Origin of the sequence: Bradyrhizobium sacchari, assembly GCF_002068095.1 — a bacterium.
GTDB lineage: Bacteria > Pseudomonadota > Alphaproteobacteria > Rhizobiales > Xanthobacteraceae > Bradyrhizobium > Bradyrhizobium sacchari.
Map to the genome: position 1 here is coordinate 1 of NZ_LWIG01000007.1, position 45,598 is coordinate 45,598.

General features: G+C 65.6%; 42 protein-coding genes and 3 pseudogenes. 10 read left to right on the top strand and 35 right to left on the bottom strand.

Annotation, left to right across the window (positions count from 1 at the left end; genetic code table 11):
* A pseudogene (locus A5906_RS06430) lies at nucleotides 1-208 on the bottom strand (IS110 family transposase); the annotation flags it as partial.
* A gap of 285 nt (nucleotides 209-493) precedes the next feature.
* Here A5906_RS06430 and A5906_RS06435 point away from each other — a divergent pair.
* Nucleotides 494-931 (top strand): hypothetical protein, encoded by a 438-nt coding sequence (locus A5906_RS06435; RefSeq protein WP_080134423.1) that lies wholly within the window; start codon nucleotides 494-496, stop codon nucleotides 929-931.
* Nucleotides 932-1,558: 627 nt separating this feature from the next.
* A complete protein-coding gene (locus tag A5906_RS06440) occupies nucleotides 1,559-1,921 on the top strand; it encodes a hypothetical protein (RefSeq protein WP_080134424.1) in 363 nt (120 codons plus the stop codon).
* Between the two features lie 94 nt (nucleotides 1,922-2,015).
* Here the strand turns inward: A5906_RS06440 and A5906_RS06445 are convergent, their stop codons facing one another.
* The 4 genes from A5906_RS06445 to A5906_RS06460 all read right to left on the bottom strand — a co-directional run bounded on the left by A5906_RS06445 (nucleotide 2,016) and on the right by A5906_RS06460 (nucleotide 4,831).
* Nucleotides 2,016-2,429 (bottom strand): VOC family protein, encoded by a 414-nt coding sequence (locus A5906_RS06445; protein WP_080135195.1) that lies wholly within the window; start codon nucleotides 2,427-2,429, stop codon nucleotides 2,016-2,018.
* 51 nt (nucleotides 2,430-2,480) lie between these two features.
* The gene (locus A5906_RS06450) at nucleotides 2,481-3,017 is read right to left on the bottom strand and encodes an SRPBCC family protein (RefSeq protein ID WP_080134425.1); all 537 of its coding nucleotides are present in this window, start codon (nucleotides 3,015-3,017) and stop codon (nucleotides 2,481-2,483) included.
* 162 nt (nucleotides 3,018-3,179) lie between these two features.
* Nucleotides 3,180-4,466 (bottom strand): RNA polymerase sigma factor, encoded by a 1,287-nt coding sequence (locus tag A5906_RS06455; RefSeq protein WP_080134426.1) that lies wholly within the window; start codon nucleotides 4,464-4,466, stop codon nucleotides 3,180-3,182.
* Complete coding sequence (locus A5906_RS06460) at nucleotides 4,463-4,831, bottom strand: YciI family protein (protein WP_080134427.1); 369 nt, start codon at nucleotides 4,829-4,831, stop codon at nucleotides 4,463-4,465. Before A5906_RS06460 ends, A5906_RS06455 begins: the two co-directional genes overlap by 4 nt.
* Before the next feature lie 144 nt (nucleotides 4,832-4,975).
* Between A5906_RS06460 and A5906_RS06465 the strand changes: the two genes are divergently transcribed.
* Together A5906_RS06465 and A5906_RS06470 are read left to right on the top strand one after the other, a co-directional pair.
* The gene (locus A5906_RS06465; protein WP_080134428.1) at nucleotides 4,976-5,941 is read left to right on the top strand and encodes a 2-hydroxyacid dehydrogenase; all 966 of its coding nucleotides are present in this window, start codon (nucleotides 4,976-4,978) and stop codon (nucleotides 5,939-5,941) included.
* A 268-nt stretch (nucleotides 5,942-6,209) separates the two neighbouring features.
* Nucleotides 6,210-8,177, top strand: coding sequence for a methyl-accepting chemotaxis protein (locus A5906_RS06470; RefSeq protein ID WP_080134429.1), 1,968 nt, complete (start codon nucleotides 6,210-6,212; stop codon nucleotides 8,175-8,177).
* 79 nt (nucleotides 8,178-8,256) lie between these two features.
* Here A5906_RS06470 and A5906_RS06475 read toward each other — a convergent pair whose 3' ends face one another.
* Nucleotides 8,257-8,937 (bottom strand): TetR/AcrR family transcriptional regulator, encoded by a 681-nt coding sequence (locus A5906_RS06475; RefSeq protein ID WP_080134430.1) that lies wholly within the window; start codon nucleotides 8,935-8,937, stop codon nucleotides 8,257-8,259.
* Nucleotides 8,938-9,042: 105 nt separating this feature from the next.
* Between A5906_RS06475 and A5906_RS06480 the strand changes: the two genes are divergently transcribed.
* On the top strand, nucleotides 9,043-9,687 hold the full coding sequence (locus A5906_RS06480) for a glutathione binding-like protein (protein WP_080134431.1): 645 nt from the start codon (nucleotides 9,043-9,045) through the stop codon (nucleotides 9,685-9,687).
* 110 nt (nucleotides 9,688-9,797) lie between these two features.
* Here A5906_RS06480 and A5906_RS06485 read toward each other — a convergent pair whose 3' ends face one another.
* The 8 genes from A5906_RS06485 to A5906_RS06520 form a co-directional block, all read right to left on the bottom strand.
* Nucleotides 9,798-11,102: a TRAP transporter large permease gene (locus A5906_RS06485; RefSeq protein ID WP_080134432.1), complete on the bottom strand. Its 1,305-nt coding sequence runs from the start codon at nucleotides 11,100-11,102 to the stop codon at nucleotides 9,798-9,800.
* A 34-nt stretch (nucleotides 11,103-11,136) separates the two neighbouring features.
* On the bottom strand, nucleotides 11,137-11,730 hold the full coding sequence (locus A5906_RS06490) for a TRAP transporter small permease subunit (protein ID WP_080134433.1): 594 nt from the start codon (nucleotides 11,728-11,730) through the stop codon (nucleotides 11,137-11,139).
* A 10-nt stretch (nucleotides 11,731-11,740) separates the two neighbouring features.
* A complete protein-coding gene (locus A5906_RS06495) occupies nucleotides 11,741-12,742 on the bottom strand; it encodes a TRAP transporter substrate-binding protein (protein WP_080134434.1) in 1,002 nt (333 codons plus the stop codon).
* 33 nt (nucleotides 12,743-12,775) lie between these two features.
* Entirely contained in the window at nucleotides 12,776-14,434 is a 1,659-nt protein-coding gene (locus tag A5906_RS06500; RefSeq protein WP_080134435.1) for a hydantoinase B/oxoprolinase family protein, read from the bottom strand.
* A gap of 2 nt (nucleotides 14,435-14,436) precedes the next feature.
* Nucleotides 14,437-16,521: a hydantoinase/oxoprolinase family protein gene (locus A5906_RS06505; RefSeq protein ID WP_080134436.1), complete on the bottom strand. Its 2,085-nt coding sequence runs from the start codon at nucleotides 16,519-16,521 to the stop codon at nucleotides 14,437-14,439.
* A gap of 141 nt (nucleotides 16,522-16,662) precedes the next feature.
* The gene (locus A5906_RS06510; RefSeq protein ID WP_080134437.1) at nucleotides 16,663-17,469 is read right to left on the bottom strand and encodes an NAD-dependent protein deacetylase; all 807 of its coding nucleotides are present in this window, start codon (nucleotides 17,467-17,469) and stop codon (nucleotides 16,663-16,665) included.
* 68 nt (nucleotides 17,470-17,537) lie between these two features.
* Complete coding sequence (locus A5906_RS06515) at nucleotides 17,538-18,374, bottom strand: SDR family oxidoreductase (RefSeq protein ID WP_080134438.1); 837 nt, start codon at nucleotides 18,372-18,374, stop codon at nucleotides 17,538-17,540.
* A 73-nt stretch (nucleotides 18,375-18,447) separates the two neighbouring features.
* Entirely contained in the window at nucleotides 18,448-19,767 is a 1,320-nt protein-coding gene (locus A5906_RS06520) for a solute carrier family 23 protein (protein WP_080134439.1), read from the bottom strand.
* Between the two features lie 139 nt (nucleotides 19,768-19,906).
* Here A5906_RS06520 and A5906_RS06525 point away from each other — a divergent pair, with 139 nt between their 5' ends.
* A complete protein-coding gene (locus A5906_RS06525; protein WP_080134440.1) occupies nucleotides 19,907-21,235 on the top strand; it encodes a dicarboxylate/amino acid:cation symporter in 1,329 nt (442 codons plus the stop codon).
* Between the two features lie 175 nt (nucleotides 21,236-21,410).
* Here A5906_RS06525 and A5906_RS06530 read toward each other — a convergent pair whose 3' ends face one another.
* The 10 genes from A5906_RS06530 to A5906_RS06575 all read right to left on the bottom strand — a co-directional run bounded on the left by A5906_RS06530 (nucleotide 21,411) and on the right by A5906_RS06575 (nucleotide 31,325).
* Entirely contained in the window at nucleotides 21,411-23,024 is a 1,614-nt protein-coding gene (locus A5906_RS06530; protein ID WP_080134441.1) for an ABC-F family ATP-binding cassette domain-containing protein, read from the bottom strand.
* A 164-nt stretch (nucleotides 23,025-23,188) separates the two neighbouring features.
* The gene (locus tag A5906_RS06535; RefSeq protein ID WP_080134442.1) at nucleotides 23,189-23,536 is read right to left on the bottom strand and encodes a RidA family protein; all 348 of its coding nucleotides are present in this window, start codon (nucleotides 23,534-23,536) and stop codon (nucleotides 23,189-23,191) included.
* 12 nt (nucleotides 23,537-23,548) lie between these two features.
* Nucleotides 23,549-24,670 (bottom strand): NAD(P)/FAD-dependent oxidoreductase, encoded by a 1,122-nt coding sequence (locus A5906_RS06540; RefSeq protein ID WP_080134443.1) that lies wholly within the window; start codon nucleotides 24,668-24,670, stop codon nucleotides 23,549-23,551.
* Nucleotides 24,667-26,085 carry an FAD/NAD(P)-dependent oxidoreductase gene (locus A5906_RS06545; protein ID WP_080134444.1) on the bottom strand — a complete coding sequence of 473 codons (1,419 nt, stop codon included), beginning with the start codon at nucleotides 26,083-26,085 and terminating at the stop codon, nucleotides 24,667-24,669. Before A5906_RS06545 ends, A5906_RS06540 begins: the two co-directional genes overlap by 4 nt.
* Nucleotides 26,082-26,378, bottom strand: a complete 297-nt coding sequence (locus A5906_RS06550) for a (2Fe-2S)-binding protein (RefSeq protein ID WP_080134445.1) — start codon at nucleotides 26,376-26,378, stop codon at nucleotides 26,082-26,084. Before A5906_RS06550 ends, A5906_RS06545 begins: the two co-directional genes overlap by 4 nt.
* 28 nt (nucleotides 26,379-26,406) lie before the next feature.
* Nucleotides 26,407-27,543 (bottom strand): NAD(P)/FAD-dependent oxidoreductase, encoded by a 1,137-nt coding sequence (locus A5906_RS06555; protein WP_080134446.1) that lies wholly within the window; start codon nucleotides 27,541-27,543, stop codon nucleotides 26,407-26,409.
* An 8-nt stretch (nucleotides 27,544-27,551) separates the two neighbouring features.
* Nucleotides 27,552-28,358, bottom strand: a complete 807-nt coding sequence (locus A5906_RS06560; protein ID WP_080134447.1) for an ABC transporter permease — start codon at nucleotides 28,356-28,358, stop codon at nucleotides 27,552-27,554.
* The gene (locus tag A5906_RS06565) at nucleotides 28,355-29,230 is read right to left on the bottom strand and encodes an ABC transporter permease (RefSeq protein ID WP_080134448.1); all 876 of its coding nucleotides are present in this window, start codon (nucleotides 29,228-29,230) and stop codon (nucleotides 28,355-28,357) included. The genes A5906_RS06560 and A5906_RS06565 overlap by 4 nt, the downstream gene beginning before the upstream one ends.
* Nucleotides 29,227-30,267: an ABC transporter ATP-binding protein gene (locus A5906_RS06570; RefSeq protein ID WP_080134449.1), complete on the bottom strand. Its 1,041-nt coding sequence runs from the start codon at nucleotides 30,265-30,267 to the stop codon at nucleotides 29,227-29,229. The genes A5906_RS06565 and A5906_RS06570 overlap by 4 nt, the downstream gene beginning before the upstream one ends.
* Nucleotides 30,268-30,290: 23 nt before the next feature.
* A complete protein-coding gene (locus A5906_RS06575) occupies nucleotides 30,291-31,325 on the bottom strand; it encodes an ABC transporter substrate-binding protein (protein WP_080134450.1) in 1,035 nt (344 codons plus the stop codon).
* A gap of 275 nt (nucleotides 31,326-31,600) precedes the next feature.
* On the opposite strand from A5906_RS06575, the gene A5906_RS06580 reads away from it, so the two are divergent.
* Nucleotides 31,601-32,524 carry a LysR substrate-binding domain-containing protein gene (locus tag A5906_RS06580; protein WP_080134451.1) on the top strand — a complete coding sequence of 308 codons (924 nt, stop codon included), beginning with the start codon at nucleotides 31,601-31,603 and terminating at the stop codon, nucleotides 32,522-32,524.
* Here A5906_RS06580 and A5906_RS06585 read toward each other — a convergent pair.
* The 10 genes and pseudogenes from A5906_RS06585 to A5906_RS06625 all read right to left on the bottom strand — a co-directional run bounded on the left by A5906_RS06585 (nucleotide 32,514) and on the right by A5906_RS06625 (nucleotide 41,297).
* A complete protein-coding gene (locus tag A5906_RS06585; RefSeq protein ID WP_080134452.1) occupies nucleotides 32,514-33,887 on the bottom strand; it encodes an amidohydrolase family protein in 1,374 nt (457 codons plus the stop codon). The two genes, A5906_RS06580 and A5906_RS06585, sit on opposite strands and share 11 nt — an antisense overlap.
* Nucleotides 33,884-35,467 (bottom strand): ABC transporter substrate-binding protein, encoded by a 1,584-nt coding sequence (locus tag A5906_RS06590; protein WP_080134453.1) that lies wholly within the window; start codon nucleotides 35,465-35,467, stop codon nucleotides 33,884-33,886. Before A5906_RS06590 ends, A5906_RS06585 begins: the two co-directional genes overlap by 4 nt.
* A gap of 21 nt (nucleotides 35,468-35,488) precedes the next feature.
* Nucleotides 35,489-36,145, bottom strand: coding sequence for an aspartate/glutamate racemase family protein (locus tag A5906_RS06595; RefSeq protein ID WP_080134454.1), 657 nt, complete (start codon nucleotides 36,143-36,145; stop codon nucleotides 35,489-35,491).
* An 8-nt stretch (nucleotides 36,146-36,153) separates the two neighbouring features.
* Nucleotides 36,154-37,038, bottom strand: coding sequence for a polysaccharide deacetylase family protein (locus tag A5906_RS06600; protein WP_080134455.1), 885 nt, complete (start codon nucleotides 37,036-37,038; stop codon nucleotides 36,154-36,156).
* Entirely contained in the window at nucleotides 37,025-37,840 is an 816-nt protein-coding gene (locus tag A5906_RS06605; protein WP_080134456.1) for an ABC transporter substrate-binding protein, read from the bottom strand. The genes A5906_RS06600 and A5906_RS06605 overlap by 14 nt, the downstream gene beginning before the upstream one ends.
* Nucleotides 37,841-37,854: 14 nt before the next feature.
* The coding region (locus A5906_RS06610) for an amino acid ABC transporter ATP-binding protein (protein ID WP_245326619.1) at nucleotides 37,855-38,383 on the bottom strand (529 nt) is incomplete at its 5' end.
* 1 nt (nucleotide 38,384) lies between these two features.
* Nucleotides 38,385-38,612 (bottom strand): annotated as a pseudogene (locus A5906_RS43965) (ATP-binding cassette domain-containing protein); the annotation flags it as partial.
* Nucleotides 38,609-39,466: an amino acid ABC transporter permease gene (locus A5906_RS06615; protein WP_080134457.1), complete on the bottom strand. Its 858-nt coding sequence runs from the start codon at nucleotides 39,464-39,466 to the stop codon at nucleotides 38,609-38,611. The gene A5906_RS06615 and the pseudogene A5906_RS43965, both read right to left, overlap by 4 nt.
* Nucleotides 39,463-40,290 carry an ABC transporter substrate-binding protein gene (locus A5906_RS06620; protein WP_080134458.1) on the bottom strand — a complete coding sequence of 276 codons (828 nt, stop codon included), beginning with the start codon at nucleotides 40,288-40,290 and terminating at the stop codon, nucleotides 39,463-39,465. The genes A5906_RS06615 and A5906_RS06620 overlap by 4 nt, the downstream gene beginning before the upstream one ends.
* A gap of 50 nt (nucleotides 40,291-40,340) precedes the next feature.
* On the bottom strand, nucleotides 40,341-41,297 hold the full coding sequence (locus tag A5906_RS06625; protein ID WP_080135196.1) for an N-carbamoyl-D-amino-acid hydrolase: 957 nt from the start codon (nucleotides 41,295-41,297) through the stop codon (nucleotides 40,341-40,343).
* A 151-nt stretch (nucleotides 41,298-41,448) separates the two neighbouring features.
* Between A5906_RS06625 and A5906_RS06630 the strand changes: the two genes are divergently transcribed.
* Both A5906_RS06630 and A5906_RS06635 read left to right on the top strand, forming a co-directional pair.
* Entirely contained in the window at nucleotides 41,449-42,375 is a 927-nt protein-coding gene (locus A5906_RS06630) for a LysR family transcriptional regulator (RefSeq protein ID WP_080134459.1), read from the top strand.
* Nucleotides 42,376-42,421: 46 nt separating this feature from the next.
* A complete protein-coding gene (locus A5906_RS06635; protein WP_080134460.1) occupies nucleotides 42,422-43,129 on the top strand; it encodes a type 1 glutamine amidotransferase in 708 nt (235 codons plus the stop codon).
* Between the two features lie 349 nt (nucleotides 43,130-43,478).
* Here the strand turns inward: A5906_RS06635 and A5906_RS06640 are convergent, their stop codons facing one another.
* Nucleotides 43,479-45,041, bottom strand: a complete 1,563-nt coding sequence (locus tag A5906_RS06640) for an adenylate/guanylate cyclase domain-containing protein (RefSeq protein ID WP_080134461.1) — start codon at nucleotides 45,039-45,041, stop codon at nucleotides 43,479-43,481.
* Between the two features lie 192 nt (nucleotides 45,042-45,233).
* Here A5906_RS06640 and A5906_RS43970 point away from each other — a divergent pair.
* A pseudogene (locus tag A5906_RS43970) lies at nucleotides 45,234-45,598 on the top strand (enolase C-terminal domain-like protein); the annotation flags it as partial.

The window sequence follows — 45,598 nt, forward strand, 5'->3', positions numbered from 1 at the left end:
GCAGGTGCCTGACCACCCCACGCTCGTAACCACCGGTCGCCTCGATCCCGACCCGCTCGACGCCCGCCTTTGCCAGCTCCGAGCACAGTTGCTTCCAGCCCCGCATCGAGTTTGCGACCTGCAAACACAGAACCTGACCGCAAATCGCGACGTCCAGCTTGTCTTTGGCCGTATCAATGCCGGCCACAATCATGTTAGTCTTCGTCATCTTCGTCGACCCCTGCCTTGTGAAGCGAACCAAATTGTTCCGGCAACCATCCGGGTCCGATGAAGGTGCTGGCGCGATCCTGCTACGGGGCAGCCATAAACTGCTCAGGGTGGGCGCGATCCGATCGCCAGCGGCCTGCCGTGGTTGCAGCTGCGGCAGGCCATTCCTCTCGGAACACCCAGACAATATCCGATTGCGCTATTACAAGGGTGGGTTAGCCCTGCGGCTGCGCAAAGCACGGGCGCCGGGCTAACCCACCTACCAAACCGAGTTGGTGGAGAGTTCATGCAACGCATCGCCTTCCTCAAAGCCCTGATGCTCGCATCCGCGCTCGTCGCCGCCACGCCCGCTGCCGCCGAAATCCGCATCATCCAGTCGCCGGGCGGACAGGTCGGGCCGTTCCTCGATCTATTCGAGAAGGTGCGCGAGAGCGGCGAGCGCGTGGTGATCGACGGTCCTTGCCTCTCCGCCTGCACGCTGGTGCTGAGCATCGTGCCGGGCGAGCGCATTTGCGTCACGAGGCGCGCCGTGCTCGGCTTCCACGCCGCGCGCTCGGTCGATCGGCGCGGGCGCTTCTATGCCGAACCGGAAGCATCGGACGCGGTGCTCGCCGCCTATCCTGGGCCGGTGCGCGACTGGATCAGCCGCCGCGGCGGCCTTACCTCGCGGTTGCTGCTGCTGAAAGGGCGCGATCTCGCCGCGATCTATCCGCGCTGCCGATGATGATGACCCGCGGCGATCTGACCGCGATCGATCCGCCATTGTCCGGCGATTGGGCAGTTCGGTGAAATCCCGCCGCGGCCAGACTGAGGCAGCGGCGGCGTCACAATGGTCGCAGGACGGCGCGACCGCGCAACTACATCGTCTCGATGCTTGTCATCGCAAGCGTCAGCGTCAAGCTCATCGCATTGCTCGTGAGCTGACGGGCAAGCGAGCCTGCGACATTGCACCGGTCACACGCTTTGTCGGTTCTAGAAGAACCTCTGGATCATCTGCGCCAGTTCCATGCTCGCGCAGATGAGCATACCCCATAGTGCAAAGTTGATCTGCAGCGCCGCAGCCATCGGTCGCTCCCCTTCCAAGTCACGTCCATCCCAGTTTGTAGAATTTATGAAGGAATGATTAGCGATTCTGACGCTCAGTTCACAGCCTATTATTGCGCCAGTTGTTGTGCGATGCGGGCCGCACCTTTTCACGAAGCGGCCTCACTGCCCTCGCAAAGTCATGCGAGAGCATGATTCATGTTCGGCCATGCCGGCCACGTCGTTTCCCTTAAGTTCCATTTAATCGACGCGATGCAAGGCTTCTCACGCGGAGTTTGCGTGTCGCGTACCGCACCAAAGGTCCGGCATGATGCGACACGGCTTCGTCCTGCTTACTTTTTGCGCAGCGCTCATGGGATGCACGGCGGCCCCGGCGCAGGAGCGCCGTCCGGTCGCATGGGACGGCCTCGGCCAAAATCCGAATCGGCCTGCCCTCACCAAGCGGCGCGTGACGAATCCCGCGCCTCCACCCGCACCTGCACAGGCCGATCCTAACCAGGAGCGCGAAAGAGTGCTCGGCACGTTGCGCCCCTACTCCGAGGCGTGGTGGGCGGTCCACGACGAGATCGAAGCGGAGAAGGACAAGCAGCTCGGCACCAAGCTCGTGATCTGCCCGCGCTGCGTTCAGTCCCCGCCATCCGCTGAAGACGTGACCGGATCAATCCGGTGAGAGGCGCATAGGCCGATCGGCGTATGACGTGCCCAGCCTGGGCGCGCCCCGATCGAGAGGGGCGTGCCACCAGCGTGTCAGGCGACCGCTTCTGTCACATGCCTTCCGCCGGGCAGTTCACCATCCAGGGAATGCCGAACCTGTCGACGCACATGCCGAAACCCTTGGCCCAGAACGTCTTGCTGAACGGCATAGTGACCGAACCGCCGTCGGCGAGCGCGTTGAACTTGCGCTCGGCATCCGCGACATCCTTGATCGTCAGCGAGACCGAAAATCCCTGCGGCTTGTGAAAATGTTCGCCCGGCGCATCAGAGGCCATCAAGACACTGCCGTCGGGCAACGACATCCGCGCATGCATGATCGTCTTCTCGCGGCCGGGTGGGGCCGGCATGTCCGGCGGTGCTTCGGATGCACGCATCATCGCGTCGATATTGCCGCCGAGAACCTTGGCGTAATAGGTGAACGCCGCTTCGCAGGTGTCCTGATAGAACAGATAGGGATTGAGCATCATTTCTCTCCTCTTCTCTTCCTTGTTGTCTTCCTTGGGCAGTAAGGCTCTCTATTTCTCTGTGAGCTTCTTCAGGCTAACGAGACCGGCCTCGAAATCCTTACCGATCATGCTGTCCATGTTGATGAACACCTGCATCACCTTGGACATGAACGGAGCCGGACCGTACATCGCCCATGTGACCAGAGTAGTCTCGCCCTGCGGCACAAAGGTGAACTCGGCGGTGTTGTGGCCTTCGAAGGGACGCTCGAAATCGAGCTTGATGCGGAGCTTTGACGGAGAGGCCGCATCGAGGATCTCCATGTGGCCGGCGCCGACATTGTTGTTGCCGTCCCAGGCATAGGTCGCGCCCTTTCCTTGCGCAGTTCCACCAAACGTCCGCTTCATGGCGGGATCGCGATCCTCGTAGGGCGACCAGGTCGTCCAGAGATGGAAATCGGCGACCAGCGGATAGATCGCGCCGGCCGGCGCCCTCAGGGCGAGGCTGCGCTCGACGCGGAAGGTGTCGGGTTTGGTCAACGCGAAGACAAGGACGCCGGCGATGCCGACGGCGAGAACGATGGCGATGATGGAAAAGACTTTCAGCATGAATGGCTCCCTGGACACGGGAATAAGACGAAGGGGAACGGCGGCGGCCGACAAGAGATGGGACAAAATTTCCGATTGTCATTCCGGGATGGTCCGAAGGACCAGACCCGGAATCTCGAGATTCCGGGTTCACCCTTCGGGTGCCCCGGAATGACGGGGCGCCTATTTCGCCTTCGCGCTTTCCCTTGCCTTCGGCTGGCTGTCCCGGATCAGCCGGTCGAGATGCATGCGGATGTGAGCGGCTTCGGCGGAGGTGTTGGCCAGCGCGATGGCGCGGTCGAAGGCGACGCGCGCTTCGTCATTGCGGCCGAGCTGCATCAGGAAGGCGCCGCGCACGCCGTAGAAATGGAAATAGTTGGCAAGCTTCGGCGCCAGTGGCTCGATCAGGTCGAGCGCGGCCTGGGCCCCGTGCACCTTGGAGACCGCAACGGCGCGGTTGAGCGTCACCACGGGCGAAGGCTGCACCAGCTCGAGCGCGCCGTAGAGCAGGTCGATCTGGGTCCAGTCGGTCTCTTCCGGCGTTGCCGCGCGCGCATGCAATGCGGCGATCGCAGCCTGGATCTGGTACGGCCCGCTGCGGCGATGGCGCATCGCCTTGTCGATCAGCGCCAGCCCTTCCGCGATCATGGTGCCATTCCACAGCGAGCGGTCCTGGTCGTCCAGCAGGATCAGCGAACCGTCCGCGGCAAAGCGCGCGGCGCTGCGCGCATGCTGCAACAGGATGAGCGCGGTGAGCCCCATGATTTCGGGCTCGCTCGGGAACAGCCGCAGCAGCAGCCGCGCCAGGCGAATCGCCTCCTCGCATAGTGGAGTGCGGATCGCCGCGGTGTCGCCGCTCGCCGAATAGCCCTCGTTGAAGATCAGGTAGATCATCGCCGCGACGCCGGCGAGCCGCTCGGCGCGCTCGACGGCACCGGGCGCCTCGAACGGCACGCCGGCTTCCGCGATCCTGGCCTTGGCGCGCGTGATGCGCTGCTCCATCGCCGCCTCCGAGACCAGGAAGGCGCGCGCGATCTGCTTCACGGTGAGGCCCGAGACGATGCGCAAGGCCAGCGCGATCTGCTGCGTCGCCGGCAGCTGCGGATGACAACACACGAACATCAGCCGCAAGATGTCGTCGCGATAATGCGAGCCGTCGAGCCGTTCGGCGAGCGCACCCTCGGCGTCATCGAGATCGGAGATCGCCTGGTCGTCCTCGGGCAGCGGCTGCTGCTTGCGGGTTCGGCGCACCTCGTCGATCGCGACGTTGCGGCCGACCATGATCAGCCATGCCGCGGGATCGCGCGGCGGCCCGTTCTGCGGCCAGGTTTTCAGCGCGCGCAGGCAGGCGTTCTGGAAGGCTTCCTCGGCGGTGTCGAGATCGCGGAAGTAGCGCAGCAGCGCGCCGACCGCCTGGGGTCGCGCCGACGTCAGCGCGGTCTCGATCCAGGCGGTTTCGGTCTCGCTCACGTCAGGTTTCCTCCGGGCCTGAACACGCCGACGGGACGCACCTCATAGGCGCCGCCGGGATTGGCCGCACCGAGGTCACGCGCGACGTCGAGCGCATCGTCGAGATTCTTGCAGTCGACGATGTAGAAGCCGAGCAACTGCTCCTTGGTCTCGGCATAGGGACCGTCGAGCACCAATGGCGGATCCTCCTTGCGCAGGGTCGCGGCCGCCGTGGTCGGCAGCAGCCGCGCCACCGGCCCGAGCCGGCCCTGCTTCGTGAGCTTCTCCTGCACCACGGCGAGCTTCTTCATCACGGCCTCGTCCTGCTCCTTGCTCCAGGAGCCGACGAAGTCCTCATCGTGATAGCAAAGAATCGCATAAAGCATGGGCAGCACCTTCCCTGACCTCTTGTTTTGAAGACGATCCACTATGCCCTGCCCCGACAGGGCTGCGGAAAGATTTTGCAAGAAAAATCCGGCAGATCGTGCCAAGGAGGGCCTCCAAAAGCGGAACCCGACGAGGCACTTCGAATGAGCAAAGGCACACTGGCCGTCCTGATCAACAGCACGCAGCAGAACTGGCTGCCGGAGCGCTGGAAGGCCCGGTTCGATGCGGTCTGCGGCGGTCGCCGCGTGGTGCTGCTGCCCGATGCCTCCCTCGATCCAGCCGAGGTGCACTATGCGGCGGTGTGGAAGCCGGTGCCGGGCGACCTCGGCTCCTTCCCGAACCTCCGGGCCATCTTCAATCTCGGCGCCGGCGTCGATGCGCTGATGGCCGACAAGAGCCTGCCCGGCGTGCCGCTGGTCCGGGTCGCCGTGCCCGACCTGACCAACCGCATGACCGAATATGTCGTGCTGCACGTTCTGATGCACCACCGCCAGGAGCTGTACCTGCGGGAATCGCAGCGCGAGAAGCGCTGGGAGCCGAAATATCAGTGGCCGGCGAGCGCCGTCACCGTCGGCGTCATGGGGCTTGGCACCCTCGGCGCCGACGCGGCCGACGTGCTGCGGCGGCTCGGCTTCCGCGTCGCCGGCTGGAGCCGCAGCCCGCGCACGATCGATGGCGTCGAATGCTTCCACGGCACTGCCGGCATGGACGCGTTCCTGAGCAAGACCGACATTCTGGTGTCATTGTTGCCGCTGACACCGGACACGCACGGCATTCTCAACCGCGACGTCTTTGCAAAACTCAACCGCACCAGCCCGCTCGGCGCACCCGTGCTGATCAATGCCGGCCGCGGCGGCCTGCAGAACGAGGCCGACATCCTGGCCTGCCTCGATGACGGCACGCTGGGCGCCGCCTCGCTCGACGTCTTCGTGCAGGAGCCGCAGCCGAAGGATAGCCGGTTCTGGACCCACCCCAAGGTGCTGCTGACCCCGCACAACGCCGCCGACACCGATGCCGATGCGATCTCGGCCTATGTCGCCGAGCAGATCGCAAGGTTCGAGGCGGGCGGCGCGCTGGAGAACGTGGTGGACCGGGTCCGGGGGTATTGAGGCCTCGCTAGCTCTACGCACCCGGTGTCGTCCCGGCGCAGGCCGGGACCCACCGCGTGATCTATCGACTGCGGTCTGTAGCAGTACCGAACGACTAGTCTTCGCCAAACTTCTCCCTGTGGTTATGGGTCCCGGCCTGCGCCGGGACGACACCGCTGTTTTGGTAGCCACCCCGCCCCCGCAACCACCCGCGCCCCCGCCCCGTTCACCCTCTCTTAGCGAGAAGTTGATAGGCGTTGTTAACCAACGCTCAAACAACGAGACGGACATGCGCGCGAGCCTCGGCCTCAGGATGCGGATCACGGTTGCGCTGGCGGTGACGGCGGCGGCGACGGCGCTGATCGCAGTGCTCGGCGCGATGTGGATCATCGCGGGGATCATCGACCGCGCCGACCAGCGCGAGCTGCGCAGCCATTACGACGCCCTGCAATCGCGCATCGCGGAGGAATCGCATCGCGCCGCAGCGATGAGCGCCGTGATCGCGGCCATGCCGGCGACGCAGGAGGCGATGGCGAAGCAGGACCGCGAGGCGCTGGTACGCCTGTTCGGGCCGGTGTTCGCCGCCATCAAGACCGACTATGGCGTCGACCAGTTCCAGTTCCACGTGCCGCCGGCGAGCTCTTTCCTGCGCGTGCACCAGCCGGCGAAATTCGGCGACGACCTCTCCGGCTTCCGTAAGACCGTTGTCACCGCCAACCAGGACCGCAAGGTCGTGATCGGGCTCGAGGGCGGCGTGGCGGGGCTCGGCATCCGCGGCGTGGTACCGATCGCGCAAGGCGGCAAGCATCTCGGCACCGTCGAATTCGGCCTGACCTTCGGCCAGCCCTTCTTCGACGACTTCAAGACCAACCGCCACGTCGACGTCGCCTTCCATCTCGCCGACGGCTCGGGCTTCAAGCTGTTCGGCGGCACGCTGAAGGGCAAGAGCTTCTTCGAGGCGGCTGACTACACCCGCGCCACCGCAGGCGACTTCACGGTACGCCAGGCAAAGCTCGATACCACGCCAGTCGCCGCGCTGCTCGGGCCGATCAAGGATTTCTCCGGAAAACCGCTCGGCGCCGTCGAGCTGGTGATGGACAATGCCGATTACGAAGCCTCGGCCGACCGCGCCTGGTGGCTTTCGATCGGCATCGCCGCGCTGGGGCTCGTGCTCGCCGCCATCGTCGGCTATGTCATCGCCCGCAGCATCTCGCGGCCGATCCTGTCGATTACCTCCGTGATGCGCGAGCTCGCGGACGGGCGTCTCGACGTTGACGTTCCCGTCAGCAAGGCGAATGACGAGGTCGGCGCGATGGTGAAGGCGGTCGCGGTGTTCCGCGACAATGCCGTGAATTTTGCGAAGCTCCAGGCCGAGCAGCTCGAAGCCAAGGCGCAGTCGGAAGCGGAGAAGCGCCGCGCCTTCGCTGCACTGGCCGACAATTTCGAGGCCAGCATCCGCGACGTCGTCACCACGGTGTCGGCGGCGGCGGTCGAGATGGAGCACACCGCGCGCTCGATGTCGGCCATCGTCGCGCAGTCGCGTGAGCAGACCCGCACGGTGTCGTCGGCCTCGGCCCTCGCGTCCGAGAACGTCCAGACGGTGGCGGCGGCCGCAGAAGAGTTGTCCTCGTCCATGACCGAGATCAGCCGGCGGCTGGCGCATGCGACCGAGGTGGTCGGCAAGGCCGCCAGCGACGGCCGGCAATCGAACGCGCGCGTGCAGAGCCTTGCGGACGCGGCGCAGAAGATCGGCGACGTCGTCTCCTTCATCAACGGGATTGCGGGACAGACCAACCTCCTGGCGCTGAATGCGACGATCGAGGCGGCGCGCGCGGGCGAAGCCGGCCGCGGCTTTGCCGTGGTCGCCTCCGAAGTGAAGGCACTCGCGACCCAGACCGCGAAAGCGACGGAGGAGATCGGCGCCCAAGTGACGGCCGTTCAGGGCGAAACCAGCGGCGCGGTGGACGGCATCCAGTCGATCTGCACGACCATCCAGCAGGTCGACGAAATCTCCGCGGCGATTGCCGCGGCCGTCGGGCAGCAGGGCACGGCGACGCAGGAGATCGCGCAGAACGTCCAGCAGGCCGCGGCCCGCACCGGCGAGGTCTCGCAGAACATCGCAGGCGTCACCGACGGCATCGCCGCGACGGGCACCGCCGCCGAAGAAGTGCTGGGCTCGGCGATCGAGCTGGCGAAGCAGTCGCAGCGGCTGCGCGATGAGGTCGATCGTTTCCTGGCGCAGATCCGCGCGGCGTAAACGGGGCTAGCGCTGGCGCCTCATTCTCGGTGTCGTCCCGGCCCCCCGCGCGCAATTGCGCGCCAGGCCGGCTCGACAGCTAGGGCTTGGCTCCCACCATCACATCAATCGCGCCCTTCACGATCGCCTCGAGCTCCTTGCGCGGAACGCGGGCGCGTGAGCGGATGGCGATGGTGTGGACGGTGGCGGAGGCGATCTGCGCCAGCACGATTGGATCGGTGCTCTCCGGCAATTCGCCCTTCTCCTTCGCCCGGCGGAAGCAGCTTGCAAACGCCTTGTCGAGCCCGGTGAGACCGTCGAGCACCATGGCGCGGATCTCGGGATCGCCGACGGCCTCGGACGCTGCAGTGACAACCGTGAAACAGCCGCGCGGGCCGGTGTCGCCGGACAGATAGATGTCCAGCGCGGACGCATAGATGCGCTCCAGCCGCTGGCGCAGCGGCATCTCCTGGCGAAAGATCTCGACCATGGAGGCGGCAGCTTCCTCGCGATAGCGCTGGTAGCTCTTGATGTAGAGCTCGCGCTTGTCGCCGAAGGCGCCGTAAAGGCTTGGCCGGTTCATGCCGGTGGCTTCGCTGAGATCGTCGAGCGAGGTGGCCGCAAAACCTTGCTTGCGAAACAGGTCGAGCGCCTTGCCGAGCGCGATCTCGGGCTCGTAGGCGCGGGGGCGGCCGCGGCGCTTAGGTTCGCCGCGGCGCTCGGGTTCGCCGCGGCGCCCGGGCTCATTGGCAACAGATGGCGGCCTCGATTTTTGTACCATTTCGCAAATAATCCTTGACCCCCGATATATTATGCAAGATGGTACAAAAATCAATCTGGCCAGGTTGAGCGACACCCGAAGAGGAATTGCCCAAGGAGGCTACAGATGGATCTCTATTTCTCGCCGCTCGCCTGCTCGATGGCGACGCGCGTCGCATTGTATGAAGCCGGCGCCGAGGCGAACTATCTCGAAGTCGATCCGCCGACCAAGACCGTGCTGAAAGACGGCTCCGACTTCCGCACCGTCAATCCGATCGGCCTGGTGCCGACGCTGCGCACAGACGAGGGCGTGGTGCTGACCGAGAACGCCGCGATCCTGCAATATGTCGCGGACCGTTTTCCGCAATCCGGCCTCGGCGCCACGGCAGGCATCGAGCGCACCCGGCTGCATCAATGGCTCTGCTTCATCGGCACCGAGCTGCACAAGGGCCTGTTCATTCCCGTGCTCGACCGCAAGGCGCCGCAGGAAGCGAAAGCCTATGTGCTGGAGAAGAACCTGTCGCGGCTCGACTATCTCGACGACTACCTGAAGGGCCGCGACTTCCTGCTCGACCATTTCAGCGTGGCCGATGCCTATCTCGTCACGGTCATCAACTGGACCATGGCGACGCCGCCGATCGAGCTTGCGAAATGGCCGAACGTGAAGGCCTATTACGAGCGCCTGCGCGAGCGGCCGTCGGTCGCAAAGGCGATCGCCGAGGAGTTCGAGCTGTACAAGGCCGAGCTCGCGCGGAAGAAGGCGGCGGCGTAGACTCGATTGAGCAAAGCACGCCGCTCCGGCCGCAAAGCCGGAGCGGCGCGTGGATTCTGTTTGAGCATGATCTGTTCGGAAAACCGCCGCACACTTTTCCGGATCATGCTCTATCCGTACAGCACCCGCGGCAGGATCGTGACGATGCCGGGCCACAGCGTCAGCAGCAGCACGAAGCCGATCATGATCAGGAGATAGGGCATCGTGACGCGCGCGATGTAGCCGAGGCCGTCCTCGGTCAGGCCCTGGATCACGAACAGGTTGAAGCCGACCGGCGGGGTGATCTGCGCCATCTCGACGGCGAGCACCAGGAAGATGCCGAACCAGATCTCGTCGAAGCCCGCGCCCTTCACGATCGGCAGCACGATCGGCAGCGTCATCACGATCATCGAGAAGCCGTCGAGGAAGCAGCCGAGGATCAGGTAGAAGATGACGAGCACCACGATCAGCATGAAGGGCGACAGGCCGAGCCCCTTGACGAAGGCGGCGACCGCCTGAGGGATGCCGAGGAAAGCCGCGGCATTGCCGAGGATCGAGGCGCCGAGCACGATCAGCGCGATCATCGAGCAGGTGACGACCGAGCCGATCAGCACGTCGCGCATCACCTGCTGCGACATCGAACCCTGCGCCCAGGCCACCAGCCCCGCGCCAAGCACGCCGACGGCGGCAGCCTCCGAGGGCGTCGCCAGCCCGCCATACATCGAGCCGAGCACGCAGGCGATCAGGAACAGCGCCGGCGCGAGGTCCTTCAACGCGGCGAAGCGTTCGCCCCACGGCACCTGCGAGAGCTTTGCTTCCATCTCGGGCACCATCGCGGGCTTGAGGCTGGTGTGCAGCATCACCCAGCCCATGAAGGTCGCCGCCAGCAGCAGGCCGGGCAGCACGCCGGCCGTGAACAGCTTCAGGATCGAGACATCGCCGAGCACGCCGTAGATGATCATGATGTTGGACGGCGGGATCAGGAAGCCGAGCGTGCCGGCGCCGGCGAGCGAGCCGATCGCGATGTCGCGCGAATAGCCGCGGCGCAAGAGCTCGTTGAGCGACATGCGGCCGATCACCTGCGTGGTCGCGGCCGACGAGCCCGAGATTGCCGCGAAGATGGTGCAGCCGATCACGTTCACATGCAGCAGGCGGCCCGGCAGCAACCCGGCCCAGGGCGCCAGGCCCTGGAATAGCGAGCGCGACAGGCGGGTGCGGAACAGCAATTCGCCCATCAGGATGAAGAGCGGCAGCGCCAACAGCTCCTGCGTGGTCAGGATATTCCAGGCGTATTGCGGCAGCAGCTTGTCGAGCGGGATCGAACGGAACATCGCGAGCAGCAGCGTCGCGGTGAGCGCCAGCGTGAGGCCGATCCACACGCCGCAGGCCAGCAGCGCAAACAGGATCGCGAACAGGGCGAGGACTTCGATGGTCATGCGATCTCGAATCCGGGTGCGGGCAAAGCGGCGGTCATTCGACGGGCGAGGCCTTCATGCGGTGGTCTTCCAGCGGCAGGCCGAGCACGGCCTGGATCGCGCGCGCCAGGAACTGCAGGGTGAGCAGCAGCATGCCGAAGGTGACGACGGCTTCCGGAAACCACAGCGGCGTGTCGCTCGAGGTCGAGACCTGGCCGCGCGTGTACGCGGCAAAGGCGAACTTCGCCATGGCCGAGGTCAGGAACGCCATGAAGGCGAAGCCGGCCGCCGCCGAAAGGATCTCGAGCGCGCGCTGCACCGGCGCCGGAGCGTTCTTCAGCAGCAGCACGACGCGGATGTGGCCGCCGACGCGCAAGGTCATGGCGGCGCCGAAGGTGAACGACGCCGCCATCAGATAGGAGGAATATTCCCACGCGATCGAGATGGTCGGCGGGAAGAACGGCAGGAAGTTCGAGAGGAAGCGGGTTGCGACCTCGCACAGCATTAACAATGTCAGCGTGAGCAGACAGCCGCCGCCGATCCAGCCGTCGAGCCTGCCGAGGCGATCGATGCCGTCGAGGACGATGCGCAGCGGCGCCGGCGCCGCTGCGTTGAGGCTTTGCGGTGCTTCGGAGGAAACGCTCACCACGGATCCGCCCTCAACCGCGCTTCATTTCGGCGAGATAGGCCCGCACCGGCTTGTCGGCCGCCGGCACGCGCTTGAGGAAGGCATCTAACTGCGGCGCGGTCTTGGCGCGGATGTCCGCGATCATGGCCTCCGACACCGGCACCACCTCCATGCCGCCTTCCTTGAGGCGATTGAGGCTGTCGACGTCGGCCTTGAGCGAGTTGACCCAGAAGCCCGGCTCCATCTTCGCCGCGACATCCGCCACGAGCTTCTGCTGGTCGGCGCTGAGCGCCTTCCAGGAATCCAGATTGACGGTGAGCATCTGCGACGACCAGACGTGGTTCGTCGGATAGATGTATTTCAAGAATTCCCAGAACTTGCCGTCGACGCCCGACACCGCCGAAGTGGAGACGCCGGAGACCGCGCCGGACGCCAGCGCCGGAATGGTCTCGCCCCAGGGGATCATCACCGGCGCCATGCCGACCACGGCCAGCATGTCGACCGCGTTCTTGTCGGGGACGCGGATCTTGATGTTCTTCAATCCGTCGACGGCGGCGACCTTGACCTTGAGGTGCAGATATTGCGTCGGCCACGGCACGATGTAGAGGATCTTCTGGTTGTTGCGCGCGGCAACCTTCTCGTATTCGGGCCTGACATATTTGTGCAGCACCTTGAGCTCGTCCATCGAGCCGCACAGGAAGGGAATGCTCTCGACGCCCATGAAGGGCTCGTCGCCGACCTGCTGGATGTTGAGGACGTCGGCAAGCGGCACCAGGCCGTCGCGCACGGCCCGCAAATGTTCGGGGCCCTTGAAGCCGAGCTGGCCGCCCGCTTTCACGGTGATCGCAACGGAGCCGCCGCTCTGCTTCTTCACCTCTTCGGCGAAAGCCATCGCGTTCTGGGTGTGGAAATTGCCGTCGGGCCAGACCGTCGACATGTCCCAGCTTGTCGTCGCCGCCCGCGCGCGGGTGGAGATGTGGCCCGCGGCCAGCAGGGTCGCTGCGCCCGCGGTGAAGTTCCGTCGCGTGATCATCGAGCCCCTCCGTTTAACAAGCGCGCTGACGCATCAGCGCGCGTATCCATAAACCTTGACTGCGTTGTCCGAAGACACGAGACCGCTGTCGATGTCGTCCTTGACCGCCGCACGATCGCGCATCGTCGGCGCACCGATGCCGGCGCCGCCGGGTGTCATCACCACCAGCCGGTCGTCCGGCGGCACCTGCTGAAAACCCTTGCCGCGAAGCTTCTTGCCGGACTTGAGACCAACATAGCCGGCCTCACCGTTCTGGCCGCCATCGCGGCCGCGCGGCGGATGATCGATGCGGTCGAACGCCGCGAGAATGTCGAACGGCGCATCGACGCCGCTGCCGACCTCGATGATCTGGCCGAGGCCGCCGCGGGTGCGCCCCGCCCCGCCGGAATCCGGACGCAGCTCCTTGCGCCAGAAGATCAGCGGGGTCTGCGTCTCCGCGATCTCGACCGGCGTGCCGCGCACACCGCTGGGATAGGCGGTGGCCGATAGCCCGTCCTTGCCGAAGCGTGCGCCGGTGCCGCCATTGGAGGTCACCGCCATCGAGAACCCGTAATTGCCGCCGACGCCGGAGCGGGTCTGGCCGCGCACGTTGAGATTCCACAGGCACGAGGTGCCTTCCGCGGGCACGCGCTCCGGAATGATCTGGCGCAGGCAGCCGAACACCACGTCGGGCAGCATCTGGCCGATGACGTGGCGCGAGGCGACCGGCGCCGGTTTCGGCGCGTTCAGGATCGCGCCCGCAGGGGCCGAGACCGTCAGCGGCGACAGCGAGCCGGCATTGTTGGGAATCTGCGAGGCGACGACGCAGCCGAGACCGAACACGGTGTAGGCCGTGGTGTAGGACAGGGGCACGTTGATGCCGAACTTCGACGCGGCCGAGGTGCCGTCGAAATCGACGTGGATGCCGGTGTCCGAGATCGTCAGCGTCGCCGCCAGCGTGACCGGCGCGTCATAACCGTCCACCACCATGGTGTTGCGCCAGCTTCCTTTCGGCAGCTTTGCGATCTCGGCCAGCACCGCCTCGCGCGAGCGGTCGCAGATGTAGTCGCCGAGCTCGTCGAGCGTGTCGATGCCGAACTCGGTCATCATCTCGACCAGGCGCTCGCAGCCGACGTCGTTGCAGCCGGCGAGAGAATAGGTGTCGCCTTCGGTGTCGATCGGCAGCCGCGTGTTGGTGCGGATCATCGCCATCAGCGTCTCGTTGACGACGCCCTGGTCGATCAGCTTCAGCATGGGGATGTAGAGTCCCTCCATGAACACGTCGGTGGCGTCAGGCCCGAAGCCGATGCCGCCGATGTCCATGAGGTGGCTGGTGCAGGAGAACAGCGCGACGACCTTGCCGTCCTTGAAGCAGGGCGTGGTGACGACGAAGTCGTTGAGATGGCCGGTGCCCATCCAGGGATCGTTGGTGATGTAGGCATCGCCCTGCTTCATCGTCTCGATCGGGAAATGGTCGATGAAGTGCTTGACTGATTCCGCCATCGAGTTGACGTGGCCGGGCGTGCCGGTCACCGCCTGCGCCAGCATCCGCCCCCTGAGGTCGAACACGCCGGCCGAGAGGTCGCCGCATTCGCGAACGATCGGGCTGAACGCGGTGCGCAAAAGCACCTGCGCCTGCTCCTCGACCACGGCGATCAGCCGGTGCCACATGATCTGGAGGTCGATCAGGCTCGCGCCTTTTGCCTTGCTCATGATCAGGCCGCCTTCCGTTCCATGACGATGCTGCCGGCACCGTCGATATGCGCGTCAAAACTGGTGGAGACAAAAGTGGAGGTCTCGTCCTCCGCGATCACGGCGGGGCCCGCGATGGTCGCGCCGGGCGCCATGTCCTCGCGGCGATAGAGCGGGATCTCGATCACTTCGCCGGCCCGGCCGTCGAAGAACTTTCGGCTGCCGGACGCCTTGGCCGCCGGTTTGCGCGCAACCGCGGCAACAGCGGGCGGGTTGCGCGCGTCGGTGGTGGCGAGCACCGACCAGCTCAACACCTCGATCGCCGCGCCCGGGATCGGACGCTCGAACATCGCCGCATAATCCGCCTCGAACTTCTGGCGCAGGCCGGCGAGATCGGCCGAGGTCAGCGGCCGGTTCGGCAGTTCGACAGTGATCTCGTGGCCCTGGCCGACATAGCGCATGAAGGCCGCGCGGCGCTCGCGCACCGGCGCGCCGGCAGCACCGGGCTCGACCAGCGCACGCGCCTCGGTCGCCATCTCCTGCAGGAGATCGGAGACGGAATTGGTGTCGAAATCGTCGAGCCGGACGTGACGGCTGCGCACCAACTCATAGGCGATAGGAGCAGCGAGGAATCCGACGGCGGAGCCGACGCCGGCATTCGACGGCACGATGACGCGGGAGACGCCGATCTTCTCGGCGACGCGCGCCGCATGCAGCGGCGCCGCCCCGCCGAAGGCGATCAGCGTGTGCTGGCCGACCACGGCGCCGCGCTCGACTGCATGCACGCGCGCCGCGCTCGCCATGTTCTCGCAGACGACTTCATGCACGGCATAGGCCGCGGTTTCCGCCGATAGGCCGAGCGCCTCGCCGACGTCGCGCAGCAGCGCCTGCTTCGACAGTTCCGGATCGAGCTTGATCGTGCCGGCCGCAAAGGCGTCGGGATCAATCATGCCGAGCGCGACGTCCGCATCCGTCACGGCAGGACGCTGGCCGCCGCGGCCGTAGCACGCGGGGCCGGGCTCCGACGAGGCACTCTCCGGACCGACGGTGACGCGCTTCATCGCATCGACATGGGCGATCGAGCCGCCGCCCGCGCCGATCTCGACCATCTCGATCACGGGAATGCGCACCGGCAGGCCGGAGCCTTTCAGGAAGCGCGCCGCACGGTCAACCTCGAACACCCGCGAGGTCTCCGGCTGGTATTTCTCGATCAGGCAGATCTTTGCTGTGGTGCCGCCCATGTCGAAGGACAGCACCTTGCTCTCCCCGAGCCGTGCCGCGATCTGCGCCGCGAAGATCGCCCCACCGGCCGGGCCGGATTCGACGAGACGCACCGGAAAACGCCGCGCCGTCTCGATCGAGGTGACGCCGCCACCCGAAGTGACGAGGTAGATCGCGCCGCGGAACTGCTCGACCTGCAAGGCATCGGCCATGCGGGCGAGATAACCTTCGATCAAGGGTTGTACATAGGCGTTCGCAACCGCTGTGGAGGTGCGCTCGTATTCCCGGATCTCCGGACACACGGCCGATGACACCGTCACGGAAATGCCGGGCATTTCCTCACTGATGATCGCGGCCGCGCGGCGCTCATGCTCGGGGTTGGCGTAGGAGTGCAGGAAGGCGATCGCGACGCTCTCGACGCCCAATTCACGCAATTTCGGCGCGAGTGCGCGCACGGCCGTCTCGTCCAGCGGGAGCCGGACCGCGCCGTGGGCATCGATGCGCTCGGGCACGGTGAAGCGCAAGCTGCGCGGCGCGAGCGGCTTCGGCTTGTCGATGCTGAGATCGTACTGGTCGTAGCGGCTCTCGGTGCCGATATCGAGCACGTCGCGAAAGCCATCGGTCGCAATCAGCGCCGTCTTGGCGCCGCGGCGCTCGATGATCGCGTTGGTCGCGAGCGTCGTGCCGTGAATGAAGACGTCGATGTCGCTGATATGGGCGCGCGCATCGGCGAGAATGAGGCGCATGCCGTCCAGCACGGCCTGCTCGGGTCGCTGCGGCGTGGTCAGCACCTTGCGCGTCTTGCGCGCCTGGCCCACGTCCAGCACGATGTCGGTGAACGTGCCACCGATATCCACGGCAAGCCGCACCTCGGCTCCCTCAAGCATTCCAAATTCTCCGTGCTGATCGTCAAGACAGGGTCCAAAAACGCAGCAATTTCCATGCCATGAGGCATGCTGGCAACGCTGCGCAAGGCCATTCTGCGCGGCACCTATGCAATAGGCAAGGCATGTTCGCCGCCTGCGCGATCAGAGCAGGAATGCAAGCGCGGCTTCGCAGCGCTCCTCGACTTTCAGTGTCAGAAGATCGTCGGCGCGGGTACGTCCGAGATTGACCGCGGCGATCGGGATTTTTCGGTTCGCGGCGGCCTGCACGAAGCGAAAGCCGGAATAGACCATCAATGACGAGCCGACGATCAGCATGGCGTCGGCCTGCGACAGATGGTCCTGCGCCGTGGCGACCACGTCGCGCGGTACGTTCTCGCCGAAGAACACCACGTCCGGCTTGAGGATGCCGCCGCAGGTTTCGCAAGAAGGCACCTTGAACGAGGAGAACTCCGCGTGCTCGAGATCAGCGTCGCCGTCAGGCGCATCCGCAGCATCGAGCGTCAGCCACTCCGCGTTCACGCGCCCCAGCGTGTCCTGGAATTCGGTCCGCGGCGTCTTCGCCCCGCAGCTCATGCAGCGGACGAGATCGAGCCGGCCATGCAGGTCGATGACCTGCCGGTGGCCGGCGGATTGATGCAGCCGGTCGACATTCTGGGTCAGCAGCATCTCGCAGCGGCCGTTCGCCTCGAGGCGTGCCAGCGCATGATGCGCATCGTTCGGCTTCGCCTGGCCGAACCGCCGCCAGCCGATCAGGCTGCGGGCCCAATAGCGCTGACGCGTAGGCGCGTCCGTCATGAAAGCCTGGAAATTGACCGGCTGGGTCCGCTTCCAGTTGCCATGGCTGTCACGGTAATCGGGAATGCCCGAATTGGTGCTGCAGCCGGCGCCGGTCAGCACGAACAGGCGTTCGTGCCGGCCGACGAAATCCTGAAGCGGGGAGTCTGACATGGCGCAGATGTAGTCTGCGCCGGCGGATTCTGCCAGATGCCGCGCGGACCCGCCTGTGGCGGATCGGGTTAGCTTGCCCAGTTCTCACGAAATTCCGGGAACAGCGTTATGCCCCCGCAGGCATAGATGGTCTGCCCGGTGATGTAGCTGGCATCATCCGACGCGAGAAAAGCGAACACGGCGGCGATCTCCTCCGGCGTGCCGACGCGGCCCATGGGAATGTGGCTGGTGACGACGCCGCGCTTTTCGGGATCGCCCGTCCAGGCTGCGTTGATCGGCGTGTCGATCGCGCCGGGACCGACCGCATTGACGCGGATGCCGCGGCCGGCGAACTCCAGCGCCAGCGTCCGCGTCAAACCGGCCATGCCGCTCTTGCTGATGGAATAAGCGAGATAGCCCGGCTTCGGGATGATCTGGTGGACGCTCGAGCAATTGATGATGCTGCCGCCTCCGCCGCGCGCGACGAAATGCGCCAGCGCCTTCTGCGCGCAGAGCACGGCGCCGTTCAGATTGACGTCGATGATGCGGCGATAGGTTTCCACGTCGAGCGCATCGCTCGGCGACTCCCGCTGGAATCCGGCGTTGTTGACGAGGCAATCAAGACGCTTGAAGCGCGCCAGGACGGTTTCGAACATCGCGGCGATCTCCTGCTCACTGCCAACATCAGCCTTGACGATGATGTGATCGAGCCGGCCGTGGCCACGGTCGCTCGAAGCTGTTCGTGCAAGGGCGAGCGTCTCCTCGGCCTTTCCGGGATGATCGAAATAGTTGATGGCGACGGTCGCCCCTTCCTGCGCCAGCCGGATGGCGACGGCGCGGCCGATGCCTTGCGAGGCACCGGTCACCAGCGCGTAGTGGTCAATGAGGCGCGAGGGAAAAGAGGTCGAACCTACAGTTTGCGGCATGTGTTCTCTCCGGGACGCATCATCATGGATGGAACCGACGTTTTGTTCCATCCCGTCCGCGCATTGCTGGGATTCATCCGGAGCGACGCGCCAGCGTCGAGGTCAGGATCTGATAGAGGATGATGGCGCCGAAAGTCGCGGTGCCGATGCCGCCGATCGTGAACGCGCCGAATTTGAGCGTGAGGTCGCCCGCGCCCGCGGTCAGCGCCACGGCGACGGTGATCAGGTTCGCAGGACTTGCGAAGTCGACCTTGTTCTCGACCCAGATCCGGCCCGCCATCGCCGCGATCAATCCGAACAGCACGATCGAAAGGCCGCCGATGACGGGGCCCGGGATCGACAGGATCAGCGCGCCGAATTTCGGCGAGAAGCCGAGCAGGATCGACACCGTGGCCGCGAACGCAAACAGCAGGGTCGAATAGACCTTCGTCGCCGCCATGACGCCGATGTTCTCGGCATAGGTGGTGACGCCGGTGCCGCCGCCGCAGGCCGCCACGATCGTCGCAAGGCTGTCGGCGAACAGGGCGCGGCCGAGATAGGAATCGAGGCTGCGGCCCGTCATAGCGCCGACCGCCTTGATGTGCCCGAGGTTCTCGGCGACGAGGATGACCGCAACCGGCGCGATCAGAAAGATCGCATCGGCCCGGAAGGTCGGCGTGGTGAATTTCGGCAGGCCGAGCCATGACGCGGCCGAGAGCTGAGTGAAGTCGATCGGCTTGCCGAAACCGAGGCCGTTCGCGAACAGAAAATACAACAGATATCCGCCGACCGCGCCGAGGATGATCGGCAGGCGCCGCCACAGGCCGGGCGCTGCAACGGCAACCACGCCGATGATCAGGACGGTCGCGAGCCCGATCCAGGTGTCGAACGCATTGGCGCTCACCGCCTTGACCGCCACGGGTGCGAGGTTGAGGCCGATCGCAGCAACCACGGCGCCGGTGACGGCCGGCGGCATCAGGCGTTCGACCCAGCCGACGCCCGACCACATCACGATCAGCGCGATCACGCCGTAGAGCACCCCGGCTCCGACGATGCCGCCGAGCGCAACGGAGATGTTCGGGTTCGGCCCCTGCCCGGCATAGCCGGTGGCGGCGATGACGACGGCGATGAAGGCGAAGCTCGAGCCGAGATAGCTCGGCACGCGACCCGCGACGATGACGAAGAAGATCAGCGTGCCGACGCCGGAGAACAGCACCGCAACATTGGGATCGAACCCCATCAGCAGCGGCGCGATGATCGTCGCGCCGGACATCGCGACGCAATGCTGCAGACCCGAGACGATGGTCTGGCCCCATGACAGCCGCTCCTCCGGCATAATCACGCCCGAGGTCTTGAGCTTCCAACGCGGAAAGTAGCCCTGTGCCTGCTCGTCCGAGCCGGTTGCGATCGTCATGTTCCCCCCGTTGCGGTGCAGCGATTGATGTTCGTGCGATCCGACAAAAATGTGATTGTCGCTTCTGCGGCGGCCATCACATGATGCAAGTCATGCAAGATTCAATCTTGCAAAATCAATGTGTTCCGGGGCTCATCATATGACACAGATTGCGATCCAGCCAGCCGTCCACCGCCGGCACCAGCCCTGGTACAAGATCCTCTACATCCAGGTGCTGATCGCGATCGCGCTCGGTGTTCTCATCGGCTATTTCTTTCCCGATCTCGGCAAGGCGCTGAAGCCGCTCGGCGACGGCTTTATCGCGCTGATCAAGATGATGATCGCGCCTGTCATCTTCTGCACCGTGGTGCACGGCATCTCCTCGATGGGCGATCTCAAGCGCGTCGGCCGGGTCGGGCTGAAGTCGCTGATCTATTTCGAAACGGTCTCGACCGTCGCGCTCGCGGTCGGCCTGCTGGTCGGCGAGATTCTCCAGCCCGGACACGGCTTCAACATCGATCCGGCCACGATCGACCCGAAATCGGTCGCAACCTACGTCACCAAGGCCAAGGAAGAGGGCATCGTCGCCCATTTGATGGCGATCATTCCCGACAGCTATGTCGGCGCGATTGCGCGCGGCGACCTGCTCCAGGTGCTGCTGATCTCGATCCTGTCGGGCTTTTCCATCGCCTTTCTCGGCAAGGCCGGTGAGCCCATTGCGGAGGCGATCGACAAGGCGGCGAAGATGTTCTTCGGCATCATCCGCATCATCGTTCGGGTCGCGCCGATCGGCGCCTTCGGCGCGATGGCCTTCACCGTCGGCGCCTACGGCCTCGGCTCGCTGCTCAACCTCGTCGCCCTGATCGGCACGTTCTATCTCACCAGCATGCTGTTCGTCTTGATCGTGTTAGGTGCAATCGCCCGCCTCGCCGGCTTCTCGATCCTGCGCTTCATTGCCTACATCAAGGACGAGCTTCTGATCGTGCTCGGCACCTCGTCCTCGGAGACGGTGCTGCCGCAGATGATCCAGAAGATGGAGCATCTCGGCGCCTCACGCTCGGTGGTCGGCCTGGTAATTCCGACCGGCTACAGCTTCAACCTTGACGGCACCAACATCTACATGACGCTGGCGACCCTGTTCCTCGCGCAGGCGACCAACACGCACCTGACGATCTGGCAGGAGCTCGGCATTCTCGGCATCGCCATGATCACCTCCAAGGGCGCATCGGGCGTGACCGGCGCCGGCTTCATCACGCTCGCCGCGACGCTGTCGATCGTGCCTGACATCCCGATCCAGTCCATCGCGATCCTGGTCGGCATCGACAAGTTCATGAGCGAATGCCGCGCGTTGACCAATCTGATCGGCAACGGCGTTGCCTGCGTCGTCATCAGCATCTCCGAAGGCGAACTCGATCGCGAGGCGCTGCACGAGACCATGGCACATCCGCTGGAGGTCGGCGAGGCGCTGGAACCGGGCGGCAACGCGTGAGCTGCCGCACCCCGGTTCCGACGCGGTAGTTTCCCGGAGTAGAAAATTGCTGCGGCACGAGTCACAACAGCGATGTTGGGATCACTGATTGATACTCATTCATTCCACCCGGCGCGCTGGGGGCAGGGCGTCGGGTTTTTGATCATCATCATCGCGCTGGGATCGAGAGGCGGGATCAAACGATCCCGCCATCGGCGCGCTGCACGCTGGCGGCAAGATCGAGCCGTCGCGTGATCCCGATTGCCTGCAGGAATGCCTCGTCATGACTGACGACGAGCAACGCGCCATCATAGGCTCTCAAGCCTGATTCAACGGCCTCGATGGACGCGATGTCCAGATGATTGGTCGGCTCGTCCAGGACCAGCAGAGACGGCGGCATTTGTCCGCCCAGCACACAGGCAAGGCCGGCGCGAAACATCTGTCCGCCGCTGAGATGTCCGACGATCTGCAAGGCCGCATCGGCGCGAAACATGAACCGCGCCAGCGCGGCATGGCATTCATTCGCACCAGCCTTCGGATTGAGGCGTCCAAAATTCTCCAGGATGGAGATCCCGGGATCGAGCAGGCTGACCTTCTGGTCGAACAGCGCGAAGTCCGGCCTGACCCTCACGGTGCCCGCGAGCGGACGCAATTCGCCCGCAACGAGCTTCAGCAGCGTCGTCTTGCCGGAACCGTTCGGGCCGACCAGCGCGACCCGTTCCGGTCCGACGATCGCGAGCGAAAGATCGCGCAAGACCGGCGGCTCGGGCGGATAACCGGCGCTGATCCGGTCCAGCGAAAGCACCTCCCTGCCCGCCGGCAGGTTCGTGGCGGGCAGCTTGACCGACAGCGGCTGGAGAATCTCGATGCGCCGGCGCGCCGTGTCGACGGCCTCGTGGGCCTCCGCGCGCCGCCGCTCGGCGATCTGCGCGTCTCTGCCGCCAGTGTCTTCGCTGCGATCCCGTCGCGCGCCGGCAAGGATGCGTGGCATGTCGCCCTTGGCGCGCTTCTTCCGGCCGCCGCTGTCCTTGCGCGCTTTCTTCTCCGCGATCTCCTGCGCTTTGCTGTCGATCTCGGACAGGCGCCTCTCGGCGTGCGCGAGGTCATGCCTCACGGCCGCGAGCTCGACGGCCTTCCGTGCGCGAAAGCTGCTCCAGTTGCCGCCGTATCGCGCGGCGCCGAGCGACGTCAGCTCGACGATCGCATCCATCGTGTCGAGCAGATCCCGATCGTGGCTGACCACGATCGCTCCGCCGCGCCAGGTGGCGAGGAGATCGGTCACGGCCTTGCGTCCGTCCCGGTCGAGATTGTTGGTGGGCTCGTCCAGCAGGAGGAAGTCGGGCTCGGCGAACACCAGCGCGGCAAGGCGGACCCGCGTGATCTGGCCGCCGGACAGGCAGGAGAGCTCTGTATCCGGCGCAAGATCGAACCCGACGCGCGCCAGAGCGGCTTCCAGCCGCGCTTCGAGCGTCCAGTCGATCGCAGCGATCTCGTCGGCTGAGGCATCGCCCCGCGCGGCGCGGCGAAGCAACGCCAGCGTCTGCCGCACACCGAACAGATCGGCCACGGTCGCGCCCGCGAGCACCCGCACGTCCTGACGCAGCAGCCCGATGGTGCCGCTGATCAGAACGCGCCCGGATCGGGGAACGTCTTCCCCTAGAATCGACGCAAGCAACGTTGTCTTTCCGACGCCGTTGCGGCCGACGAGACCCGTGCGCTCGGCGGCGAATGTCAGGTCGATGTTGTTGAGAAGAGGACGGCCGTCAGGCGTGGACAGCGACAGGTTCGACAGGATGATTGATGCAGGCATGGAATTCCCCGGGAGCAAGGCGGATGAGCGTTGCGGTCGGGGTGAAATCCATGGCTGCGAATATCCAGGTTGAGGAACTCCCTAGGTAGTCCCATCCCAGGGCGAGATCAAGGCGCGGGGACGACGGCGCGAGACCGCCGGCGTCCTTTGTTGGGCCTTCGCGATCACGCCTTGAGCGCGGTGACCACCACCTCGATCAGCGCGCCGCCGCCGAGATCGGCGACGCCGACGGTGGCGCGGGTTGGCAGATTGTCGCCGAAGAACTCGGTCCAGGCCGCGTCCATCTCCTTCTTCTTGGAGAGATCCGTGACGAAGATCGAGGCGCTGACGATTCGGCTCTTGTCGGTGCCGGCTTCCTTCAGGTAGCCGGCGATTTTGCCGAGGATGTTGCGGGTCTGGTCGCCCATCGAGACCGAGGTGTCGTCGGCGATGGTGCCGCCGACGAAGACGAAGCCGTTGGCTTCGACCGCACGGTGCATGATGGGCGTGCGGATGCTGCGGGTGATGCTCATGATTTCCTCTTCTTAGAGCGTGGCGGGATGGAAGCGGTCGATGCCGAGATCGCTGACGCGGGTCTGGGTGCCGCCATTGACGATCAGCTCCGCCATGACGGCGCCGGCGCCGGGACCGAGCTGGAAGCCGTGCAGCGAGAAGCCGAACTGGTGATAGAGGCCCCTGTGGCGAGAGCTCGGCCCGAACACGGGGATGTCGTCCTTCATCTTCGCCTCGATGCCGGCCCAGGCACGGACTATGGTCGCGCTGCGCATTACCGGGAACAGCTCGAACACGGTCTGCGCGCTGGTCGCAAGGCTCTTCCAGTCCAGCACCGTCTCGTTGCGGTCCTGATAGGGTGTTGCGAGATGGCCGCCGCCGATCAGCACGGTGCCGTTCTTGAACTGCTTGAAGGACAGCTTTCGCCCGCGCAGGATCACGACGGGGTCGATGAAGTGCGGCACGCGCGAGGTGATCATCAGCATCGGCGCCACGGTCTCGACCGGCACCGGCTCGCCGAGATCGGCCGCGATCTTGCCGGCCCAGGCGCCGGCTGCATTGACCAGCACCGGCGCCGCAAATGTTTCAGTGCCGGCATCGACGGACCAGAGACCGTCGCTGTGCCGGATGTTGCGGGCAGCAACGCCTTCGCGCACGGTCGCACCTAACTGCTCGGCCTTTCGGCGGAAAGCCGTCGTCGTCTGCGCTGGATTGGCGGCGCCGTCGCGGCGCGAGACCACGCCGCCGGGGCAGGTCTCGGCCACCGCGGGCACCAGCCGGCGCAATTCGGCCGCATCGATCAGCTCCTCGTGGGTGAAGCCAAGCGCGTTGAGTTCAGCGACACGCGCACGACAGGTCGCAAGCTCCTCCTCGTTCTCGGCGACGAGGACCTGGCCGTAGCTCTCAAAGCTGCAATCATCATCGAGAAGATCGGTGATCTTCTCCCAGATTCCCATCGAGCGGATCGAGAGCGGTATCTCCGGGATGTGCCGGGCGAGCTGACGCACCCCGCCGGCATTGACGCCCGAGGCGTGGCGGCCGGCATAGTCCTTCTCGATCAGCACCGGCTTCAGGCCGGCAAGGCACAGATGCAGCGTGGTCGAGCATCCGTGGATGCCGCCGCCGACGACGATCGCATCCACGTTCGTGCTCATCCGCGCACCACGGCCTTCACGTCGGCCTCGGACTTCGGAACGGCGGCGAGCTCGGCAAGCGTGATCGGCTTCACCGGCGCGCGCAGCCGGTAGTAGCCGATCTCTTGCGGAGACTTGCCGCGCGCCTGCGCCATCAGCTCGGTGACGGTGAGGCCGCAGAGCCGTCCCTGGCACGGGCCCATGCCGGTGCGGCGATAGGCCTTGAGCTGGTTTGGTCCGGTCGCGCCGATCGCGACGGAATCGAGAACGTCCTTGGCCGTCACTTCCTCGCAGCGGCAGACGATGGTGTCGCCCGAGGGAATCCGGAATTGCGGCGCCGGGCGGAACAGCGTGTCGAGGAAAACGCGGCCGCGCTCCGCCTTTGCGAGATCGGCGCGGAGCGTTGCCATTGCGGGAAGTCTTGCGGCAGAAGCGGGCGCAAGGGCTTCGACCGCGGCCCGCGCGGCAATGCGGCCGCGCACCGCGGCCGCATTGGCACCGCCGATGCCGGCGCCATCGCCGGCGACCGCAATGCCGGTGACCGAGGAAGCTCCGTTCGCGTCCAGCATCGGCGACCAGCACAATTGCAGATCATCCCAGCGATGCTCGATGCCGGCGGACATCGCGAGATTGACGTTGGGCACGACGCCCTGGTGCAGCAGCAGCAGGTCAGCGGAAATGGTCTCGCGCTTGCCGCCCGCGACATAGCTCACGCTGGCAAGCTGGCCGTCGCCGGAGGCCGCAAGCTCGGTGACGCCGGAGACGATCTGCACCTTCGCCTTCACCTCGCGCATCATGGAGAGGCCCTTGGCGAAATAGGGCGAAGTCAGGAACGCGAAGGCGTGCGGCAGCGCGGCGACGTAGTTGCCGCGTTCAGTCGTATCAAGGATGCGATCGATGCGGCCGCCGAGGCGCAAGATCTGCGCGGCGAGCAGCCAGAGCAACGGTCCTTGCCCCGCGATCACCGTGCGGCCGTCGGGCACCAGCGCCGAGGACTTCAGCATGGTCTGCGCCGCGCCCGCGGTCATCACGCCCGGCAGCGTCCAGCCTGGAATCGGAAACGGCCGCTCCAGTGCGCCGGTCGCGAGGATCACGCGCTTCGCCTTGACGAAGGCCGAGGCGCCGCCGATCGAAACGGCGATGTCGAGATTGCGGTCGAGGCTCCAGACCGTCGCCCGATGGATGACCTCGGCATTGCTCGCGCGCAGCGACTGCACGAGATCGGCGCCGACCCAGTAATCCGCGCCGAGCTTGTTGCGGTCGGTGACCGGCGTCGAGGAGATGGCACGAAACACCTGGCCGCCGGGGCCGATATTCTCGTCGAGCAGCAGCGTGGAGAGGCCGGCTTCGGCGGAGGTCGCCGCGGCAGCGAGGCCGGCAGGCCCGGCACCGATCACCACGACGTCATAGTCTTCGCGCTTGGGAGCCACAGTCATTTTCCGATCTCCCGCTTGCCCATCTGGATTTCGATCTGCATGCCCTCGGCGACAGGCACGAGGCAGCCCTGGCGATTACCGACGCCGTCGATGGTGACGAGGCAGTCGAAGCACACGCCCATCATGCAATAGGGCAGCCGCGGCGCGCCGCTGACTGCAGTGGATCGCCGCGCGTCGCGGCCAGATGCCAGCAGCGCGGCGGAGACGGTGTCGCCCTGACGTGCGGCGACAGCGACGCCGTCGACGAAGATCTGCACCTGTGGCCGCTTGTCCAGTTCGGATCGCTTAAACATGGGGATGCCTCTAGGCTCCTTGATATCTCTAATAGCCGCTGCCGTTGGCAGCACCCGCACCGCCAAAGCGGCTGGCCGAGAACGCGCCGACCAGCTCCGGCTCGAGCGCACCCTGCGCCACCATGCGCGCGATCTCGAAAGCGTGGTTGGAGGCGAGCGTCACGCCGGAATGGCAGCAAGCGACGAAGGCGCCGGGATGTGTCTCCGACTGGTCGTAGATCGGAAAGCCGTCCTGCGGCATGACGCGGATGCCGGACCAGCTCCTGACCACGTTGAGCCGCGACAGATGCGGGAACATCCGCTGCGCGCGATCGGCCATCACGCCGCTGATCAAGGGGTTCAGCACGCGATCGTTCAACTCGTCTTCCTTGCTGTCGCCGATCATCACCGTGCCCTCGTCGGTCTGGCGGATCGTGGTCAGCGGATGCGGCAGGAACGGCATGGTGCGCTCGGTCACGACGACCTGGCCGCGGGTCGGCCCCATCGGCGCATAAAGGCCGACCATCGGCGCAAGCGTCTGGTTGGCGTTGCCGGCGGCAAGCACGATCTTGGCGGCACGCAGCTCGCCGTCGGGCGTCGTCAGGCGGAATTCGCCGCCGCTCTTGCTGATCGCAGAGACCGGACGCTCTGGAAAATAGTCGATGCCGAACGCCTTGAAACCGGTGTGGAACGCGCGGAACGTGCGCAGCGAATTGACGTGGCCGTCGAGCGGGCAATAGCTGCCGCCGGAGACCTCGGGTCCGATCAGCGGCAGCGCGTTCCTGATCTCGGAGGGCCGCAGCATCTCCATCTTGTAGTCGGCCGCGCCGACCTGGTTGTGCATGCGCTTGACGAGCTCGGTGCGCTGGCCGAATTCGTCCTCGCCGAGCGTGAGATGAAAGCCGCCGTTCTGCTGCAGCGAAACATCGAGCCCCGTCTGCTGCTTCAGCTCGGAGGCGAGCCGACCCCATGCCTGCGACGCCTGCACGGTCCAGACCGTATAGGCAGGCATGCCCAGACCCTTGCTCTGTACCCAGACCAGCGCGAAATTCGCACGCGAGGCGCGCTTGGTGATGTCACCTTCGTCGAGCACGGCGACCTTCTTGCCGAGGCGGCCGAGGCCCCAGGCAATGGCGGAGCCGAGCAATCCGCCGCCGACGACGGCGACGTCGTATTCTCCTGACATGAGTTCTCCTATCGTCCCGTGTCGCCCTTACCGGCGAGCACGCGGTCGAGCCCGTAGAAGCGGTCGAGCAGAATGAGGGCGGTCATGGTGATCGCGATCACGCAGGCCGAGACCGACGTCACCAGCGGATCGATGTTGTCCTGGATGTAGAGGAACATGCGCACCGGCAGCGTCTCGGTGCCGGGCGCGGCGAGAAAGACGGTCATGGTGAGATCGTCGAAGGACTGGATGAAGGCGAGCGCCCAGCCGCTGATCACGCCCGGCAGGATCAGCGGCAAGGTCACGCGTCGGAACAGCGTCCAGCCGCCGGCGCCGAGCGAGACGGCGGCCATCTCGACGGTGCGGTCCATGCCGGTCGCGGCCGCCAGCGTCAGCCGCAGCGCGAACGGAAACACGATGATGACATGGGCGATGATCAGCGCGGCGAAGCTGCCGCCGAGCCCGGCCGAGGTGAAGAAGCGCAGGAAGGCGATGCCGAGCACGACATGCGGGATCATCAGCGGCGACAGGAACAGCGCCGCGAGCGCATCGCGGCCGCGGAAGCGATAGCGCGCGATCGCCAGCGCCGCCGGCACAGCGAACAGCAACGCAACGAAGGACGAGAGCGCACCGAGGCCGAGGCTGACCCAGAAGGCATGGATGAATTCGGGGTAGTTCAGGATCGTCCTGAACCAGCGCAGCGAAAAGCCGTTGGTCGGCAGCGACAGAAAGCCTTCGGGCGTGAAGGCGACGAGGCAGACCACCAGGATCGGCGCCACCATGACGACGACGAAGACGGTGTGGAAGATCAGCGCGAGCGGGCCGTTCCGGCTCATCGGAACACCTCCGCGTAGCGTCGTTCAATCAGCGCGTTGCTGCCGACGACGATCAGCACCAGCGCAACCAGCAGCAACGTGGCGACCGCAGCCCCCAGCGGCCAGTTCAGCGTGTTGAGGAATTCGTCGTAGGCGAGCGTCGCCGCGACCTTGAGCCGGCGGCCGCCGATGATCGCGGGCGTCGCGAACGCGCTGGCCGAAAGCGAGAACACGATGATCGCGCCCGAGAGCACGCCCGGCATGATCTGCGGCATGATGATGCGGCGGATGATGGTCACGGGTCCGGCACCGAGCGACATCGCGGCATTCTCGATCTGCGGATCGAGCCGCTGCAGCGCCGCCCACACCGACAGCACCATGAACGGCATCATGACATGGGCGAGCGCGACCACCATGCCGGTTTCGGTGAACATGAATGGAATTGGAGAGCGGATCGCGCCGAGCGACATCAGGAGCTTGTTGACGAGGCCGTTGTTGCCGCCGAACAGCAGCGCCCAGCCGAGCGTACGCGCCACCACGGAGATCAGCAGCGGCCCGAGGATGACGAGCAGGAAGAAGCTCTTCCAGCGGCCGCTCATGCGGTTGAGGATGTAGGCTTCGGGCGCGCCGAGAACCGCGGTGAGGAACGTCGTCAGGATCGCGATGCGAAACGTCCGCCAGAACATCTCGGCGTAATAGGGATCGGTCGCGATCTCGTGCCAGTTCTTCAAGATGAAGATCGGCTCGATGCCTTTGTACTGACCCCAATCGTGGAACGACAGCATTACCGTCATCGCCAGCGGAATCAGCAGCACGCCGACGAACAGCATCAAGGCGGGTGCCGTCAGTGCCCACGGCGCACGTGCGCTGCGCTCCTCGGCGGCCATGCTCATACGACGGCCCTCGCGCGCACGCTCATGTCCTCGGGACGCCAGGTGAGGCGAACCGCGTCGCCCTCGGCCGGCTGGGCCTTGCCGTCATTCTGGCGGATCACGATCGCCGGGCCACACTCGCTGTCGCACTGGAACAGCCAGTGGTTGCCCTGGAAGATGCGCGTCATGATCTTTGCGCTGAGCCCCGTATCGCCAAAGCCGATTCTTTCGGGGCGAACGCTGACGGTCACGGGACCGCCGAGCCCGGCCGGCGCCGGTGCACGCCAGGAGCCCGCCACCAGTTGCGTCGGCGACACGGTCCTGTCGATCGTCCCGGCAAAGTCATTCGTCTTGCCCAAAAATTGCGAGACGAAGGCCGAGGCCGGCTTCTCATAGGTCTCCTGCGGCGAGCCGATCTGCTCGATCCTGCCCTGGCTCATCACCACGATGCGGTCGGACAGCGACATCGCCTCGTTCTGGTCGTGGGTGACGAGGATGGTGGTGGTGCCGATGGTGCGCTGGATCTGGCGGAGCTCGATCTGCATCTCCTCGCGGAGCTTGGCGTCGAGATTGGACAACGGCTCGTCGAGCAGCAGCACGCTCGGCTTGATCACCAGCGCGCGCGCCAGCGCCACGCGCTGCTGCTGGCCGCCGGACATGCGGCGCGGATGGCGGTCCTCGTAACCGGCGAGCCCCACCATCGCGAGTGCGGCGCGGACGCGCTCGGCCCGTTCGTTGCGCGGCACGCCACGCATCTCGAGGCCAAAGGCGACGTTCTCCGCCGCGGTCATGTGCGGAAACAGCGCGTAGCTCTGGAACACGATGCCGAGGCCGCGCTTGGCCGGATGGATCGCGGTCAGGTCCTTGCCCTCGAGACGGATCGCACCGCGCGTGGGATCGAGAAAGCCCGCGATCATCTGCAACGTCGTGGTCTTGCCGCAGCCGGACGGGCCGAGGAAGGAGATGAATTCCCCCTTCCCCACCGACAGGCTGAAGTCGTCGACCACGGTCTGTGCGCCGAACTGTTTGGCGACCCGATCGAGCTCGAGATAGGCCATGACTCCGTCTCCGCTGCGACCGATCAGCGCTCGACCTCGCGATTCCAGCGCTTGGTCCACTCCTCGCGCTTCTCGTTGATGATGGTCCAGTCCGGGTTGTAGAGCTTGGCCGCGCGCTCGCCGATCGGCGCCATCTTGCCGAGCTCCGGAGGGATCACCAGCGACTTGAGCACCGGGCCGTAGCCATAGTCCTTCAGCATCACGAGCTGGATCTTCGGGTCAAGCAGCATCTTGACGAAGCTCGAGGCCAGCGGCGAGGCGTTGGGCTTGGTGATCGGGCAGGCCGTGGTCAGCAGCGTCGCGGCGCCTTCCTTGGGATAGACGAAATCGACGGGGAAGCCGGTATTGGCAAAGCTCTGCACGCGGCCGGTGCCCCATACCGCGATCACGGCCTGGCCGGACTGGAACAGCTCGGTCATCTTGCCCGGCGACGGCTCATAGGCGAGCACGTTCGGATTGATCTCTTCCTTGAAGATCTTGAAGCCGGAATCGACATTGGTCTCGCCGCCGCCATTCATCTTCGACAGCATCACCAGCGCTTCGAGACCGTAGGTGTTGTTGATCGGCGGGATCACGAGCTGCTTGGCGTATTTCGTGTCCTTGAGGTCGTTCCACGAGGTCGGCGGCGCCCAGCCTTTCTCCTTGAACACCTTGGTGTTGTACATCAGGCCGGTCGCGACGATGCCGATCGCGACCGCGCGATCGTCCTTGAAGCGCGCGGTGTCGTAGAGATCGGCCGGCAGGCCGTCGAGCTTGCCGCAGAAGCCGAGCTGGATCGCCTGGTACATCGGGCCGTCGTCGACGATGGCGACGTCGATCTGCTGGTTGCCCTTCTGCGCCTGGAGCTTGGCCAGCGTGTCGGTGGAGTTGCCGGCGACGTATTCGACCTTGACGCCGTTCTCCTTCTCGAAGGTCGGGATCACCTCGTCGCGGATGGTTTTCTCGAACGAGCCGCCGTAGCCGGCGACATAGAGCGTTTTCTGCTGGGCCGAGGCGACCGACGGGGCGGCAATGAGCGCCGCAATGCTGACCGCTGTCAGAAGGCGAAGTGTCTTCATATGGACCGATCTCCAATACCGGAATGAGGTGACGTGCCGACGAGTCTCGCTGGCTGAAGTGCCTTCCGCATCTCCTTCCGCGCCAATCCGTCTCCGATCAGGGCTCCGGCCCCCATTCGGCGGGTTTTGGCGCGATCTGCAGGCTCGACCCCCTCCAATCTGCCGAAAAAGCGGGCTGACCCCAGTCCTGATGAAAAAGATCGCAACCTATACTTCCATCGTCCAATGAATAATGACACCCTTTGCATGCGTAAATGTTATGATTGGAATTGGGGATGGCGCGGATCAATTCGCGGCAGGTAGAGGCCTTCCGGGCGATGATGCTGACCGGCAGCGTCACCGAGGCGGCCAAGCTGATCGCGGTGACTCAGCCGGCGGTGAGCCGGCTGCTGCGCGACCTCCAGGCGCTGCTGAAAATGGAGTTGTTCGAGCGCCGCGGCACCGGACTCGTGCCGACCGCCGCGGCGATGGCGCTCTACACCGAAGTGGAGCGCTCCTTTGTCGGCCTCGAACGCATCACGGCCGCGGCCGAGGAAATCCGGGGACGCCGCACCGGCTCGCTGCGGATCGCCGCGCTGCCGGCGCTGGCGAATGGATATCTGCCACGCCTTGCCGGACATTTCCTGATGGAGCGGCCCAATCTCAACCTCGCCTTCTTTGGCGTGATCTCGCCGATCGTGGTCGACTGGGTGCTGAACAATCAGTGCGACATCGGCTTTGCTGAGGTGCCGATCGCGCATTCCGGCTTGCCGAGCCAGCGGCTGCCGGCAATGGCGCGCGTCGCGGTGCTGCCGACCGGTCATCGCCTCGCGGAGAAGGAGGTGCTGGAGCCGCGCGATTTCGAAGGCGAGACGTTCATCTCGCTGTCGGCGGGATCGTCAAGCCGGCATCTCGTCGACCAGGTCTTCCACCGTCACGATGTCCGCCGCGTGCTCCGGGTCGAGACCACGCTGTCGGAGATCATGTGCGGCATGGTTTCGTCAGGCCTTGGGGTTGCGATCTGCGATCCCTTCACCGCGCAGGAATTTTCAACGCGGGGCGTCGTCGTACGTCGCTTCCTGCCGCGCATCGACTTCGAGTTCTCCGCGGTCTTTCCGGCACAGCGCAGCCCCTCACCGGTGGCGCTGGATCTGGTCGAGACCGTGCGCAAGGCGCTGGTGGAGTTCGACGCTCTGCCGAAGGTCGCGATCAGCCGTTGAACGCGGCCTGCGCTTCCGGCAGATCCCAGATCTTGCCGATCGCGGCGCTGCCGGCGGCGGTGATCGCGGCTTCGTCCGCACCGAGACAGCGTCCCTCATCGATCAGCACGCGGCCGTCGACCATGACCTGGTCGATATTGGCTCGGTTGGCGAGCGCGATCAGCGCGCGGCGCGGGTCGAACAGCGGCTGAAGATGCGGATGGGTGAGATCGACGACGGTGAGATCGGCGGTCGCGCCCGGCTCGATGCGGCCGAGATCCGGCCGCTTGATGACGTCGGCGGCGACAGCCGTGTTCGCCTCGATCAGCTCGGGTGAATTCGCGACGTCGGGGCGGGCGGAGGTGACCTTGGAGATCAGCGAAGCCGCATTGAGCTCGCCGAGCAGGTCCATGTTGTAGCCGTCGGTGCCGACCACGGTGCGGACGCCGTGCTCGGCGAAACGGCTGAACGCCGCGGTGACACCGGCACGCGCGAACACGCGCGGGCAGTTCAAGACGGTCATGCCGCGCGCGGCCATCAGCTTGAGATCGTCGTCGCTGCTGAACATGCAGTGCGCCGCCATCAGGTCGGGCGCGAGTAGGCCGAGCCAGTCCAGATATTGCGCCGGCGTGCGGCCGCCATAGCGCTTGCCGATAGTCTCGACCTCGCCCCGGCTCTGCGCCATATGCGTCGTGATGGGGACGCCGAGCTCGCGCGCCCGGGTGGCGCAGGCCCTGAGCAGATCGGGCCCGCAGGTGTCGGTGGCATGCGGGCTCATCGCGAGCGAGATGCGGCCGTCGCCGCGATTGTTCCAGCGCTGATAGAGCGCGTCCCACGTCGCCATGTCGGCAGCACCATCATCGCCGGAATAGCGGACCACACCGTCGGGGCCGGCCTTGGCATCCGACGTCGAGAACAGATAGGGCGCGCCGTAGAAGCGAATGCCCATCTCGTCCGCGGCATCGAACATTTCGGGAATCGAATTGCGGAACGGCTCCATCACCGTGGTGGCGCCGCCCTTGAGGAGCTGGAGGATGCCGAGCCGCGCCACTGCGAGGCGCTCCTCTGCCGACAGGATCTCGGCGCCGCGCTTGGTGAGCGGCAGCAGCACCGTGTAGACGATGCTCTGGTTGTTCTTGCGGCCGTTGCCATCCTCGGTGTGACTGCGCGCGACCGCCTCGGAGAAGCAGTGATTGTGCAGGTTCAACAGACCCGGCAGCACGAAGCGGCCGGGACGGTCGTAGACTGCATCGGCGCGCGGCTTGTCGCGCGTGACTGCGGCGATCCTCTTGCCTTCGACCAGGACCCAATGGTCGCGCAGCACGTCCTGCGCGCCGTCTTTCCGTGACAGCACATAGCTGCCGAAGATCGCTGTTGTGCTCATGCGGGGCGTACGTTCCAGAACACGGCGGTGCCGTCGAGAATGCCGGTGATGGCTTTGCGATAGGCGGTCGGCTGCTTGTACAGGCCGATCGGAATATAGGGGATTTCCTCGAACGCGACCGCCTGGATCTCGCGGCAGACGCGCTGCTGCTCGGCAAGCTCGGAGGCCGCCAGCCACTGACTGCGCAGCTCGCCCATCTTCGTGCTCGCATACCAGCCGGCGACCTTGCCTTCGCCGCGGATATTGGTGTTGCCGGCCGGGTTGAGCCAGTCGATACCCTGCCAGTTGCCGACGGCCGCGCTCCAGCCGCCTTGCCCGATCGGGTCCTTCTTCAACTGGCGCTGCAGCACGACGGCGAAATCGAGCCCGGCATATTCGACATTCATGCCGGCCTTGCGCAAGCTATCGACCGCGATCTCGCCGAGCGGTTTTTGCGCCAGCGAGTTGGTGGGCACGAGCAGCACGATCTTTTCGCCGTTGTAGCCGGCGGCCTTCAGGTCGGCCTTGACCTTGTCGTAGTTGCGCGGGCCGCGGAACACGTCGAGGCCGACGTTGCTCGCCATCGGCGTATCAGGGGCGAAATAGCCGATCGGCGAGACCTGGAAGGCCGGATCGGTGCCCGCGACTGCGGTCATGAACGCCGACTGGTCGATCGCACCGAGCAGCGCGCGGCGGATGGCGGGTTTGTCGAACGGCGGCTGCAGATGATTGAGGCGCAGCATGCAGGCATAGCCTCTGGGATCGAGGACGCGCGTCTCGATGTCACCGGCGGCCTTGATCACCGGCAAGAGATCATGCGGCGTGGTCTCCTGCCAATCCTGCTCGCCGGTCTGGAGCGCGGCGACGCCGGTGCCGGCATCGGGCGTGGTGGTCCAGACCACGCGATCGTAGTGCACGATCTTCGGCCCGGCGGTCCAATCCGGCTTGCCGTCGGCGCGCGGCTGGTAGCGCTCGAACCTGGCGTAGGCGTTGCGGGCGCCCTGCACGCGCTCGTCGGCGAGGTAGCGGAACGGGCCGCTGCCGATCACCTCGGTGAGCGGCTTGAACGGGTCCTGGCTCGCCAGCCGCTCCGGCATCATGAAGCAGGCATTGATCGCGGCCTTGCCTAGCGCCTGCGGCAGCAGCGGGAACGGACGCTTGAGAAGGAAGCGAATGGTGCGGTCGTCAGCGGCAGACAGCTCAACAGTCGCGTCCATCAGCTCGCCGCCAAAACCGTCGCGCGCCGCCCAGCGACGGATGCTGGCAACGCAGTCGCGGGCGAGCACGCGTTCGCCGTCGTGCCAGAACAGGCCGTCGCGCAAGCCGAGGTCCCACTGCAGCTGGTCGCTGGAGATCGCATGACCCGACAGCATCTGCGGCGAAACCTGCAGTGATGAGCTCATCCCGTAGAGCGTGTCGTAGACCATGAAGCCGTGGTTTCGCGACACCTGCGCGGTCGAATAGATGGGGTCGACGAAGGCGAGATCGATGACGGGAATGAAGCGCAGCGTAGACTGCGATTCGGCGCGCACGAGGCCCGGCAAGGACAGCGCCGGCATGGCAGCGGCGGCCTTGAGGAGCGAGCGGCGGGAGATGGGCATGACAGGCGGCTCCTGAAGGATTTACGTGTTCAACAAGACCGCGCCGATGGCAGCGGCGACCGCTTGCTGCGCCGGCTCGACGACGGGCACGCCGATCGCCTCCGCGATCGCCGCGCGGTGCAACGCCATGCCGGCGCAGCCCATCACCACGACATCGGCGCGGCATTGGGTGACCAGCGCACGGCCCGCGTCGATCAGGCGGCCGCGGATGTCTGCACCTGCCGTCTCGGCCGCGCTCGCGCCGACCGACCAGCTCCCGGCATAGCGGCCATCGACGCCCATCACGCGGGTCATGCGCTGCTGGCGGCGAATGCTCGACGGCGACAGCGCGATAATGCCAAAGCGCTCGCCCAGCATCAGCGCACGGAAGATGCCGCATTCCGCGATGCCCATGACCGGGCGGCCACCGGCGGCTTCACGCACCGCATGCAGGCCTGGATCGCTGAAGCAGGCCAGCACGAAGGCATCGGCCTTGTCGCGCGACACACGATCGACCAGGGGCATGACGACGCTGTCGGCATCGCGCTGCGAGCTGATGCCCGGCGGGCCCTCGGCAAGGCCGACCACCTCGATCTCAGGCCCGCCGGTGATGCGCAGCGGCGCCACCGCGTCGTCGATCGCCGCCGTCACCGACGCCGAAGAGTTGGGGTTGATGACGAGGATACGGCGACGGGTCATGGCTGGGCTCAGCGGTTGGCCGCTTCATGGCGCAGGAAGTTTCCCGCGATCTTCTCGCCGGTGGTGATCCACACGTCGGGACACGACTTTGCGTAAGTGAGGAACTCGCGTAGCAGGCGCAGCCGCATCGGACGGCCGCTGCATTGCGGATGCAGCACCGTCGTCACCATCGCGCCCCAGTCGCGGACCTCATCCAGCTCGTCCCTCCACATCGAGAGCACATGCTCCTTGGGGAAGATCGAGCGCGGGCTGAAGCGCGCGGACAGGCCGTGCATCCAGTCGTCATAGCTCGCGGTGACCGGCAGCTCGATGGTGCCGGGTTTGCCGTCGGCAAGCCGATGGCGATAGGGCCTGACATCATCGCGGAATGAGGACGTGTAGACGATGCCATGCCGCACCAGCGCGACGCGCAGCTCCTCGGTGAACTCGCCATAGGGCGCGCGATAGCCGGTCGGCTTGACGCCGAGCCGGCGCTTCAGCGCCTCGAAGCCGCGCTCCAGCTCCTCCTCGATCCAGGGATCACCGGGATCGGGCAAGAGATGGTGATAGCCGTGATGGCCGATCTCGTGGCCGGCCTTCAGAATCGATTCGGCCATCGCCGGATGCGCATCCACCGACCAACCCGTGACGAAGAACGTCGCCTTGAGATCGAGCTGGTCGAGCAGCTCCAGCAGTTTTGGCGTGCCGGCGCGCGCCTCATAGCCGCCATAGCTCATGGTGATGAGCCGCTGCGCGTGCATCGCGTCCTTGCTGGTCCAGGCGCTCTCGGCGTCCACGTCGAATGACAGGAACATCGCGGATGTATACGGCTTCGGCCAGGGATATTCGGGCGCGGGATCCGCGGTGTTGGCCGGAACGAGCGGGATGCTCTTGAGTGCCTTACTGTCCAGCATTGATGGTCGCCTTCTCTAATCCGTTGTCGTTGAGTTTCCACTTCGCCAGCAGCGTCCTGTAAGTGCCGTCGGCAATCAGCGCGTCGACGGCCTCGAGAGTGGCCTGCTGAAGCGCCTTTTCCTTGACCGGCAGCGCGATGCCCGTGAACTGCGTCGCGATGGGCTCGCCGACCGGCGCATAGGTGCCCGGCTCGAGGTCCATCAGATAGGGCAGCGTCTCATTGCCCTGCACGGCGGCGTCGATGCGGCCCTGCCGGAGCTGCGTGCGTGCATCGGCCGAGCCGTCGGTGCCGACGAACTGGATCGGGTTGCCGCCGCAATTCTTCTGGCTCCACTTGTCGATCTCGGCCGGAAACATGGTCCGGCGGCTGGCACCGACCTTCTTGCCGCAGAACGCAGCCATGTCCTTGAATTCGGACGCACGGGACTGCTGCACGAAGAATTTTGGACCGCTGCGCAGATAATCGACGAAGGACGCGATCTCGTGCCGGCTCGCATAATCGGTGAAGCCGGACAGGATGGCATCCACCCGCCCCGTCGAAATCGACGGCATGAATTCGGCAAAGCTGGTCTCGGTCCATTCGATCTTGACGCCGAGCTTGCGGCCGATCGCCTCGCCGAGATCGATGTCGAATCCGGACAGCGCATTGGTCGCGGGATCGCGGAACTCCATCGGCGGATAGTTCGGCACCAGCGCCACCTTGAGGCTGCCGCGCTTGGCGATATCAGGCGGCAGCTCGATCGCCATCGCCGCTGCACTCATGGCGCCCAGCAACGCCGCCGCAATCAAAAGCCTCTTCATCGCCACCCCCAATGTCAGATCACTGCCGAAAGAAATGCCTTGGTGCGCTCCTCGCGCGGCGCGCCCAACACGTCGGAGGCGCGGCCCTGCTCGATGATCGCGCCCTGGTCCATGTAGACGACACGGTCGGCGACCTCGCGCGCGAAGCCGAGCTCGTGCGTCACCACCATCATGGTCATGCCGCTCTTCGCCAGCTCCTTCATGACCGCAAGCACCTCGCCGACGAGCTCGGGATCGAGCGCGCTGGTCGGCTCGTCGAACAGCATCAGCATCGGCTTCATCGCGAGCGCGCGCGCAATCGCCACGCGCTGCTGCTGGCCGCCGGAGAGCTGCGCGGGATAGGAGTCCGCCTTGGCCGCCAGCCCGACGCGCCGGAGCAGCTCCAGTGCCTCGGCGCGCACCTCATCCAGCTTACGCCCCTGAACCTGGGTCGGGCCCTCGGTGATATTCTCGAGCGCGGTCTTGTGCGGGAAGAGATTGAAGCGCTGGAAGACCATGCCGGTCTTGAGCCGCTGCCGCCCGATCTCGCGCTCGGAGAGGCGGNCCCGCCGTGCTCGCGCACGCCCAGCAGCTCGCCGTCGAGCCAGATGCCGCCGGCATCGATCGCAGCCAACTGGTTGATGCAGCGGAGCAACGTCGTCTTGCCCGAGCCGGAGGCGCCGATCAGGCACATCACCTCGCCGGGCCAGACGTCGAGCGAGACACCTCTGAGAGCCTGGAACTCTCCAAAATTCTTGCTGACGGAGCGGATCGCGACGAGGGGTTTTGTCATCGCGCCAGCCGCAATGTGCCGCGTGCAAAACGGCGTTCGAGCAGCATCTGCAGCGGAGTCAGGATCGAGACCACCAGCAGGTACCAAAGCCCGGCGACGATCAGGAGCTCGATGACGCGGGAGTTGGCGTAGTAGATGTTCTCGGCGTTATGCAGCAGCTCCGGGTACTGGATGACGCTGGCGAGCGAGGTCGCCTTCACCATGCCGATGAACTCGTTGCCGAGCGGCGGGATCACGACGCGCATCGCCTGCGGCAGCACGATGCGGCGCAGCGCGCGCAGCCGCCCCATCCCGATCGCCTGCGCCGCCTCATATTGCCCGACGTCCACCGACAGCATGCCGGCGCGCATCACTTCCGAGGTGTAGGCGCCCTGGTTGATGCCGAGCCCGAGCAGCGCGGCGAGGAACGGCGTCATGACGTCGACGGCCCGCGCGCTCCACAGGCCGGGGATACCGATGGTCGGGAATACCAGCGCGAGGTTGAACCACAGCAGCAGCTGCAGGATCAGCGGCGTGCCGCGGAACAGCCAGGTGTAGCCGGCGGCCACCGTCTTCAGCACCGGATTGGGCGACAGCCGCATGATCGCGACGACGATGCCGAGCACGATGCCCAGCATCATCGCCAGCATCGCCATCACCATGGTGTTGACGATGCCTTCGAGAATGACCTTCACGGTCAGGAAGCGGCTGACATAGGACCACTCGATCTGGCCATTCGCAAAGGCGCGCACGATCGCCGCCAGCACGAGGACGATCAGGGCCGCGCTGATCCAGCGAAACCAATGCGGTTCGCGCGCGATCCGCACGCCCGACAGATCGGGGAATCCCTCCGCGAGTGCCGGCGCCGGCTTCATTGCGGCGCCGCGTTCAGCATGGGCTGGGCCACCGCGTTCGTCCCCAAGCCCCATTTGTCGAGAATGGCCTTGTAGGAGCCGTCGGCGATCATGGCGGCGAGCTTCTCGGTCACGACCTCGCGCAAGGCCGCATCGTCCTTGCAGAACATGATGCCTTGATAGCCCGTGGACAATTGCTCGCCGATGACGCGGTATTTTCCGGCTTCCTGGGTCTGCGCATAGGGCAAGGTCTCACTGCCCTGGACCGCGGCATCGATGCGGCCCTGCTTGAGCTGGTTGCGGACGTCGATCGAATTCTCGCCGGGCACATACTGGATTGCCGGCTTGCCGGCCGCCTCGCAGTTCTGCTTGCTCCATTTCTCGATCTCGAGCGGAAATGCGGTGCTGCGCGTGGTCCCGACCTTCTTGCCACAGAGATCGGTCGCAACTTTCGCCGCGCTCTCGGTCAGCACGAAGAATTGCGGACCGGTGGTCAGATAATCGACGAAATCTGCCGTCTCACGTCGCGAGCTACGGTCCTGGATGCCGCTGATGATGAAATCGGCGCGCTTGGTCTGGAGCGAGGGAATCAGCTCGGCGAACGGCGTCTCGCTCCAGACGATCTTGAGCCCGCCGAGCCGCTTGGCGAGCTCGCCCGCGAGATCGATGTCGAGCCCGACCAGTTCGTTGGTCGCGGGATCGCGATATTCCATCGGCGCGTAGGTGGAGTTGACCGTGAGCTTCAGCGCGCCAGCCTGCTTGATCTCGGCCGGCAGCTCCGCCGCTTGCGCGGACGTGGCGGCAGCCAATGCTGCGAGACCGAGAGAAAGCGAGAGGCGTGTCATGTCAGCTCCTTTGCCCATGTCAGCTCCTTTGCCAGCGCCGTGCCACTTGCTCAGTCGGCATCGAGAACGGCCGGCTCTATGACGCCTGCGCGTTCGGTGATCACTCGGTATTGCTCCGGCCGCCGGTGGGCGGCGAAGTTGAACATCTTGTCCTTGCCCTGGCGGCAGAGATCGAGGTCGATGTCGGCGACGATCACCTCGTCCGCGAGCGTCTGCGCCTGTGCGACGATGCGGCCGTTGGGATCGACGATACAGGAGCCGCCGATCAGCCCGGAGCCGTCCTCCTCGCCCGCCTTCGCCACCGAGATCGCCCAGGTCGCGTTCATGTAGGCATTGGCCTGCGTCACCAGCGTCGAGTGGAAGGTGCGCAATGCGCCGTCTTCCGTCGTGCCGCCGTTGGGATCATAGGCCGCCGAATTGTAGCCGATGCAGACGAGCTCGACACCCTGCAGGCCGAGCACGCGCCAGGATTCCGGCCAGCGACGGTCGTTGCAGATCATCATGCCCATGATGGCGTGCGCCCAGGCCGAGCCGGCGCGGAAGGCGGGAAAGCCGAGGTCGCCATATTCGAAATAGCGCTTCTCGAGCTGCTGGTAGCGCGCGCCCTCGCGCGGCTCGACCGAGCCCGGCAGATGCACCTTGCGATAGCGTCCGAGAATCTCGCCGTCACGATCGACCAGGATCGCGCAATTATAGCGCCGGCCGTCCGGCGTCAGCTCGGCATAGCCGACATAGAATCCGACGCGCAGCGCACGCGCGCGGTCGAACAATTTTGCGACCGCCGGGTTCGGCATGCCGCGCTCGAAATACTGGTCGAGCGCCTCGCCTTCCAGCAGCCAGCGCGGGAAGAAGGTGGTGAAGGCAAGCTCCGGAAACACCACGAGGCTGGCGCCGCGGCCGGCGGCCTCCTCCAGCAATGCCAGCATCCGCGCCAGCGTATGCTCGCGCGAATCTGCTTTTTGCGTCGGCCCCATCTGGGCGGCGGCGGCGCGAAGGACACGAACCAAGATTGCCTCCAATCTGTGCGCAATGCTGCCTCAATGGGCGAATGAACCCATTGATGCAACGCGCAAATCCGCTGTCATTACGGAGAAGCGGGGCTGCAAAATCAATTCGTTCTGCTATGATCTTTTGGCCCTGAGTATAATCGGCAGTGATATGAACCTGCGCCAGCTCGAGATCCTGCGTGCCGTCATCCGCCACCGCACCACCGTCGCGGCAGCGGACGAGCTGGCGCTGTCGCAGCCCGCGGTCAGCAACGCGCTGAAGACGATGGAGGCGCAGGCGGGCTTTGCGCTGTTCGAGCGCGTCAACAACCGGCTGTTTCCGACCGCCGAAGCGATGGCGCTCTACAAGGAGAGCGAGGCGATCTTCGCGCTGCACGCCAAGCTCGAGAGCCGCGTGCGCGATCTGCGCGAGAACCGCTCCGGGCATCTTGCGATCGTCGCGACCCCGCCGCTCGCCTACAGCATCATCCCCTCCGCACTCTCGGGCTTTTTGCGCCGTCGCCCGGAGACGCGCGTGTTCTTCGACGTGCGGCGCTACGAGGGCATCATCGAGGGCGTGCTCAGCCGTGTCGCCGAGCTCGGCTTCGCGCTCGGACTGACACATCATCCCGGCATCGCGCATGAGGTCGTGCACACCGGCGAGATGGTCTGCGTGCTGCCGCCGCAGCATCCGCTCGCAGGCAAGCCCGTGATATCGGCCGCGGACCTGTCCGGCCTGCCCTTTATCGGGCTCGAGCGTGGCACGCGGCTCGGCGAAGCCGTGCGCGACAGTTTTGCCCGTGCTGGCGCGCCGTTCCAGCCCACCGTCGAAGTTCGCTACTGCAACACCGCCTGCGTGCTCGCGGCTGCCGGCGTCGGTGCCGCGGTGGTGGACCCGTTCTCGCCGCGGCAGAACGGCGCCAGCGGCCTCATCGTCCGGCCGTTCACGCCGACGACGCACGCGGTCGCCTACATGCTATGGTCGGAGGCCGAGCCGCTGTCGCGCCTTGCCAAGGCGTTCCTCAACGAAGTGCGCAAGGAAAGCGCGCTGCTGGAGCGCACAGCGCCACACCAGCAACATGGGGCAGAAAGCGACTGAGCTTTGCAACCCTTTGACCTTGTCCTTTTGACCTTTTGGGGGGCACATGGCACGCATCACCATCATCGAGACCGGGCAGGTCCCGCCAAAATATCGCGAGCAGCACGGCTCGTTCCCCGACATGTTCGAGCGCATGGTCCGCACCGAGGATCCGACCGCGACGGTCGAGGTCGTCAGCATCCCCAACGGCGATGCGCTTCCCGATCCCAGCAAGCTCGAAGCGGTGCTGATCACGGGTGCGGCCGCCGGCGTCTATGACGGGCTCGACTGGATTGCGCCGCTCGAGGACTTCGTCCGCAAGGCCTACACCAACAAGACGCCGATGGTCGGCGTCTGCTTCGGCCATCAGCTGATCGCACAGGCGCTCGGCGGCACCGTGCGCAAATCCGACAGGGGCTGGGGCATCGGCCGCCATGTCTACCAGGTTCTGCCGGAGAACGGCGTCGTCGACGGCGAGGTGGTCGCGATCGCCGCCTCGCATCAGGACCAGGTGATCGAGCCGCCAAGCGACGCGCTGACGATCCTCTCCTCCGAGTTCACCCCGCATGCCGGCCTGCTCTACGCCAATGGCGCAACGCTGACGGTACAGCCGCACCCGGAGTTCGATGTCGCGTTTGCGGGAGTTTGCTGCGACCTGCGCGACGGCAAGGCGCCGGAGGATGTCGTGGCCACGGCAAGGGCGTCGCTGGCGGAACCGATGGACAGCGCGAAGCTCGGTGGGGCGATCACGCGGTTTCTGGCGAAACGTTCCTAGCTACCGAGCTCGCGGCACGCTCCTCTTCCCTTCTCCCCTTGCGGGAGAAGGTGGCGCGAAGCGTCGGATGAGGGGTCTGTCTCAGCGCGTTCAAATAAGAGTTGGATTCGCGAAGAGAGACCCCTCACCCGGCTTCGCTTCGCGAAGCCCCGCCCTCCCCGCAAGGAGAGAGGGAGCACAGCGGAGCGCGCGGCGACACCCCGCCTCTATCCGACTTTCGCAAATTGACCGGAGCGAACTCCCGCCACAGCAAAGGTGCGTTCCCTCCCCCGTTGCGGGGCAGGGTTAGGGAAAGGGGTACCGCACGGGGACTCTCTCGATCAGAAGGCCGCTACGTGAGGCAGCACCCTCACGCCGGCTTCAGCGAGGCCAGCGCGTTCTCGAGCAGCGAACGTACGCGTGCGGCATCGCCGGATTTCACCACGGCCGGGTCGAGATAGAGCTCGAGCCCCGGCGCGCGCTCGGTGATAATCCCGCTTTTCTCGGCCGCAGAATCGTTCAACGCGTCGACCGAATAGGGAATCACCTCGCGGCTGATACCCTTCATGGTGATCGCCGGCAACGCGTGGGCGCGGACGATGTCGCTGACGAGGGCGAAGGTCTCGTAGCTCAGCACGATGCCACCGGGCTCGGCGATGGATTGCAGGCGCGCGGCCAGGTTCGCCTCCGCGCCGATGATGGTGTAGTCCATGCGGTCGCTGCTGCCGAAATTGCCGACATTGCAATAGCCGGAATTGATGCCCATGCGCGAGCGGAACGGCTGCTCGATGCCGGACGCGCGCCATTTCGCGTTGAGCTCGGCAAGGCGCTGCTGCATGCGCCAGGCCATCTGCAGACAGGCCTCCGCGTCGGCGCGGTCACCCTTGGTCTCGGGATCGCCGAAGAAGATCAGCATGGCATCGCCGATGAACTTGTCGACCGTGCCGCCATATTCGAGGGCGATCGCCGACATCTCGGTGAAATATTCGTTGAGCAGCTGCGTCAACTGCTCCGGCTGAAGCCGCTCCGCGGTCGCGGTGAAATTCTGGATGTCGGAGAAGAAGATGGTGAGCTTCTTGCGCTCGGTGTGGATGGTGACGTCCTTCTGGCCCGAGAAGATGCTCTTGTAGACCTGCGGCGGGATGTAGCGCGAGATCTTCATCGACAGCGAGGCCAGGAAGTCGTTGGCGGATTCCAGCTCCTTGTTCATGGTCTTGATGCGCCGAGCCTGACGGCGCTGCAGCGACAGGAACGACAGGCCGCTGCCGGCGGCGATCAGGAAATAGGCCAGCAGGAACTTGAACGAGAAGATGTTGGCGGCGATCGGCTGGGCGATGATCACCTCCTGGATGCCCCTGATGTCGCCGACCTTCCAGTCCTTCTTCGGGCTCTCGGGGTGGCTGTTGTGGCAGCTGACGCAGGCCGGGCCCATGGTGACGGGGGCAACTAGCCGGACCTTGTCGGAGAACAGCGAGGTCTCGGTCTCCACGATCTTCTGCTCGGGGTCCTTGCGCAGCGCATCGAGGGCGTCCCTCTCGAACTTGTCGAGCTGGTGCGGGGCGCGGTTCTGGAATGGGAAGTCCGAGACGAAGCGGTAGGTGATGTTCTCCTGCTGCGCGCCGATCACCCGGCCGAGCTCGAGTGACAGCGTCGCCGGGATCGGGATTGCGCCGGGAACGGATTCGTAATTGTGCACGACCCGGGTCGTGCCGTTGGGATTGGCCAGCACCCGCCCGACCACGTTGGTGGCGTAATAGCTGCGCACGCTCGTGATCACCGAATTGAGATCGGCGGCCTGCCGGCGCAGCGCGGTCTTGGAGAGCTCGGTCAGGTCCAGCCACACCGCGAGCGGCAAGGCAAGCAGCAGGAAGGCAATCCCGACACCGGTCAGGACACCGCTCTTGCGCTGTTCTTCGGAGATCTCTTGTTTCACCCTGTGGCTCCGTTGTGTGCGAATTTGCCGCAAATCACACGGATTTGCGGCACGGCCTGCGGCGGCACAGAGCCAATAAAAGCAGGCCCGCGCAACCCCATTTTATGGTGGTCGCGCCAGGCGCCTTTCCGTTTCATGACGAATGTTTAAGATCGGCATCAACCCGCGTTGATCATTCCGGAACCAGTGCCCATGACCGAGATCATCCGCATCAAGCGCTTCCATGCGCGCCCCGTGATCGTGCCGATGAACCTGCCGCTCCAGATCTCGACCGGGGCGGTCGCCAGAGCGCCGCTGGTGCTGATCGACTGCGAGACCGACCAGGGCGCGGTGGGCCATGCCTACCTGTTCTCGATCACCCCGTCGGCGTTGCGGCCGCTGACGGCGATGGTCACGGAAATGTCGGAGCTCGTCGCCGGCGACGAGCTGCTGCCGTTCGAGATCGAGCGCAAGCTGACCCAGCGCTTCACCCTGCTCGGCCTTGCCGGCCTGCAGCGGCTGGCGCAATCCGGCATCGACATGGCGGCCTGGGACGCGCTCGCCCGCACACGCGGCCT

Coding starts and splice junctions, on each gene's coding strand:
- A5906_RS06515 (WP_080134438.1), bottom strand. CDS start 18,374: ATGCCGCAAACTGTAGGTTCGACCTCTTTTCCCTCGCGCCTCATTGAC.
- A5906_RS06590 (WP_080134453.1), bottom strand. CDS start 35,467: ATGCCCATCTCCCGCCGCTCGCTCCTCAAGGCCGCCGCTGCCATGCCG.
- A5906_RS06460 (WP_080134427.1), bottom strand. CDS start 4,831: ATGCTTTATGCGATTCTTTGCTATCACGATGAGGACTTCGTCGGCTCC.
- A5906_RS06520 (WP_080134439.1), bottom strand. CDS start 19,767: ATGACGATCGCAACCGGCTCGGACGAGCAGGCACAGGGCTACTTTCCG.
- A5906_RS06605 (WP_080134456.1), bottom strand. CDS start 37,840: ATGAAGAGGCTTTTGATTGCGGCGGCGTTGCTGGGCGCCATGAGTGCA.
- A5906_RS06470 (WP_080134429.1), top strand. CDS start 6,210: ATGCGCGCGAGCCTCGGCCTCAGGATGCGGATCACGGTTGCGCTGGCG.
- A5906_RS06635 (WP_080134460.1), top strand. CDS start 42,422: ATGGCACGCATCACCATCATCGAGACCGGGCAGGTCCCGCCAAAATAT.
- A5906_RS06580 (WP_080134451.1), top strand. CDS start 31,601: ATGGCGCGGATCAATTCGCGGCAGGTAGAGGCCTTCCGGGCGATGATG.
- A5906_RS06540 (WP_080134443.1), bottom strand. CDS start 24,670: ATGAGCACGAACGTGGATGCGATCGTCGTCGGCGGCGGCATCCACGGA.
- A5906_RS06560 (WP_080134447.1), bottom strand. CDS start 28,358: ATGAGCCGGAACGGCCCGCTCGCGCTGATCTTCCACACCGTCTTCGTC.
- A5906_RS06570 (WP_080134449.1), bottom strand. CDS start 30,267: ATGGCCTATCTCGAGCTCGATCGGGTCGCCAAACAGTTCGGCGCACAG.
- A5906_RS06450 (WP_080134425.1), bottom strand. CDS start 3,017: ATGCTGAAAGTCTTTTCCATCATCGCCATCGTTCTCGCCGTCGGCATC.
- A5906_RS06620 (WP_080134458.1), bottom strand. CDS start 40,290: ATGACACGCCTCTCGCTTTCTCTCGGTCTCGCAGCATTGGCTGCCGCC.
- A5906_RS06435 (WP_080134423.1), top strand. CDS start 494: ATGCAACGCATCGCCTTCCTCAAAGCCCTGATGCTCGCATCCGCGCTC.
- A5906_RS06510 (WP_080134437.1), bottom strand. CDS start 17,469: ATGTCAGACTCCCCGCTTCAGGATTTCGTCGGCCGGCACGAACGCCTG.
- A5906_RS06530 (WP_080134441.1), bottom strand. CDS start 23,024: ATGCCTGCATCAATCATCCTGTCGAACCTGTCGCTGTCCACGCCTGAC.
- A5906_RS06445 (WP_080135195.1), bottom strand. CDS start 2,429: ATGCTCAATCCCTATCTGTTCTATCAGGACACCTGCGAAGCGGCGTTC.
- A5906_RS06500 (WP_080134435.1), bottom strand. CDS start 14,434: ATGAGCAAGGCAAAAGGCGCGAGCCTGATCGACCTCCAGATCATGTGG.
- A5906_RS06630 (WP_080134459.1), top strand. CDS start 41,449: ATGAACCTGCGCCAGCTCGAGATCCTGCGTGCCGTCATCCGCCACCGC.
- A5906_RS06485 (WP_080134432.1), bottom strand. CDS start 11,102: ATGACCATCGAAGTCCTCGCCCTGTTCGCGATCCTGTTTGCGCTGCTG.
- A5906_RS06555 (WP_080134446.1), bottom strand. CDS start 27,543: ATGTCAGGAGAATACGACGTCGCCGTCGTCGGCGGCGGATTGCTCGGC.
- A5906_RS06525 (WP_080134440.1), top strand. CDS start 19,907: ATGACACAGATTGCGATCCAGCCAGCCGTCCACCGCCGGCACCAGCCC.
- A5906_RS06440 (WP_080134424.1), top strand. CDS start 1,559: ATGATGCGACACGGCTTCGTCCTGCTTACTTTTTGCGCAGCGCTCATG.
- A5906_RS06600 (WP_080134455.1), bottom strand. CDS start 37,038: ATGCTGGACAGTAAGGCACTCAAGAGCATCCCGCTCGTTCCGGCCAAC.
- A5906_RS06615 (WP_080134457.1), bottom strand. CDS start 39,466: ATGAAGCCGGCGCCGGCACTCGCGGAGGGATTCCCCGATCTGTCGGGC.
- A5906_RS06535 (WP_080134442.1), bottom strand. CDS start 23,536: ATGAGCATCACCCGCAGCATCCGCACGCCCATCATGCACCGTGCGGTC.
- A5906_RS06575 (WP_080134450.1), bottom strand. CDS start 31,325: ATGAAGACACTTCGCCTTCTGACAGCGGTCAGCATTGCGGCGCTCATT.
- A5906_RS06495 (WP_080134434.1), bottom strand. CDS start 12,742: ATGATCACGCGACGGAACTTCACCGCGGGCGCAGCGACCCTGCTGGCC.
- A5906_RS06585 (WP_080134452.1), bottom strand. CDS start 33,887: ATGAGCACAACAGCGATCTTCGGCAGCTATGTGCTGTCACGGAAAGAC.
- A5906_RS06545 (WP_080134444.1), bottom strand. CDS start 26,085: ATGACTGTGGCTCCCAAGCGCGAAGACTATGACGTCGTGGTGATCGGT.
- A5906_RS06480 (WP_080134431.1), top strand. CDS start 9,043: ATGGATCTCTATTTCTCGCCGCTCGCCTGCTCGATGGCGACGCGCGTC.
- A5906_RS06465 (WP_080134428.1), top strand. CDS start 4,976: ATGAGCAAAGGCACACTGGCCGTCCTGATCAACAGCACGCAGCAGAAC.
- A5906_RS06595 (WP_080134454.1), bottom strand. CDS start 36,145: ATGACCCGTCGCCGTATCCTCGTCATCAACCCCAACTCTTCGGCGTCG.
- A5906_RS06565 (WP_080134448.1), bottom strand. CDS start 29,230: ATGAGCATGGCCGCCGAGGAGCGCAGCGCACGTGCGCCGTGGGCACTG.
- A5906_RS06550 (WP_080134445.1), bottom strand. CDS start 26,378: ATGTTTAAGCGATCCGAACTGGACAAGCGGCCACAGGTGCAGATCTTC.
- A5906_RS06505 (WP_080134436.1), bottom strand. CDS start 16,521: ATGCTTGAGGGAGCCGAGGTGCGGCTTGCCGTGGATATCGGTGGCACG.
- A5906_RS06475 (WP_080134430.1), bottom strand. CDS start 8,937: ATGGTACAAAAATCGAGGCCGCCATCTGTTGCCAATGAGCCCGGGCGC.